General features: G+C 68.0%; 54 protein-coding genes and 3 pseudogenes (1 of these 57 running past the window's edge). 29 read left to right on the top strand and 28 right to left on the bottom strand.

Going from position 1 to position 56,114, the window contains the following annotated elements:
- On the top strand, nt 1-110 hold the final stretch of the coding sequence (locus E3T25_RS12815; RefSeq protein WP_134342063.1) for an alpha/beta fold hydrolase. The gene continues 172 nt to the left of window position 1, outside the view; the window shows 110 of its 282 coding nt (coding positions 173-282); its start codon lies off the left edge, out of view; it ends in the stop codon at nt 108-110.
- A 112-nt stretch (nt 111-222) separates the two neighbouring features.
- Here the strand turns inward: E3T25_RS12815 and E3T25_RS17535 are convergent, their stop codons facing one another.
- From E3T25_RS17535 to E3T25_RS12800, 4 genes are all read right to left on the bottom strand, one after another.
- Nucleotides 223-396 carry a hypothetical protein gene (locus tag E3T25_RS17535; RefSeq protein WP_241980864.1) on the bottom strand — a complete coding sequence of 58 codons (174 nt, stop codon included), beginning with the start codon at nt 394-396 and terminating at the stop codon, nt 223-225.
- 107 nt (nt 397-503) lie between these two features.
- Complete coding sequence (locus E3T25_RS17530) at nt 504-716, bottom strand: glycosyltransferase family 2 protein (RefSeq protein WP_166790110.1); 213 nt, start codon at nt 714-716, stop codon at nt 504-506.
- A gap of 64 nt (nt 717-780) precedes the next feature.
- On the bottom strand, nt 781-1,656 hold the full coding sequence (locus tag E3T25_RS12805) for a fumarylacetoacetate hydrolase family protein (RefSeq protein WP_233199212.1): 876 nt from the start codon (nt 1,654-1,656) through the stop codon (nt 781-783).
- Nucleotides 1,653-3,329 (bottom strand): DNA-3-methyladenine glycosylase 2 family protein, encoded by a 1,677-nt coding sequence (locus tag E3T25_RS12800; RefSeq protein ID WP_255573023.1) that lies wholly within the window; start codon nt 3,327-3,329, stop codon nt 1,653-1,655. The genes E3T25_RS12805 and E3T25_RS12800 overlap by 4 nt, the downstream gene beginning before the upstream one ends.
- Nucleotides 3,330-3,464: 135 nt before the next feature.
- Between E3T25_RS12800 and E3T25_RS12795 the strand changes: the two genes are divergently transcribed.
- The 3 genes from E3T25_RS12795 (at nt 3,465) to E3T25_RS12785 (ending at nt 6,645) form a co-directional block, all read left to right on the top strand.
- The gene (locus tag E3T25_RS12795; protein WP_134374656.1) at nt 3,465-4,856 is read left to right on the top strand and encodes an FAD-binding oxidoreductase; all 1,392 of its coding nucleotides are present in this window, start codon (nt 3,465-3,467) and stop codon (nt 4,854-4,856) included.
- A 22-nt stretch (nt 4,857-4,878) separates the two neighbouring features.
- The gene (locus E3T25_RS12790; RefSeq protein ID WP_134374654.1) at nt 4,879-6,108 is read left to right on the top strand and encodes a PrsW family intramembrane metalloprotease; all 1,230 of its coding nucleotides are present in this window, start codon (nt 4,879-4,881) and stop codon (nt 6,106-6,108) included.
- A gap of 165 nt (nt 6,109-6,273) precedes the next feature.
- Nucleotides 6,274-6,645 (top strand): FKBP-type peptidyl-prolyl cis-trans isomerase, encoded by a 372-nt coding sequence (locus E3T25_RS12785; RefSeq protein WP_104101078.1) that lies wholly within the window; start codon nt 6,274-6,276, stop codon nt 6,643-6,645.
- A 51-nt stretch (nt 6,646-6,696) separates the two neighbouring features.
- Here E3T25_RS12785 and E3T25_RS12780 read toward each other — a convergent pair whose 3' ends face one another.
- Entirely contained in the window at nt 6,697-6,993 is a 297-nt protein-coding gene (locus E3T25_RS12780; protein WP_233191412.1) for a DUF167 domain-containing protein, read from the bottom strand.
- A gap of 56 nt (nt 6,994-7,049) precedes the next feature.
- Between E3T25_RS12780 and E3T25_RS12775 the strand changes: the two genes are divergently transcribed.
- A complete protein-coding gene (locus E3T25_RS12775; RefSeq protein ID WP_134374652.1) occupies nt 7,050-7,469 on the top strand; it encodes a hypothetical protein in 420 nt (139 codons plus the stop codon).
- Nucleotides 7,470-8,030: 561 nt separating this feature from the next.
- Nucleotides 8,031-8,630, top strand: a pseudogene (locus E3T25_RS17525) (DUF222 domain-containing protein); the annotation flags it as partial.
- A gap of 189 nt (nt 8,631-8,819) precedes the next feature.
- Here E3T25_RS17525 and E3T25_RS12765 read toward each other — a convergent pair.
- The 5 genes from E3T25_RS12765 to E3T25_RS12745 form a co-directional block, all read right to left on the bottom strand.
- A complete protein-coding gene (locus E3T25_RS12765; protein ID WP_134374648.1) occupies nt 8,820-9,668 on the bottom strand; it encodes an SDR family NAD(P)-dependent oxidoreductase in 849 nt (282 codons plus the stop codon).
- Nucleotides 9,669-9,672: 4 nt separating this feature from the next.
- Nucleotides 9,673-10,098, bottom strand: a complete 426-nt coding sequence (locus tag E3T25_RS12760) for a pyridoxamine 5'-phosphate oxidase family protein (RefSeq protein WP_104101082.1) — start codon at nt 10,096-10,098, stop codon at nt 9,673-9,675.
- 112 nt (nt 10,099-10,210) lie between these two features.
- Complete coding sequence (locus E3T25_RS12755) at nt 10,211-11,140, bottom strand: hypothetical protein (RefSeq protein WP_134374646.1); 930 nt, start codon at nt 11,138-11,140, stop codon at nt 10,211-10,213.
- 72 nt (nt 11,141-11,212) lie between these two features.
- Entirely contained in the window at nt 11,213-11,482 is a 270-nt protein-coding gene (locus tag E3T25_RS12750; protein WP_104101085.1) for a protealysin inhibitor emfourin, read from the bottom strand.
- A 45-nt stretch (nt 11,483-11,527) separates the two neighbouring features.
- Nucleotides 11,528-12,709: a M4 family metallopeptidase gene (locus E3T25_RS12745; RefSeq protein ID WP_134374644.1), complete on the bottom strand. Its 1,182-nt coding sequence runs from the start codon at nt 12,707-12,709 to the stop codon at nt 11,528-11,530.
- Nucleotides 12,710-12,962: 253 nt separating this feature from the next.
- Here E3T25_RS12745 and E3T25_RS12740 point away from each other — a divergent pair, with 253 nt between their 5' ends.
- The 4 genes and pseudogenes from E3T25_RS12740 to E3T25_RS12730 all read left to right on the top strand — a co-directional run bounded on the left by E3T25_RS12740 (nt 12,963) and on the right by E3T25_RS12730 (nt 17,005).
- A complete protein-coding gene (locus E3T25_RS12740) occupies nt 12,963-13,865 on the top strand; it encodes an LLM class flavin-dependent oxidoreductase (protein WP_134374642.1) in 903 nt (300 codons plus the stop codon).
- A gap of 243 nt (nt 13,866-14,108) precedes the next feature.
- Nucleotides 14,109-15,575: pseudogene (locus E3T25_RS12735) on the top strand (nidogen-like domain-containing protein); the annotation flags it as partial.
- A gap of 425 nt (nt 15,576-16,000) precedes the next feature.
- Nucleotides 16,001-16,090: pseudogene (locus tag E3T25_RS17985) on the top strand (PKD domain-containing protein); the annotation flags it as partial.
- Nucleotides 16,091-16,120: 30 nt separating this feature from the next.
- Nucleotides 16,121-17,005 carry a hypothetical protein gene (locus E3T25_RS12730; protein WP_166786008.1) on the top strand — a complete coding sequence of 295 codons (885 nt, stop codon included), beginning with the start codon at nt 16,121-16,123 and terminating at the stop codon, nt 17,003-17,005.
- A gap of 428 nt (nt 17,006-17,433) precedes the next feature.
- On the opposite strand, the gene E3T25_RS12725 is transcribed toward E3T25_RS12730, so the two are convergent.
- Both E3T25_RS12725 and E3T25_RS12720 read right to left on the bottom strand, forming a co-directional pair.
- The gene (locus E3T25_RS12725) at nt 17,434-17,859 is read right to left on the bottom strand and encodes a DUF4913 domain-containing protein (RefSeq protein ID WP_134374638.1); all 426 of its coding nucleotides are present in this window, start codon (nt 17,857-17,859) and stop codon (nt 17,434-17,436) included.
- On the bottom strand, nt 17,852-18,385 hold the full coding sequence (locus E3T25_RS12720; protein ID WP_241980876.1) for a type IV secretory system conjugative DNA transfer family protein: 534 nt from the start codon (nt 18,383-18,385) through the stop codon (nt 17,852-17,854). Before E3T25_RS12720 ends, E3T25_RS12725 begins: the two co-directional genes overlap by 8 nt.
- Nucleotides 18,386-18,641: 256 nt before the next feature.
- On the opposite strand from E3T25_RS12720, the gene E3T25_RS12715 reads away from it, so the two are divergent.
- From E3T25_RS12715 to E3T25_RS12695, 5 genes are all read left to right on the top strand, one after another.
- Nucleotides 18,642-19,634 carry an AI-2E family transporter gene (locus E3T25_RS12715; protein ID WP_134374634.1) on the top strand — a complete coding sequence of 331 codons (993 nt, stop codon included), beginning with the start codon at nt 18,642-18,644 and terminating at the stop codon, nt 19,632-19,634.
- A gap of 90 nt (nt 19,635-19,724) precedes the next feature.
- Complete coding sequence (locus tag E3T25_RS12710) at nt 19,725-20,531, top strand: HAD-IA family hydrolase (RefSeq protein WP_134374632.1); 807 nt, start codon at nt 19,725-19,727, stop codon at nt 20,529-20,531.
- A complete protein-coding gene (locus E3T25_RS17080; RefSeq protein WP_134374630.1) occupies nt 20,528-21,016 on the top strand; it encodes a dihydroxyacetone kinase subunit L in 489 nt (162 codons plus the stop codon). The genes E3T25_RS12710 and E3T25_RS17080 overlap by 4 nt, the downstream gene beginning before the upstream one ends.
- A 244-nt stretch (nt 21,017-21,260) precedes the next feature.
- A complete protein-coding gene (rpsO, locus tag E3T25_RS12700) occupies nt 21,261-21,530 on the top strand; it encodes a 30S ribosomal protein S15 (protein WP_104101100.1) in 270 nt (89 codons plus the stop codon).
- Between the two features lie 125 nt (nt 21,531-21,655).
- Entirely contained in the window at nt 21,656-22,744 is a 1,089-nt protein-coding gene (locus E3T25_RS12695) for an LLM class flavin-dependent oxidoreductase (RefSeq protein WP_134374628.1), read from the top strand.
- A gap of 290 nt (nt 22,745-23,034) precedes the next feature.
- On the opposite strand, the gene E3T25_RS12690 is transcribed toward E3T25_RS12695, so the two are convergent.
- The 3 genes from E3T25_RS12690 to E3T25_RS12680 form a co-directional block, all read right to left on the bottom strand.
- The gene (locus E3T25_RS12690; protein ID WP_134374626.1) at nt 23,035-23,223 is read right to left on the bottom strand and encodes a YegP family protein; all 189 of its coding nucleotides are present in this window, start codon (nt 23,221-23,223) and stop codon (nt 23,035-23,037) included.
- Nucleotides 23,224-23,311: 88 nt separating this feature from the next.
- Nucleotides 23,312-23,623 (bottom strand): AzlD domain-containing protein, encoded by a 312-nt coding sequence (locus E3T25_RS12685; protein ID WP_134374624.1) that lies wholly within the window; start codon nt 23,621-23,623, stop codon nt 23,312-23,314.
- Nucleotides 23,620-24,381, bottom strand: a complete 762-nt coding sequence (locus tag E3T25_RS12680) for an AzlC family ABC transporter permease (protein WP_104101104.1) — start codon at nt 24,379-24,381, stop codon at nt 23,620-23,622. The genes E3T25_RS12685 and E3T25_RS12680 overlap by 4 nt, the downstream gene beginning before the upstream one ends.
- A gap of 108 nt (nt 24,382-24,489) precedes the next feature.
- Here E3T25_RS12680 and E3T25_RS12675 point away from each other — a divergent pair, with 108 nt between their 5' ends.
- Nucleotides 24,490-26,025 carry an amino acid permease gene (locus E3T25_RS12675; RefSeq protein ID WP_104101105.1) on the top strand — a complete coding sequence of 512 codons (1,536 nt, stop codon included), beginning with the start codon at nt 24,490-24,492 and terminating at the stop codon, nt 26,023-26,025.
- A gap of 67 nt (nt 26,026-26,092) precedes the next feature.
- Nucleotides 26,093-26,554: a VanZ family protein gene (locus E3T25_RS12670; protein WP_104101106.1), complete on the top strand. Its 462-nt coding sequence runs from the start codon at nt 26,093-26,095 to the stop codon at nt 26,552-26,554.
- On the opposite strand, the gene E3T25_RS12665 is transcribed toward E3T25_RS12670, so the two are convergent.
- The 4 genes from E3T25_RS12665 to E3T25_RS12650 are packed head-to-tail and all read right to left on the bottom strand — an operon-like array spanning nt 26,542 to nt 31,378.
- On the bottom strand, nt 26,542-28,248 hold the full coding sequence (locus E3T25_RS12665) for a glycoside hydrolase family 13 protein (protein ID WP_134374748.1): 1,707 nt from the start codon (nt 28,246-28,248) through the stop codon (nt 26,542-26,544). The genes E3T25_RS12670 and E3T25_RS12665 overlap by 13 nt on opposite strands.
- A 23-nt stretch (nt 28,249-28,271) precedes the next feature.
- Entirely contained in the window at nt 28,272-29,180 is a 909-nt protein-coding gene (locus E3T25_RS12660; protein WP_134374622.1) for a carbohydrate ABC transporter permease, read from the bottom strand.
- Entirely contained in the window at nt 29,180-30,115 is a 936-nt protein-coding gene (locus E3T25_RS12655) for a carbohydrate ABC transporter permease (RefSeq protein WP_134374620.1), read from the bottom strand. The genes E3T25_RS12660 and E3T25_RS12655 overlap by 1 nt, the downstream gene beginning before the upstream one ends.
- A 3-nt stretch (nt 30,116-30,118) precedes the next feature.
- A complete protein-coding gene (locus E3T25_RS12650; RefSeq protein ID WP_241980862.1) occupies nt 30,119-31,378 on the bottom strand; it encodes an ABC transporter substrate-binding protein in 1,260 nt (419 codons plus the stop codon).
- 238 nt (nt 31,379-31,616) lie between these two features.
- Here E3T25_RS12650 and E3T25_RS12645 point away from each other — a divergent pair, with 238 nt between their 5' ends.
- From E3T25_RS12645 to E3T25_RS12620, 6 genes are all read left to right on the top strand, one after another.
- Nucleotides 31,617-32,768, top strand: a complete 1,152-nt coding sequence (locus E3T25_RS12645) for an ROK family protein (protein ID WP_134374746.1) — start codon at nt 31,617-31,619, stop codon at nt 32,766-32,768.
- 44 nt (nt 32,769-32,812) lie between these two features.
- A complete protein-coding gene (locus E3T25_RS12640) occupies nt 32,813-33,919 on the top strand; it encodes an LLM class flavin-dependent oxidoreductase (protein ID WP_134374744.1) in 1,107 nt (368 codons plus the stop codon).
- A 23-nt stretch (nt 33,920-33,942) separates the two neighbouring features.
- Nucleotides 33,943-34,917 (top strand): dihydroorotate dehydrogenase, encoded by a 975-nt coding sequence (locus tag E3T25_RS12635; RefSeq protein WP_134374616.1) that lies wholly within the window; start codon nt 33,943-33,945, stop codon nt 34,915-34,917.
- Nucleotides 34,917-36,029: an iron-sulfur cluster-binding protein gene (locus E3T25_RS12630; protein WP_198415663.1), complete on the top strand. Its 1,113-nt coding sequence runs from the start codon at nt 34,917-34,919 to the stop codon at nt 36,027-36,029. Before E3T25_RS12635 ends, E3T25_RS12630 begins: the two co-directional genes overlap by 1 nt.
- Before the next feature lie 122 nt (nt 36,030-36,151).
- Nucleotides 36,152-38,425, top strand: a complete 2,274-nt coding sequence (locus E3T25_RS12625; protein ID WP_134374614.1) for a polyribonucleotide nucleotidyltransferase — start codon at nt 36,152-36,154, stop codon at nt 38,423-38,425.
- A gap of 216 nt (nt 38,426-38,641) precedes the next feature.
- Nucleotides 38,642-38,977, top strand: a complete 336-nt coding sequence (locus E3T25_RS12620) for an ArsR/SmtB family transcription factor (RefSeq protein ID WP_104195301.1) — start codon at nt 38,642-38,644, stop codon at nt 38,975-38,977.
- A gap of 66 nt (nt 38,978-39,043) precedes the next feature.
- Here the strand turns inward: E3T25_RS12620 and E3T25_RS12615 are convergent, their stop codons facing one another.
- The 8 genes from E3T25_RS12615 to E3T25_RS12580 form a co-directional block, all read right to left on the bottom strand.
- Nucleotides 39,044-40,579, bottom strand: coding sequence for a hydrogenase large subunit (locus E3T25_RS12615; RefSeq protein WP_134374612.1), 1,536 nt, complete (start codon nt 40,577-40,579; stop codon nt 39,044-39,046).
- On the bottom strand, nt 40,576-42,135 hold the full coding sequence (locus tag E3T25_RS12610) for a proton-conducting transporter transmembrane domain-containing protein (RefSeq protein WP_134374610.1): 1,560 nt from the start codon (nt 42,133-42,135) through the stop codon (nt 40,576-40,578). The genes E3T25_RS12615 and E3T25_RS12610 overlap by 4 nt, the downstream gene beginning before the upstream one ends.
- A complete protein-coding gene (locus E3T25_RS12605; protein WP_104101117.1) occupies nt 42,135-42,791 on the bottom strand; it encodes a hypothetical protein in 657 nt (218 codons plus the stop codon). The genes E3T25_RS12610 and E3T25_RS12605 overlap by 1 nt, the downstream gene beginning before the upstream one ends.
- 8 nt (nt 42,792-42,799) lie before the next feature.
- Nucleotides 42,800-43,750, bottom strand: coding sequence for a respiratory chain complex I subunit 1 family protein (locus E3T25_RS12600; protein ID WP_134374608.1), 951 nt, complete (start codon nt 43,748-43,750; stop codon nt 42,800-42,802).
- Entirely contained in the window at nt 43,747-45,765 is a 2,019-nt protein-coding gene (locus tag E3T25_RS12595) for a proton-conducting transporter transmembrane domain-containing protein (RefSeq protein ID WP_134374606.1), read from the bottom strand. The genes E3T25_RS12600 and E3T25_RS12595 overlap by 4 nt, the downstream gene beginning before the upstream one ends.
- Nucleotides 45,762-46,241 carry an NADH-quinone oxidoreductase subunit B family protein gene (locus tag E3T25_RS12590; RefSeq protein WP_198415666.1) on the bottom strand — a complete coding sequence of 160 codons (480 nt, stop codon included), beginning with the start codon at nt 46,239-46,241 and terminating at the stop codon, nt 45,762-45,764. Before E3T25_RS12590 ends, E3T25_RS12595 begins: the two co-directional genes overlap by 4 nt.
- Before the next feature lie 81 nt (nt 46,242-46,322).
- Nucleotides 46,323-46,955: an LON peptidase substrate-binding domain-containing protein gene (locus E3T25_RS12585; RefSeq protein ID WP_233191416.1), complete on the bottom strand. Its 633-nt coding sequence runs from the start codon at nt 46,953-46,955 to the stop codon at nt 46,323-46,325.
- Nucleotides 46,952-47,419 (bottom strand): Lrp/AsnC family transcriptional regulator, encoded by a 468-nt coding sequence (locus tag E3T25_RS12580; protein WP_104101121.1) that lies wholly within the window; start codon nt 47,417-47,419, stop codon nt 46,952-46,954. Before E3T25_RS12580 ends, E3T25_RS12585 begins: the two co-directional genes overlap by 4 nt.
- A 133-nt stretch (nt 47,420-47,552) precedes the next feature.
- On the opposite strand from E3T25_RS12580, the gene pdhA reads away from it, so the two are divergent.
- From pdhA to E3T25_RS12560, 4 genes are all read left to right on the top strand, one after another.
- Nucleotides 47,553-48,662, top strand: coding sequence for a pyruvate dehydrogenase (acetyl-transferring) E1 component subunit alpha (gene pdhA / locus E3T25_RS12575; RefSeq protein WP_134374602.1), 1,110 nt, complete (start codon nt 47,553-47,555; stop codon nt 48,660-48,662).
- Complete coding sequence (locus E3T25_RS12570) at nt 48,662-49,726, top strand: alpha-ketoacid dehydrogenase subunit beta (RefSeq protein ID WP_134374600.1); 1,065 nt, start codon at nt 48,662-48,664, stop codon at nt 49,724-49,726. The genes pdhA and E3T25_RS12570 overlap by 1 nt, the downstream gene beginning before the upstream one ends.
- Nucleotides 49,723-51,186, top strand: coding sequence for a dihydrolipoamide acetyltransferase family protein (locus tag E3T25_RS12565; protein WP_134374598.1), 1,464 nt, complete (start codon nt 49,723-49,725; stop codon nt 51,184-51,186). Before E3T25_RS12570 ends, E3T25_RS12565 begins: the two co-directional genes overlap by 4 nt.
- Nucleotides 51,187-51,371: 185 nt before the next feature.
- Nucleotides 51,372-52,034 carry a VOC family protein gene (locus E3T25_RS12560; RefSeq protein ID WP_134374596.1) on the top strand — a complete coding sequence of 221 codons (663 nt, stop codon included), beginning with the start codon at nt 51,372-51,374 and terminating at the stop codon, nt 52,032-52,034.
- Nucleotides 52,035-52,216: 182 nt separating this feature from the next.
- Here E3T25_RS12560 and E3T25_RS12555 read toward each other — a convergent pair whose 3' ends face one another.
- Complete coding sequence (locus E3T25_RS12555; protein WP_134374595.1) at nt 52,217-52,828, bottom strand: SACE_7040 family transcriptional regulator; 612 nt, start codon at nt 52,826-52,828, stop codon at nt 52,217-52,219.
- A gap of 121 nt (nt 52,829-52,949) precedes the next feature.
- On the opposite strand from E3T25_RS12555, the gene E3T25_RS12550 reads away from it, so the two are divergent.
- Both E3T25_RS12550 and E3T25_RS12545 read left to right on the top strand, forming a co-directional pair.
- Nucleotides 52,950-54,557, top strand: coding sequence for a carboxyl transferase domain-containing protein (locus E3T25_RS12550; RefSeq protein WP_104101127.1), 1,608 nt, complete (start codon nt 52,950-52,952; stop codon nt 54,555-54,557).
- A gap of 8 nt (nt 54,558-54,565) precedes the next feature.
- The coding region (locus E3T25_RS12545) for an acetyl-CoA carboxylase biotin carboxylase subunit (protein WP_134374593.1) at nt 54,566-56,114 on the top strand (1,549 nt) is incomplete at its 3' end.

Below are 56,114 nucleotides of genomic sequence, written 5' to 3'. Positions count from 1 at the left end.
TGATCGTGTTCCCCGACGCAGGGCCCACCCCGGTGCACGTGCTCGGCTACTCGATCGCCGGGATCGTCGCGGAGCTGGCCCTCGCCGCGCTTTACCGGGCGGCTGGCTGATCAGGCGGGCCGATTCGGCAGGCTGATCCGGCTGGTAGCAGGCTGTACCGGAGGTTGGCCGGCCGGCTGAACCGGAGGCCGGCGGGCTGATCCGATGCCCCCGCGAAACAGCTCAGTGCCCGATCGTGGGACGCCCGGCCCGGTGGCGCCGCACCGCGCACCGGGCGGCATGCCGGTGCCCCAGCCAGAACGGCATCCAGAAGAAATATCCGCCGATGTAGAAGGTCCCGCCCAACCAGGCCACGAGGGTGCCGCAGCCGTAGAAATCGCCGGGGCCGGTGACCATGTCGCTCCCGGGGACTCCGCCAGCGCGGACTCGATCCGCGCCAGCCAGTCGGCTGGCGGCACGGAGTCGGCGTCGAGACGGGCGATCACGTCACCGGATGCCGCATCCTAGCCGGCTGCCGCCGCCGGCCAGATGCCCCGCTGGGTCGCCCGCACGACCCGCGCACCCCCGAAGAGAGCGATCTCTGCCGAAGCATCCGTGCTCGCGTTGTCGACAACGATCACCTCGTCGGGCACCCGCTGCTGCCGGGCCAAAGCCGCGAGGCAGGTTCGGAGAAGGGCGGCGTCGTTGTAGCAGGGGATCACGACCGAGATCGTCATCGTCGCTGCCTCCTTTCCCGCCCGCAGCGAGCTGTCGCATTGATCCTCCATCTGGCGGTCACGGTCAGATCGCGCGGCAATGCGTGGTGAGGAACCCGATCTTGTCGATGGTGATCGTGACCGTCGAGCCGTCGCGCAGGAACACCGGAGGTTTGCGGCTGTAGCCGGCGCCGCCCGGGCTGCCGGTGGAGATGAGCGTGCCCGGCAGCAGGGTCGAGGTTTTAGAGAGGTAGGAGATGATCTCGGCGACCGAGCGCACCATGTCGCCGCTCGAGGCGTCCTGCAGGATGCGGCCGTCGACGTGGGTGGTCAGCCACAGGTCCTGCGGGTCGGCGATCTGGTCTGCCGTGATGACGACCGGCCCGGTGGGCGTGAAACCGTCGAAGGACTTGCAGCGCGACCACTGCGCCTCGGAGAATTGCAGGTCGCGCGCCGTGATGTCGTTGACGACCGTGTAGCCGAAGACATGGTCGAGAGCGTCCGCCACCGACACGTGGTGTGCGGCCGTGCCGATGATCACGCCGAGCTCGGCCTCGTAGTCGACCTGGCTGGTCAGATCGGTCGGCCAGGTGATCGTGGACTCGTGCCCGGTGAGCGAGTTGGGCCAGAGCGAGAACACGGTCGCGGCCGTTTCGACGCGTAGTTCCAGCTCGGAGGAGTGGGCGGCGTAGTTGGCGCCGATCGCGATGATCTGAGGCGGACGCAGCACGGCCGACGAGTAGCGCAGCTCGCCCAGCGGGGTGAGCGTTGCTCCCTGCGCGGCGGCGTTCTGGCTCAGGGCGCGCACCCGGTTGTACTCGTCAGAGTCCTTCTCGATCAGGTCCTGCAGATCGCGGGGGGCGTCGTCCATGATCTCGTCGAGGAACAGCGCTGCGTCGTCGAAGACGGCGGCGAGCCGCGGAGTGGATTGACCTTCAACTCTCAGGTGGGCGAATTTCACCTGTTCAGGCTATCTGGCCCGGGAGGGGTCGCGGTGCGCGGGGTAGCCGCGGCGCCTGCCGCGCGCCACAAGTGCATGCCGGCGTAGCTGCGCCACGGCGCCCAGGCGGCACCGTGGCGGGCGAGTTGCCGGGCCTCCGCGGGCAGGCCGAGCCGCCCGGCGCCCTGCAACAGGGCCAGGTCGCTGGTCAGCAGGATGTCCGGGCTGCCCAGCACGCGCAGGGCCACGTATCCGGCCGTCCACGGTCCGATCCCGGCCAGGGCGGTCAGACGGGACTCAAGATCCTCCCGGGTCTGCCCGTAGGAGAGCACCAGATCGCCGGAGCAGAGCGCCTCCGCCACGCCGATGATCGCGTCGATGCGCGCGGCCGGGCCGCGCAGCACGCCGCGGCCCTCGGTTGCGATCCGCTGGGCGGTGGGAAACAGCCGGGTCAGGGGAGCGGCGGTGGGGTCGTGGATGAAGGGGCGTTGGCTGGTGCCGGTGGTGGCGCTGGTGCCGCTGGTGCCAGTGGTGGCGCTGCTGTCGCTGTCCCCTGCACCCGGGTACACGTCGTCGCCGAGCGCAGCGGCCAGCCGGGTGAGTGCCGTTCGGGCGGAGGCCACCGAGACCTGCTGGCCGATGAGCGCGCGGAACAGGGTCTCCTCGGGGTCCACGCTGCCCGGCACGCGCATGCCGGGGGTGGCCGCGATTCCGGCCGCGAGTTGCGGGTCCCGCCCGAGCGCCAGGTCGATCGCCCGGGAGTCCGCGTCCAGGTCGAGCAGGCGCCGCACCCGGCTGACGAGCGGCGCGAGGTCGGCGAGGCTGGCCAGTCGGGCGCGGCAGGCGACGGCTGGCGCGGCCGCCGTTCCCGACAGGGTCAGTTCCACCGTCGCGGGTCCGTGTGGCAGGCGCAGCGTGCGCGCGTAACGGGCATCCGTCGCCTGTTCCACCCCCGCGAGGCCTCGCGCAGCAAGGAACCGCAGCACCCCCACCCCGTCGAACGGCGCGCGCGCCGGCAGCAGCAGGTCGATGCCCGTCCCGTCACCGACCCCGAAGCCGGCCTCACCGACCCCGCCGACGCCGAGGGGCTGGGCGCGGGGCTGGGCGCGGGCGGGACGGGCGCGGCGCAGCTCGGTGGGGGTGCGCTCGTAGACGACGGCGATGGTGTCGTTGAACTGGCGCACGCTGCCGAAACCGGCGGCGAATGCGACCTCGGTGATCGGGACATCCGTGCTCGCCAGCAGCACGCGGGCGGTCTGCGCGCGGTGCGCCCGGGCGAGCGCGAGCGGGCCGGCGCCCAGCTCGGTCACGAGCACGCGGGTCAGGTGCCGTTCGCTGTAGCCGAGGCGGCGGGCGAGGCCGGGCACGCCCTCCCGCTCAACCGTGCCGTCGCTGATCAGGCGCATGGCGCGGGCGGCGAGGTCGTCACGGATGTCCCAGTCCGGCGACCCGGGGACGGCATCAGGAAGGCAGCGTTTGCACGCCCGCAGGCCGGCCTCGTGCGCGGCCGCGCTGGTGAGATAGAACGACACATTGGCCGGCTTCGGTGTGGCCGCCGGGCAGCTGGGGCGGCAGTAGATTCCGGTGGAGTGCACGCCCGTGATGAACTGACCGTCGAAGCGGGAGTCTCGGGAGGACATGGCCCGGTAGCGCTCGAAGAAGACCGGATCGAGCCCGGCAGGAGGGATGGTCACCCGGCCAGCCTGCCACCGCGAGCCCGGGCGCACCAGCGGGAATCGGCCATCGCCGGTGCCGGCCGCAGCGGCCGCGGGCCATGCCGGCCTGTGTCCGGGCCTGCCCTCCGGCACCCGGCCCGGTACTCTGGGCGCATGACCGCATTGGAGCGTCTGCAGGCCGAACTCGGCACCCACGTCAGCGTCGATCCGCGCCGGCTCGCGGCCGTTCGGGGCGACAAATCGGGCTGGGTTGCCCCGGGGATGCCGCTGGCGGTCGTCTACGCCGCATCCGTCGACCAGGTGCAGGCCACGCTGCGCATCGCGACCGAGTTTCGCGTGCCGGTGATCACCCGCGGAGCCGGAACGGGCCTGGCCGGGGGAGCGTGCGGCACGGACGGCGCCATCGTGCTGAGCGTCGAGCGGATGAACCGTATCCTCGAGATCCGCCCGGAGGATGAACTGGCCGTGGTCGAGCCGGGCGTGCTCAACGGCGACCTCAACACGGCCCTCTCCGCGCACGGGCTGTGGTTCGCGCCGGACCCGGCAAGCCGGGCGATCTCCTCGGTCGGCGGCAACATCGCCACCAACGCGGGTGGGCTGCTCTGCGCGAAGTACGGCGTCACCCGGGAGGCGGTGCTGGCGTTGACGGTGGTGCTCGCCGACGGGAGCCTGCTGGAGACCGGGCACCGCACCGTCAAGGGCGTCACCGGCTACGATTTGACCGCCCTGCTCACCGGCTCGGAGGGCACCCTCGGCGTGATCGTCGAGGCCACCGTGCGGGCGCGCGCCATCACCCTGGGTGAGACCGTCACGATCGGCGCGACGTTCCCCGACGTGGCCCAGGCGGCCGCGGCATCCGGTCTCGTCACGGCGGCCCGGCTGCGCCCGGCCGTGATGGAACTCATCGACCCGGTGGCCCTGGCCCTGATCGCGGCGTACCTCGGGCCGAACCTGTTCGAGGGAGTTCCGGCTAGGGGAGCGTTCCTGCTGGTGCAGACGGATGGGCCGGCGAGCCAGGCGGAGGCGGACCAGGCGGTGGCCGTGCTGCGGGCCGCGGGCGGGGAGGTGCGCGTCTCCACCGACGCCGAATCCGCCGATCGACTGCTGGCCGTGCGGCGGGCCGCGCATCCGGCGCTGGCCGCTCACGGCGAGGTCCTGATCGAGGATGTCTGCGTGCCCCGCTCCCGGCTGGCCGAGATGTTCGCGCGGATCGCTGAGATCAGTGCCCGCACGGGCCTGCCCATCCCCACGGTGGCCCACGCCGGAGACGGCAATCTGCACCCCAATTTCCTGATCCCGTTCGATCCGGCCCGGGGCGGCGCGGAGCCGGTCGTGCCGGAGGCGGTCTGGCTGGCGGCCGACGAGCTCTTCCGTGCCGCGCTCGAACTCGGCGGCACGCTCACCGGCGAGCACGGGGTCGGCGTGCTCAAGCGGCGCTGGCTGGCCGAGGAGCTCGGCGACACGGGCTTCGCCCTGCAGCGCCGGATCAAGGCGGCGTTCGACCCGTTGGGCATCCTCAACCCGGGCATCATGTTCGCGGCGTGAACGCGCGGCTAGTCTGTTGGGCATGACCCACGAGCCGACCCCGGAGCACTCCGCCGCCGCCCCACACTCTCATCCGGCCGGAACCCAGCCCGCGGCCCAGCCTGCCTCGGTGCAGCCCGCGGCCCAGCCGGTGCAGCCCGTCTGGACCGCCCCCGTTCGTCGCACCCGGGCGGGCATCGTCACGCTCACGGTCACCGGCCTCGTCATCGGGGGCGCCGCGCTGCTGCTGGTGTTCGTCTACCTGGCCACCTTCCTCGGTGCCGGCACGCTGCTGGTCGGCCTCATCCTGGCACTCATCCCACTGATCGGGATTTTGCTCGCCGTGGGCTGGATCGATCGGTGGGAGCCCGAACCCCGCCCGGCCCTCTGGTTCGCGTTTCTCTGGGGCGCCGGCGTCTCCATCGTGACCGCGCTGCTCTTCGACCTGGGCGTGCAGCTGGCCCGGGCCGGCGCCGGGGCCACCGAAACGGATGACGGTTTCGCCGCCGCCGTCCTCCAGGCGCCCCTCGTCGAGGAGGCCGCCAAGGGCGCCGGGGTGCTGCTGCTCTTCTGGGTGCTGCGTCGGAGATTCGACGGCCCGGTCGATGGCGTGGTCTATGCCGCGACGGTCGCGGCCGGATTCGCCTTCACCGAGAACATCCAATACTTCGGTGTGGCGATGATGGACGGTGGCTCTGAGAACCTGGGCTTCACGTTCCTGGTGCGGGGGGTGTTGTCGCCCTTCGCTCATGTCATGTTCACTGCCTGCATCGGCATTGCGTGCGGGCTGGCGGTCCGGTTCCGGCCGTTCCCGGCCTTCGCCACGATTCTGCTCGGATTCGTCTCGGCGATCTTCCTGCACTCCGTCTGGAACGGGGCGTTCTACCTGGTCGAGAGTGGCTCGCTGGTGGCGTACTACCTCGCCGTGCAGGTGCCTCTGTTCCTCGGCGCGATCATGGTTGTCGTGTTGCTGCGGCGCCAGGAAGAACGCGTCACCGTGCTCCGGCTGAGCGAGTATGCCGCGGCCGGCTGGTTCAGCCCGGCCGAGGTGGGTATGCTCGCCACCCGCGATGGCCGTCGGCAGGCTCGATCCTGGGCCGCGCGGCAGCCCCAAACCCGGAAGCGGGCCATGCACCACTTCATCCACAACTCCACCCGCCTGGCTTTCGCCCGACAGCGCATGGTGAACGGTACGGCCGCGAACGTCGACCGGGCCGACGAATCGGAGCTGCTGGGGCTGATCCAGCGCGACCGTGCCGGCGTGATCAACTGACTCTGATGCCCTGACGAACAAGGACTCGCCGCCCCGGTGGTGTGGCAGTGCCGACAACTCTCCCGGAGCGGCGAGTTCTGTTCCCATGGTGCGCCCGACGGCCGCGTTCGCGCAAGGGGGAATTTTTGGTGTGCGGGCGAGCGCGCAATCCGATTGGATAGAGGAATGACTGATCAAAACACCAAGCCCGAACTCGACGCTCCGGAGGGCCCCGCGCCTACCGAACTGACCATCACCGACATCGTGGTCGGCGAGGGAGCCGAAGCAACCCCCGGCGCCACCGTCAACGTGCACTACCTCGGCGTCGCCTATGACACCGGAGATGAATTCGACTCCTCCTGGAGCCGCGGGCAGTCGATCAACTTCCCGCTTGCTCAGCTCATCGCGGGCTGGCAGCAGGGCATCCCCGGCATGAAGGTCGGCGGACGCCGCAAGCTGGTCGTCCCTCCGCACCTGGCCTACGGACCGGCCGGCGGAGGACATCAGCTCTCCGGCCAGACCCTGATCTTCGTGATCGACCTGCTCGGAACCCGCTAGAAACCCGCAGTGCCGGAAGCACGTGCAAGTCGCTACGCGAGTCGCGCATTGCTACGAGTCGTGTTCGATTCGCACGTGCTTGATCCGGGAGGCGTGGCCGCGCACGATGGTCACCGCGCTCTTGGACACGCCGAAGTGCTTGGCCAGCAGCTTCACCAGCGCATCGTTGGCGGCACCCTCAACGGCCCGCTGCTGCAAGAACACGGTGAGCGCAGCATCCGTCGGAGCATGGGACGCGTCGTCGCCCGGCTCCCGGCCCGGCTCTCGGCCCGGCTCTCCCCCGGAGACCAGCGGTCCCTTCCGACTACCGGGCTTCACATGCACCGTCAGGTTCACCGTTCGCGTCACGCCGGTCCTCCGGGAATATAGTTTTCTTCACAACGCTAGTGGGCGGAGTCGTCTTCATGATCTCAATCGATAGTGCGCGGGCCCTGGCCGAAGCCGGTCTGCAGTGGCGTCCCGTCTCCGGTGACGCCTTCCGCATCGAGCGCTCCGGCTTCGAAAGCGACGTGTTCACGGTCAGTGACATGACGATCGAGCCGCACGAGTTCGACACGGGAACGATCCTCGGCTTCAACGGCACCACCGAGTGGGCCCTTGATTCACTGGCCCTCGAGGATGCCCTGTGGATGCCGCGTGAGGACCAGCTGCGCGTCCTGTTGCGGAGCACCTTCCGTTCGCTCACCCGTCAGGGCGAGGACAGCTACCGGGTGACGGTGGCGCTGAACGGGGCGCCGGAATTCTTCGACGCCGCCGACCCCGCGGATGCCTACGGCAACGCGCTCCTGCGTCTGATCAGCCTGTCCGCCGACTCCCTCGCCTGACACCCACCCTCTCGACGGCTCCGCCGGTGGTCGAGCCTGTCGAGACCCGGTACGTCGACTTCCAGAGGTTCGCCCGGGGCATCCGTGGCGGTCGAAGTCGCCAGCCTCGGAGATTTTCGCGACACGCCGGGCACCCCAGGCCATCACAACCGGCGTTTCCCGAAAATCTCCGAGTTCACGAGACACGGATGTGTGCTGCGCGCCCATTGACGGATGCCCGCTGCGGGCCCGGCGACGGCTGCTTCTACTCCTCCACAATAAAAGTTTGATCAGGTTATCCACGGGGCGCTGACGGGTGCCTGTCTGGAGCATGGAATGTCAGTGGTCAGCCGTAACGTGTGTCTCATGAAGCCCTCCTACAGTGAGTAGCGGGAACGCCTGGGTCGTCACTCCGACGCCATCCGGGAGTCGCAGGCGGACGCCGCCCGGGTTGACGCCCGCCTGGCCGAACAGGTCGATCAGGCCCGCCGGTTCGCCGAAGCCCTGGCCCGAAACGCGGCCCGGGCAGCCAAGGACAAGGCCAGGGAGGGACCCCCGGCAGTGGCCGGGGTCGCGACCGGGATGCCCCGCACCAGGTGGCACGCTGCACAGGTCGCCGAACGCGAGTTCGTGACCGAACCGTCCTACACCCTGCGGCTGCCGGTGCGCTCGACCGAAACCCTGATCGCCGAGAGCCGCACCCTGATAAATGAACTGCCCGGCACCCGGGCCGCCCTGCAGGACGGGTCGATCACCTACCGGCATGCGCAGGCGATCATGAACCAGGCCTGGTCGCTCCACGCCGAGGCCCTGGCCGGGTTCGAGGAGACCCTGCTGAAGTCGGCCCCGCACCTGACGGTGGCCAACCTGAAGAACGAGGCCCGGATCATGCGGGAACGGCTGCACCCGGGGTCGATCGCGGCCCGGCACCAGAAGTCGGTGGCGGACCGGACGGTGATCTTCGAGCCCGAGGCCGACGGGATGGCATCCCGCTCCTGGTACGACTCGGCGGAGAAAGTGAAGGCCGGTTACGACCGCCTCAATGTGATGGGGATGAGTCTGCAGGGCCCGAACGACACCCGCACGCTGACCCAGCTTCGGGCGGACGTGTTCGAAGACCTCATCCTCGACGGGGTTACCGCATCGGGGGTCGGCCAGGGCATCCGCGGCTCGGTGCACGTCACCGTCCCGGTGATGACACTCCTCGGCCACCCCGAGCAACCCAGCCACTTCGAAGATTCCGGGCCGATCGACCCCGATACCGCACGCAAGATTGCGGCCGGGACGCCCGGCTTCATCCGAATCCTGACCCATCCGGAGACCGGGGTGGTGCTCTCGATCGGGCGCACGTTCATCAGTCGGGGACCGACGTCAGGCCAGCCAGGTCGCCGTCATCCGCTGCACGACTCCGCCGTCGAGGTCGGCGAGCTTGGCCGCCACGAACTGGCGCGCCGCCTCCGATGTCTGCACCCGAAACGGTGGGCGGTCGCCGTCGAGCAGGGCGGCGACGATCTCGCCGGCGCTCCGGGCCGACTGGGCCGAGCCGAAGGATGACGCCGCGCGGGCCAGGTACGCCTCCAGTGCCGCGGCGTACGGGTCGTTGGCCAAGCCGGATTGGTTGAGGTCCCGGCCGACGTTGGCGACGAACGAGGATGTCACGGCGCCGGGTTCGACTACCGTCACCGACACACCGGCCGTGGCGGCCACCGGGGCCAGGCTCTCCATGAATCCCTCCACCGCGAACTTCGCCGCACAATACGCCTCGTTGAAGGGCTGGCCGATGGCTCCACCCACGCTCGAGACGGTGATCAGCCGGCCCGTGCTGCCCCGGAGAAGGGGGAGCGCGGCCCGTGTGAGGGCAACCACCCCGAAGAAGTTCACCTCCATCACGGCGCGAACGTCATCGACCGTTGAGTTCTCGATGGTGCCGAGCCTCCCCGACCCGGCGTTGTTGATGAGCGCGTCGAGCCGGCCGTGCCGGTCGATGGTCCCGGCCACGGCATCCGTGGCCGCGTGCGGTTCGGTCACGTCCAGGCGACGGATGTCGAGACTCACCTCCGCGTCGGTGGCCGCGTCCCGCAGAGCGCGGGCGCCTTCGAGGTTGCGCATGGTGGCTACCACCGTGTGGCCGGCGCGAGCCGCGGCGATGGCGGCGTGGAGTCCGATACCGGAGGAGGTCCCCGTGATCAGAATGACGCTGGAGTCCGGTGCGTGAGTCACGCTTCTAGTACCGGTCGGGTTCCGGGCCGAGCTGGAACCGGCGGCCTGTGATCCTGGTCGGCGTTATCTCGACGTAGATGTACTTCAGGGTCGGGATGAGCGGGCGCAGCGGCAATTGATCCGCGGCCTCGATCTCGGCCTGCTTGTCGAGAACTCGGGCCTCGCCTCGCGCCACGACGCTCCACGCCTCGCTGCGACCGATGCCGTCGATCTCGAAGGCGACCCGGTTGTTCACCGTGAGCTCGAGGAGCTTCGTACCCTCGGCCGTGCGGAAAACGAGCCGCCGGTCTGCGGAGACGAAGTTCACCGGGTAAATGTCCGGCTCACCGGAAATGCTCATCGCGAGTCTTCCGAAACTGGACGAGATCAGAAGATCCCAGCAGTCGTCCTCGCTGAGGTTCTGAACCGGATACAGGTCGTTGGTTTCCATGACTCATAGTCCCACGCGGTCCGGCCCGGCGCGAGCAGGTGCCGGCAACGAAAAACGCGCCCACCGTTCCCCGAGGGGCGGTAGGCGCGTTTCGGTCTGACAGCGAGTCGGATCAGTCCCGACGGAGGCGTACGACGGTGCGTCGAAGCGCGAGGAGCGCGCCGAGTCCCAGCAGCAGGGCGCCTGCAGCCGCGGAGATCAGCAGGGAGGCCGAGTCGACGCCGGTCGCGGCTAGCTCGGGAGCGGCCGTGATCGTGTCGGCGGCGACCGGGAGGGCCGTCTCGGTCGGGGTCGGTGTCTCGGTCGGTGTCGGTGTCTGCGTCGGCGTGACCTCGGCTGCATCCACGATCGTGTTGAGCTCGGTCGCGCACTCCACGGTCGAGCCACCGCCGTTGCTGGAGTAGTTGCACTGGTTGACAGTGATGGGCACGTCGGTCGTCACCGTCGCCGAGGGATTCACCCGGCAGAGCACATCGGCGCCGCCGCCGTTCCCGGCGTTGTTGCACTGGGTGACGGTCGCGTCGGTGGTGTTCTCAAGCGGCACGCAGTCGAGTGCCGTGCTGGCTCCGGAGCCGACGCACTGGTTGACCGTGGCGGGGGATGCCGTGGTCGCACCGGTGATGTGGTTGTTCACGGTCACCGTGCAGATGGTGTTACCGCCGCCGACGTTGATCGAGCCGTTGCACTGGGTGATCGTGTGGATCAGCTTCGAAGAGTTCACGACCGTCGCTGCGGGGGGCTGCACCTCGGTATTCGCCGCGTGGATGCTGACGACGGTGCTGGTGGTCGAACTGGTCGCGCCGGTGGCCAGATTGAGATAATTGTCGACCGTGACGCTGCATTCGACGGCGCCGGTGCCGCCGCCGACTCCGGCGACATCGTTGCACTGTTCGACGGTGCCGTCGACCGGAGCAGCCGAAGCGGAAACCGCCGGCGAAGCGGTCAGGACGAAGGCCGCGAGGAAAAGGCCGATGGCCAGAACAAGCGAACGGTTCAGTGCAGAAGCACTGAAGAAAGAACGTGAAGTTTTAACAGCCAGCAAATTTGCGATGGAGGCCCCCTTAGTAGCTTCACTCTAACAGGGGATTTTCAGGCGCAGACAACGGAGAACGGGTCAGTGCCCTTCATTCACGCCTCTGACCCGGTCAATAAGATCTTTCCACGGCCCAGAGACCTGCTGCTCGCTGAGCACGACCTCGTGGGGTGCGCAACGGATGCGGTAGACGTAGCGGTCCGGCTGCGGAGCCGTCGCGGACACCTCGTCCCAGGGCAGCCCACGAAGAAGTTCCGCCCAGGCGGACCGGTCGGGTTGTTCCTCCACCTGGACCTCCCAGGTGGTTCGGATTCCGGCGAAGCCACCGCTGCGCGAAACGACGACCTTCATGAGGCCGATATTACTCCGGCCGGGGGGCAGGAAATGAGGCCGATATTACTCCGGCCGGGGGGCAGGAACGACGGTGGCGCGACCGACGACGGTCCCTGGGCCAGTGCCGGACCGGGGCCGGGATCCGGTGCCGAGCCCGCCGCCGAGGCCGACGGCGGTCCAGCCGGCGATCACGGCCTGGTGTTCTCGGGACCCGGCGCCGTGGCGCGTGACCGCCGCCCGCGAGGTCGCCCGCGCGAACCCGGCGAAGTCCACGGTGCGGCCCAGCGTGCCGGAGGTGAGGGTGTCGAACCAGATCTGGCCGGCCGTCTCCCAGGCGTTTCCGCCGAGAGCTGTGGCCACGAGGTAGAACGCCCGGTTCGGAATGCCCGAGTTCAAGTGCACCCCGCCATTGTCGTCTTCGGTTTCGATGTAGCCGGTCATGTCCGCGGGCTGGGGGTCCTTGCCGAGAGCATCGTCGTTGTAGGCGGTGCCGGGAGCCTTCAGCGAGCGCAGCGCGACCCCCTGCACCTGGTCGGTGAAGAGACCTTCGCCGATCAACCAGCCGGCCTCGGCGGCTGACTGGCCCAGGGAGCGCTGCTCCACCAGCGAGCCGAACACGTCCGACAGGGACTCGTTTATCGCACCTGATTGCCCCTCATAGGCGAGGTTGGCCGTGAATTGGGTCACCCCGTGCGTGAGCTCATGCCCGATCACCGTCAGCGACGCGGTGAAACGGTTGAAGACCAAGCCGTCGCCATCGCCGAACACCATGCGCTCGCCGTCCCAGAACGCATTGTCGTAGTTGCGGCCGTAGTGCACGGTCGCCTCCAGCGACACACCGCGGTCATCGATCGAGTCACGCTCGAACATGTTCCAGAACAGGGAATGCGTGTCTCCGAGCCCCGCCCAGGCTTCATTGACCGCGAGATCGGCCCCGGCGGGCTGGCCCTCGCGGCGGACCAGCCGGCCCGGCAGTCGTTCCAGGCCGCCGGCATCCGACACGGCCCGGTCCACGTGCCCGCGCACCCGAGCGGCCGCTCCGCCGTGCACACCGGAGTGGACCGACGACGACGGCGTCGGATGCGCCGCCGCGCGTAGTTCCCGGATCGGCACGTCCCGCATCAGAGACCGTCTGGCTGCCTCGGCCGCGGCCGCGAGCCGGGGATCGTCGACCCGCGCCAGCCGCACCAGCAGATACGGCGGGACGATAGTGCACCGGGAGAAGCCGTGCGATGAGCCTGTCATGGGTCGAGTGTGGCACTCGGCGGTGACGCGCACCACAGAAATTCCTGATTAGCCCGTGTGCCGCGACCCTGAGACCCGAGCGAAGGCCCGCGGCGGCATCCGGAACGTGGGCCGGGTGCCGCCACGGGGGTCTGGTGTCATCAGCGGCCGACCCGCTGCCTGAGAAATCAGGAACGCCGGTCGAGAACCATCAATAGCACCGTGCGCGCGGGGCGAGAAGGTGCCGGTGGGAGGCCTTCCGTAGACTCTCAGCATGCGCTTCGGAATCGTCATTCTCCCGCAGGATTCGTGGCCGGAGGCCCGCCGCCGCTGGCAGGGCGCTGAGCAGCTCGGCTTCGACCACGCCTGGACCTACGACCACCTGTCCTGGCGGTCGTTGGCCGACCAGCCCTGGCATGCGACCGTCCCGACGCTGACTGCCGCGGCGGTCGTCACCTCGCGGATCCGGCTGGGTACCTTCGTCTCATCACCGAACTTCCGGCATCCGGTGACCTTCGCCAAGGAGATCGCCACCCTCGATGACATTGCCGGCGGGCGATTCCTGCTCGGGGTGGGCTCAGGCGGTACCGGGTTCGACGCCACCGTGCTCGGGCAGCCCGAGTACACCCCGAAGCAGCGGTCCGAGCGCTTCGCCGCGTTCGTCACGGCCCTCGACCGGCTGCTGCGCCACGAAGAACCGGGCAGCGGCGGCATCAGCTTCGAGGGGGAGTGGGCGAGGGCGGTCGGCGCGCGAATGGTCGGTGTGCCGGCCCAGGAGCCGCGGGTTCCGTTCGTCATCGCCGCGAACGGGCCCAAAGGGCTGCGCCTCGTCACGACGTTCGGTTCCGGCTGGGTGACGACGGGAGCGGACGGCGTCGTGGGCGAGGACTGGTGGGCGGCGGTAGCCGGCCTCATGCACCGGCTGGAGGACACGGCAGTCGTCGCGGGCAGGGACCCGGCCACCATCGACCGTTACCTGTCTCTCGACAGCGGCGGCTGCTACTCCCTGCAGAGCATCGGAGCGTTCGAGGATGCCGTAGGTCGGGCCGGCGAACTCGGCTTCACCGACGTGATCAGCCACTGGCCGCGAGCGGCCGGCATCTACGCCGGAACGGAGGCCGTTCTGCACCGGGCTGCGGCCGTGATCAGCCGGCAGCGCGCCCGGGCCGGAAAATAGTTTGAGAAGAACCGACCCCGCAAAGCCGGCGCAGAAAAGCTAACATAAACGATTCCCAAAGCAGTCCTAGCTGCCCTCGTGCGCGGTGCAGGGAAGCACTGAGCCTCGCACGGATTGGCTGCTTGACCTGCCGTGCGGGGATGCGATTCTGCCATCTTGGCTATGCGAGCACCGGCAACGCCTCTTCGATATTGGGGCACGGTTAATGAACTCGTTTAGAGCATCCAACTCACTAGTTGGTTCATGGCTGGCCTTCCTCACGTTCTGCCTCAAATTCAGCTCGTATTTGCTCTTTCCAGCCGGCCGCGACTGACAAGTACTCAACACTCGCAATTGTCGCCCGATGTTGTTTGTATAAGTCTTCCGCAAGCACGGCTTCATCCACTGTGGGTTAACAACAACGGGAACGTGACCTTCGATGCTCCGCGTGGGAGGTACACGCCATTCGGGCTCAGCGCTACCCGTACGCCGATCATTGCTCCGTTCTTTGCGGATGTGGACACGAGGGGAACAGGAACAGACCCTGTCGCCTACGGATATAGGGAGACCACGTTCGAGGGGCATGCCGCATTCTGCGTCAGCTGGGTCAACGTTGGGTACTTCTCTGGGAAGGAAGACAAGACAAATTCATTTCAACTGCTATTGGTCTCGCGCCCTGATGCCGGCGTCGGAGCATTTGACATTGTCTTCAACTACGGGCGTGTGCAGTGGGAAACCGGAGACGCCAGTAACGGAGTGGATGGACTCGGCGGGTCATCCGCGCGCGTTGGTTTCTCGAGCGGAACGGGGATCCCCGGCTCTTATTCCGAGCTGCCCGGGTCAGGAACGAATGGATCATTCCTCGACACATCCCCCGTGGGACTGGTGCACAGCAGTTTGGGCTCAGCGACGCTCGGCCGCTACACCTTTCCAGTCAGATCTGACGGCCAGATAGCGGACCGGTATGTCGCCATGGGCGATAGTTATCAGTCCGGTGAGGGGGCGTACAGCTACGAAAGTGGAACGGACAATGGCACGAACAAGTGTCATCGCTCGGCAAACGCCTATCCAAACCTCCTGGTGGACCGGCAAGTGGTGCGACTTCAACTTGACTTCGTTGCTTGTTCAGGCGCCGTTATCCATGACCTGATCTACAGCTCCGAAGAGGATGGTGCCCCCTTGGAAGGCGAAGCCGCCCAAGTGGACAGTCTGGGCACTGACACCCGACTGGTGACGGTCAAAATTGGCGGCAACGGCCTCGACTTTGGAGGCACGATCAAATCCTGTGTCGAAAGTGGGATCAAGAGTTGGATTCCCATCGTCAACTGGTTCAACTACAGCTGTATTGGTAACCAGGGCGATGAAGTGGAGGCAAACCTCGCGGATCTTGAAACCGGACAGGTTGGGGAAGACCTACTCGACCTCTATCGGCTCATCAGGGCAAAAGCGCCTTATGCCCGAATCGAAGTGGTGTCATACCCCCGATTCTTCCCCGCCGAGGCCGCAGACAATCTCTTGGAATGCGCGTCAATCGCAAGCAAGGCCGACCAGAAGTGGATCAACGCAGGAATCGTCCGGGCCAACAGTGCGATCGAGAGAATCACCTCACTCGCTGGAGTTGGGGCGATTAACATGAGCGATGTCCTGGAAGGTCACGAACTATGCGACCCTGAACCCGCGATGAATGGCGTCGTGGACCCGTTCTCGCCCGAGTCGTATCATCCGAACGTGCTCGGTCATAGCCTCATGGCCGATCGCATCGAGCAGGAACTGTCCACGATCATCGAGCCGACAGACCAGATCCGCCCCCAAGAAACAGTGCAGCGCGTGTTCAAGGTGCAGGGCAAAAGGTTCACTGTGAACGTGGCGTGGCCTGGCAGTGATGTTGAGACGACGCTCACCTCCCCGAGCGGGCAGGTCTTTAGCCGGTCCAGCCACAACGGTGCCATGCACGACAACGGGCTAACTTACGAGTACTACGACATCAACTCCCCAGAGCCTGGGCAGTGGACAGTCACTTCCTTCGGCAAGGACGTATTCCCAGCTGGAGAACCGGCAACTCTCTCCATGTACGACATGCCGGAGCTCAACCGCGTGCCCAATGCCGTAGTTACTACGACCGGTTCTGGCCCATCCTTCACCTTTGACGGGACGACATCCGTCGATCCTGGGGAACGATTACGAACCACCTGTGGGATTTCGGCGACGGTACCTCTGCGGTCGGAGCAATCGTTGAACACACATATGCACAGCCTGGACAGTACCTGGTCGCGCTCGTGACAACCGATGATGACGGAGCAGAAGGTTTCGGCTCCGCAGCCTCAGTCATTGATACCACTCGGTCTCTACCCGCAGTCTCGGTGAAATCCCCGCTGACGACGCCGTCGGTGGGCGGCAATGTTGTCGTGACGGGCAAGGTGTCCTATCAGTCCACGGCGCGGATCCTTGGCAATCTCACTTCTGGCGGTCCGCTCACCGTCATTGATGGAAAATCGACGACGCAACTCGCGTCCTTGGGCTCGATAGGTGGCCAGATCACCTCGAACACCACAGTCCCACCCGTTGTCGTCGACGGCCACGCCTTTGTCTACAAGCCGACAGAGTGGATCGATCCCGTCAATACGACCTGGCGACAGTGGATGAACGCAACTGCCACCTCCAACAACGCCCCAACTTGGTCCCGCGGGTTGAGCGCCAATCCTGGCTGCACACTCAGCCCGGGTTGCGACAGCGTCAACGGAAAGATCGTCACGTTGAGCACGCCCACCCTCGTCGATGCTCGCCGATCGGTGAACGGCTGCTCGGCAGTCACAGTCCAGAACATGGAGATAGCCATGTCCTCCGATCTGACCCTCATCGCCGACAAAATCGGGATCGTCAATGGGCTGAAAGTGACATCAGCCGATGGGAAAGCACACGTGCTTCGGCTGATTGCCACTGGTAACGCAACCTCGTGCACCTCAACCAATGGCATCTCCGCGTCCGGGGGCTTGAACATAGATCCAAAAATCTCCACCCAAGTACTGGCCGCGGGTCAAGCGAAGATCGACGGTCCAGCTTCGTTCTCTGGACAAGTATTAGCCGCCTGTTTCCCCAGCAGCGGTGCCACTAATATCGCGTATGCGAACGTAGTCACACCAGGGCTGGTGGTACCGCAATGAATGCGCTGAGGGAAGAAAGCGAGTCGTAGGTGTCCGAAACTGTATCGAAGGAGCGCACCTGGCTCCACCTGCTCTGGGCACTTCCGATTCCAGTGGTTGTGAGTTCGGTCCTGCTGATCAGCGCACTCTGGGACTACTGCGGAATCAGCGGATGTACAGGTGGCGGATTCGGAATCAGTCGGGATATCGGCGGCACGATCGGTAACCTTGCGCCGATTCCATTTCTGATCGGACTCCCCATTTTCTTGGTGCCCTGGTCACCTAAGCGGGGAGTTCGGGCGCTTGTCGCACTCCTAACCGGACTGGCTTTCGCGGGACTTGGATTCGCAATTCTCGTGTCGATGGCCTCGTAACCCAGGGACACCGACAGCACCGGGCCGCGACAGGAGTTGACCCTGCTCGCCAACGGATTCCTCCGTGAGGGCCCTCTACAGCTCCACATCGTCCGGTGGCATCGACGTCGGCACGATTCCGGCAGCTTTGTCTTTGCGTCGGTAGAGGTGTCCTTGGTCGGGGTCGCAGTCGCGGAATGGCCCGTTGCCGTTGCCTTTGCCTTTGCCTTTGTCGAAGATGACGGCGGCGTGGCGGTCCCAGTGGTTGATCCACCAGAACGAGACGGCGCCGGCGTTGCCGTCCATAACGCTGGCGTCAGCTTGCATGCTGGCCTGCCAGAGTGCCTTGAACCGGGCGACGATCTCAGGGTGTAGCCACCATTGGGTGCACCACGGTGTTGGTTTGGTGCCGACGACCTCGACGCTGGCGAGGTGACCGATCAGCAAATCAAGAAACATTTGGCGAACGTCGACCGCGTCCTCTTTAGCGTTGGTCGAGTCGTAGTGGTCGTACTCAGTCATGAGCTGCTACCTCCGCTGCAATGGTGTCGTCCGGCACCGGGATCTGTGCCGGCGCGAGGCTCGGCGTCCTGGTCGGGGTGCGGTTGATGGTGGTGGTGAGGGTCTTATCGCGGAACCAGGGGACGGTGTTGACCATGACGGGTCGGCATTTGGAGCTGAAGACGATGGCGCGCCATTCGGGGAGGGAGCCGAGGGCGGCGATGTCAAGGGTGTTGACCTTGCGGGTGTTGGTGGAGGTGGATTGGTGGCCGTCTTTGCCGGTGGAGCTGCCGTAGTTGATTTCGTCGTGTTCGCCGATGAGGGCGGCCAGCGAGCGGAGGAAGTCGTCGTCGCCGGAACCACCGCCGAGCACGCGGGTGGCGACGGCGTCCCAGAGGGTCTGCCACCCGTCTTTCCCGAACGCGTCGATCGCTTGGGCGCGGGATTGGAAGTAGGAGTTGAGGATGATGCCCATCGACCCGTAGAACGAATACACCGAGGGCAGTTCGGGCCAGCGGACGATGTTCGCGCACTCGTTGAGCTCCATCACCAGCGGGACCGGGAGCCGGCCGCCGTTTCGCTGCGCGGCGGTTTCGGCGGTTTTGCAGATGGCGCGGATGAGGGCGACGAATTCGACGGAAATTCTGCCCGCAACGCCCCGGAAACTCGGGAAAGAGCGCTCTCCTGGCAGAATCTCCGTCGAATTCGTTCGACGCCGGGCCGGGGTCCCGCCCGAATCGGTTAGGAGGCACTCGGCCGGGCAGCCGTTTACCGATGCTGCAACAGGTGCCTATGGTGTCAGCATGCGCGCCGACGACCCCTCATCCCCGTCCCTGCAGACCCTACTGACCAGCCGGCTCGGCCGGTGGGCCATCCGCTCCACCCAGATCATCGTCGTGGTCGTGCTGACCGCCGGCGCCGTCTACGCTCTGGTGCAGGTGCAACTCGTGGTGATCCCCGTTCTCGTGGCGCTCATCCTGGCATCGGCGCTGGCACCGCTGGTCGGCTGGCTGCGCACGCGCGGCCTCCCGGTCATTCTCGCGACCTGGATCACCCTGTTGGCAGGGGCACTCATCCTCGGCGGCATCGTCACGCTCATCGTCTTCGCGGTGCGCAACCAGTGGGGTGCGCTGGTGGTGGCGGCCGGCGACGGGCTCGACGAACTACAGGGGCTGCTGGTCGAGGGCCCGATCGCGCTCGACCCGGAGCAGTTCAACGCGGTGCGTGATGCGATCGTGGGCTTCGTCACCCCGACGGTTCTCGGCCAGTACGTGCGGGGAACGGCGATCATCGCCCTCTTCGACGCCGTTCTGATCGGCGTCGGGCTGGCCATCCTGCAAGTTCCGCTGGCCCTGCCGCTGGCTGTGATCGTGTTCCTCACGGCGTTCATCCCACTGATCGGGGCGACCGTCGCGGGCATCCTGGCTGCCCTCGTGGCGTTGGTGGCCAATGGGCCGCTCGTGGCGCTGATCGTTGTGGCCATCGTGATCGTGGTCAACCAGATCGAGGGTGACCTGCTCAACCCGGTGGTGATGGCGGGGGCGTGGAAACTGCATCCGCTGGTGATCCTCGTCGCTTTGACCGTGGGCACCATCCTCGGCGGTATCGCCGGGGCCGTTCTGGCGGTCCCGCTCGTCGCCGTGGGCTGGGCGATGATCAAGGTTTGGGACAGGCCGGATCAGTCGATCACCCAGCGGGCGAAGTTCTCCATCCGGCACTGGCCTCAGCCGGCGAAGCCCGCCGAGGCCGCCCCATTGTCGGCTCGGGGTGGCGAGCCTACGATAGACGGCATCTGACCGGGGAGGCACAGGTGGCGATTTCACCGCTGAAAGCAGCCATCGACCGAGCCTTCGCCGCCATCGGCAACGCGAGGAAGGCCTGAGGTGATGCCCGCTCTCATCTTCGACTGCGACGGTGTGCTGGCCGACACCGAACGCGACGGCCACCTGCCGGCCTTCAACCAGACCTTCGAGGAATTCTCGGTGCCCGTGCAGTGGAGCGACTCCGATTACGTCCAGAAGGTGACGATCGGGGGAGGAAAAGAACGGATGCGCAGCATCCTCACCCCGGAGGTGGCCGGCGTGCTCGGTCTGCCGGCGGACGACCCCGCGGCCCTCGACTCGGCCGTCGCCGGCTGGCACCGGCGCAAGAGCGCGATCTACACCGAGCGGGTGGCGAGCGGCGCGTTGACGGCCCGCCCGGGCATCCGTCGACTCGTCGTACAAGCCGCGGGCGCCGGCTGGATCCTCGCCGTGGCCTCCACCTCGGCCGAGGAATCCGTGCGCGCCGTGCTCACGCAAACAATCGGGCCCGAGCTGGCCGCGCAGTTCCGGGTCTTCGCCGGCGACATCGTGGACCGGAAGAAGCCGGCCCCGGACATCTACCTGCATGCCCTGCGGGAACTCGGGATCGACGCCGCCGACGCCGTGGTCGTCGAGGACAGTGCGAACGGCCTCCGGTCGGCGCTCGCCGCGGGCCTGCGCACCGTGATCACGATCAGCGGTTACACCGCGGACGAAGATTTCACCGGGGCGGCCCTGGTGGTGTCGTCGCTTGGGGACCCCGGCGGCCCCACCACCGTGACGCTGCGCGACCCGCTGGGTCTGGAGCCGGAATTCTTCGTCGACCTGTCCGATTTCGCCACCATCCTCAGTGCCCCCGACCGCCCGGCCCCCGATCTGGAGAGCCGATGACCCGCTCAGCCCTGTTCGACACCGAATTCGTGGCGATGCTCCGGGCCGCCACCGAGGGGATCAAGGCCCGCGGCAAGTCCGACCTGGGAGACAAGACCCTGCTCGACGCCCTCGTGCCGGCCACGGATACGCTCGAAGCCGAGGTGGCCGCCGGCCGTGACCCGGAAACCCTCCTCGCCCGGATGTCCCTGGTTGCGCGGGCGAGCGCGGACGCCACGAGCATGCTGCAGGCCCGTCGCGGCCGGGCCAGCTACACCGGAGAACGTAGCATCGGTTCGCCCGATCCCGGAGCCCGAAGCAGTTCGCGCCGGACATGCACCTGGGATCGCCGCCGCGAACCTCGACACGCGTGGATGGGCGTGGGCATCCATGGCGAACCGGGCCGACGCCGCGCGAAGCTGACCACCGCGAATGAGATGACCGACGAGATGCGCGACGCGGTCGTCGGGGACCTGCCGGACGTGTCGGGGACCGGGTGGCCCTGATGATCAACGGCCTCGGCGGCACCCTCTCAGTGAGCTCTACATCCGGTTCGGGAGGGCGCACGAGCAGCTGGTCAGCGCCCCGGCCGAGATCGCAGCCCGCATCTTCTGGCCGTTGCTCCTGCTGCTCCAGCCGACCTCTCGGACTCTGCTAAACTCAGACGGTTGCCGTTTGACGGCCGCGGATCAAGAGAGCCCAGGCATTCGGCCCCGGGCACCGCGCAGTGAGAGAAAGGGGATCCCATCTATGGCACTCGAAGCTAATGCAAAGAAGGCGATCATCGAAAAGTACGCTACCCACCCAGGCGACACCGGGTCCCCCGAAGTTCAGATTGCAATGCTCACGCAGCGCATCCTGGACCTCACGGAGCACCTGAAAGAGCACAAGCACGACCACCACTCGCGTCGTGGTCTGCTCCTCATGGTTGGTCAGCGCCGTCGTCTGCTCGGTTACCTGTCGGATGTCGACATCACTCGGTACCGCACACTGATCGGCAGCCTCGGACTGCGCCGCTAAGGCACTTTTCGAAGACACCGCGATCTTCTTACAAGCGGGCCGTCACCTTCCGGGTGGCGGCCCGTTTGTGTGTCCGGAGCGGGGAACCGGGAATATCTCCGGGCCCGGCGCGGTTTCCCCCACCGATGTCTACCTCCGCGCTAAGCCTCTCCGTGCTCGATCTGATCCCCGTCCGCACCTCGCAAAGCTCCGCTGAGGCGATCGCGGCAGCCGTGCACCTCGCCCAGAGCGCGGACCGGCTCGGCTACACCCGATACTGGGTCGCGGAGCACCACAACATGCAGGCGGTCGCGTCGACGAACCCGCCCGTGCTGATCGGTATCCTCGCGGCGCAGACCGAACGCATCCGGGTCGGCTCCGGGGGCGTCATGCTGCCAAACCACTCTCCGCTCGTGATCGCCGAGCAGTTCGGCATCCTTGAGGCGGCCTTCCCCGGGCGCATTGACCTCGGGCTGGGCCGTGCGCCCGGCAGCGACCCGATGATCACCGCACTGCTGCGCTCGAGCGGAGCAGTGAGCGAGGTCGACGCGTTTCCGCGCAACATCGCCGACATCGCGGCGCTGCTGCACCCCGACGGGGCCTTGCTCAGCCTCACCTCCGGTCAGGACTACACCCTGCACGCGACTCCCGCCGCCACCGGGATGCCCGAAATCTGGCTGCTTGGCTCCAGCGACTACTCGGCCCGGCTCGCCGCCCGGCAGGGCATGCCCTACGTGTTCGCCAACCACTTCGCCGGCGACGGCACCACAGCGGCCCTCGAGCTGTACCGACGCGGGTTCACCCCCAGCGAGACCCTCGACGCCCCCCGCACCATCCTCACCCTGAACGTGTCGGTCGCCGAGACCCGGGTCGAGGCCCTCGCCCTCGCCCTGCCGCAGATGCAGCAGATGGCGCGCCTGAGATCGGGCCTGCCGCTCGGCCCGCTCGCGACGGTCGAAGAGGCCGCCGCCGCACCGATGGCGCCGGCGCTGCTCCAGATGATCGAACGGATGGCCGCGGCCTGGATCATCGACGAGCCCGGCGCCGCGGCCGCGCGCATCCGTGCCCTCGCGGCGAAGTTCGGGGTCGACGAGGTCATGCTGCAGCCGATCGCCTCCGCTCACACGGGCGCCGACGCGGCGACCGCACCCGGGCGTGCGCGCACGCTGGAACTGCTCGCCGCCGAGCTTTTCACCGGAGAGCAACTCGCGGCCGAGGAACTCGCGGCGGTCTAGACGAGTGAACCCTCACAGCCGTGAACGGGATGGCGTCGAGGGCTGGGGGTTCGGGGGCGGTTGCCGCGGTGCAGTGACTCCGTCCAGAACGAATTCGACGGAGATTGTGGCCGTATCGGCCCCGAATACTCCGATAAAGCCGTTTTACGCCAGAATCTCCGTCGAATTGGTTCGACGCCGCACACGGTGCTCCGCCGGATGACCAGCGTCCACACGGTGCAGTCAGCTTCGACTCTCCGGGAGCCACAGGACCAATCGACGGTGACTCACTCGGCAGAACCGAGATCCGTTCAGGCGTCCGGTTCCGTCATGTCGACCACGTGCGACTTGACGTGGGCCTTCAGTGTATCGATGCCCTTGAGGGCCTCTGCCTTGGAGTGATAGCTTTCGGAGGTCGCGATCACTTCGCCGTTGTTGGCCTTCAGCCGAAACTGGTATCCGCCGGATCGTTCCGCGTAGAGCTCATATTTCCCGGACATCACACACTCTTTTCTTCATCATCGAAAAACGTCGACGGACGCATTGCCGTTGGAAAAACCCTACCGCCCCCGTTGGCGCGCGAGACCCTCAACCCAGACCGAGCAGCCGGAGCCCGGCGGCCGCTGCCGCGCCCGCGATGACCACCGCCAGGAACGGGGCCTTGAACCAGAGCGCAATCGCCGCTACGACGAGCGCCCCGAGCCGGGCGTCGACGACGAGGTCCTGGCCGGTGGCCACGGTGTTCGCGACCGTCAGGGAAGTCAGCAGGCCGATCGTGAGGGCGCCGGCGACGCGGGTGATGCGCGCGTTGGTGACCCACTTCTGCGGCACGAGATAGCCGAGCAGCTTCGTGAGGAACGCCGCCGCGCAGGCCACGAGGATCCAGAACCAGACGCTCATCGGGGAGCCTGCGCATCCGTCGAACCGGGTGCATCGGGTGGACCGGGATAGGGGTCGACGTCGGGCTCGAGGCCCTCGCCCGCCGGCCCGTGCCGAAAACCGAACCAGCCGATGGCACCGGCGACGACAGCCGCCACGAGGATGGGCACGCCCGGCGAAACGAGCGGCACGGTCAGTACGGTGGCCAGCGCGCAGACCGCGGCGATCGCCCCGGCCTCCTTCGACCGCAGCCGCGGCCAGAGCAGCCCGAGGAACGCCGCGACCGCCGCGCCGTCGAGGCCCCACTGTTTCGGGTCGCCCACGGCGTCGCCCGCGAGAGCCCCGATCAGGGTGAATACGTTCCACAACACGAAGATGCCGAGACCGGCGACCCAGAACCCCCGCTTCTGCTCGACGAGCACGGTCTGCCCGGTGCTCGTGGCAAGCGATTCGTCGATGGTGACCTGGGCGGCGGCGAAGCGGCGCCAGCCACGAGGGTGCAGCAGGGCGTTCAACTGCATCCCGTAGACCGCGTTACGGATGCCGAGGAGCGCCGCCGCGCCGGCGGCTGCCGCACCGCTGCCGCCGCCGGCGATCACCCCGATGAACGCGAACTGGGAGCCCCCGGAGAACAGGAGCAGACTCAGCGCCGAGGTCTGCCAGATGTCGAGCCCCGACGACACCGACAGGGCGCCGAACGAGATGCCGTAGAGGCCGGTGGCCACCGCGATCGACAGGCCGACCCTGGCCCCGGGGGAGTGGCGGAGGGTGGTGGGCACCGCTCAATGCTAGGGGGTGCGGCCCCCGGGTCTGCGGGGTCCGGGGTCGGGGAAGCCCCGCGGGGGCCTAGCATTGACCGATACCCAACGGAACGGAAGCACCCAGTTATGAGCGTCTGGCGCACCAAGAGCATTGAGGCCTCCATGGCCGACTCCCTCGAGAAGGGGCACAGCCTCAAGCGCACGCTGGGCACCTGGGACCTCATGATCATGGGCGTCGCGGTTGCCGTCGGTGCCGGGATCTTCTCGGTCGGTGCGAAGGCGGCCGGCAGCTACGCCGGGCCATCCGTCACCCTGGCGTTCCTCCTCGCCGCGGTCACCTGCGCGCTCGCCATCATGTGTTACGCGGAGTTCGCCTCGGCGGTTCCCGTGGCCGGCTCGGCGTACACCTTCACCTATGCGACCCTCGGCGAGCTGCTCGCCTGGATCATCGGCTGGGACCTGATCCTCGAGATGCTGACCGCCGCGGCCGTGATCGCCAAGTATTGGGGCATCTACCTGAGTGAGGTCTTCGAACTCTGGAACTGGGATGTCCCGGCCACGATCGCGGTCTTCGGACTGCAGGTCAGCTGGGGCGCGTTCGTGATCGTCGCAATCTTCACCACCCTCCTGGTGCTGGGCACCAAGCTGTCGGCGCGCGTCGCCAGCATCTTCACCATTCTCAAGGTGGCGATCGTGGTGTTCGTGATCGTCGTGGGTGCCTTCTTCATCAACCCGAAGAACTACACGCCGTTCATCCCCGAGGCCGTGCCCTCCGCGGGCGGCGACGGCGACGTCTGGATGCAGTCCCTTTTCTCGTTCATGACCGGCGCCCAGCCGGCCCAGTACGGACTGTTCGGTCTGCTCGCCGGCGCCTCGTTGGTCTTCTTCGCGTTCATCGGCTTCGACGTGGTCGCCACCAGCGCCGAAGAGGTCAAGAACCCGCAGACGACCCTGCCGCGCGGCATCTTCGCCGGTCTGGCTATCGTCACGGTGCTGTACCTCGGCGTCAGCCTCGTGCTCACCGGCATGGTGCCGTACACCGTTCTCGCCGACGACCCCAATGCCTCACTCGCGACGGCGTTCGTCTCGGTCGGCGCCGGCTGGGCTGCCCAGGTCATCTCGGTCGGCATTCTGGTGGGGCTCACCACCGTGATCATGGTGCTGCTCCTCGGCCTCTCCCGCGTGCTCTTCGCCATGAGCCGCGACGGCCTGCTGCCGCGCGGCCTGAGTGTCACCTCGTCCAAGCGCGGCACCCCCGCCCGGGTGCAGATCATCTCCGGCGCCGCGGTCGCCCTGATCGCCGGGTTCACCGACGTGGGCGTGCTCGAGGAAATGATCAACATCGGCACGCTGTCGGCCTTCGTGCTGGTCAGCATCGCCGTGGTCGTGCTGCGCAAGAAGCGCCCCGACCTGCCCCGGGCCTTCAAGGTGCCCTTCTCGCCCTTCCTGCCGATCCTGTCGGCCGCGCTCTGCTTCTGGCTGATGCTCAACCTCACGACGCTCACCTGGGTGCGCTTCGCGGTCTGGCTCGCGATCGGCATCGCGGTGTATTTCCTCTACGGCCGCCGTCACTCCGTCGTCGGGATCGAGGCCAAGCGCGTCTTCGACGAAACCCTCCGCGACGAGGTCATCGCCGAGGAGAAGGCAGCGCTGGGCAAGTAGCGCGCTTTCTCGCGGTCGGGGGCCGTCACTGGGGTGACCCCCAGCATCCATCGGGAAGGATGGAGCCATGCTGCACCGCCATCCCGTCCTGTCCCTGGTCACGCTCGCCTATCTGGCGTTCGTGGGCTGGGTGACGCTCGGGCCGCAGCCGCTCGACAGTGGGAACAACGAGCTGCTGCTCCGGGCGCTCCGATTCTTCAATCGGCACGACTCCACCGACTGGATCACCTACGGGCGGGTCGAATTCGCGGCCAACATCGCCATGTTCATCCCGATCGGCGTGTTTCTGCTGCTCCTGCTCGGACGCCGGTTCTGGTGGCTGGCGATCGTCGTGGCCGTCCTACTCACCGGCTCGATCGAGTTCACGCAGCAGTTTCTGCCGACCCGGGTCCCGGATGTGCGCGATCTGGTCGCGAACGGGAGCGGCGCCGTGCTCGGTGTCATCGTCGGCCTCGTCCTTACAGCGTTTAAACTGGTGCGCCGTGAGGAGCCCCGGTCGAGGCGGGTTGCGCCGACCTACAGCCGGTAGAGGCGCGCCTCCCAGGGGCGCAGCACCGGATTCGAGGACGGTGCGGCGGCATCCGTTGTGGCCGGATAGTTGGCCAGAATCAGATCGGCGCCGGAGACGTCCATTGGAAGCAGGTCGGTGAATGGGGCATCGGATGCGTTCGCGACGACGAGCAGCGTCTCCTCACCCCGGCTGCGAGTGAAGGTGTAGAGCGCGTCGTGGTCGGGTTCGAGCAGGGTGAAATCGCCGAGGGCGACCACCTCGCTCTCATGCCGCAGCGCAATCAGGCGCTGGTAGAAGCGGAACACACTCCGCTCGCTCGCAAGGTCGGCGGCCACGTTCACCGTGACGCTGTTCGGGTTCACGGCCAGCCACGGCGTGCCGGTGCTGAAACCGGCCTGCGGCGAGGCATCCCACTGCATGGGCGTGCGCGCGTTGTCGCGGCCCATGGTCTGCACTCCGGCGAGCACGGTGCCGGGGTCCAGGTCGAACTCTTCCACGGCCTCGCGGAAGTGATTGAGGGATTCGAGGTCACGGTAGTCGTCGATGGAGTCGAACCGCACGTTGGTCATGCCGATCTCCTCGCCCTGGTAGATGTAGGGCGTTCCGCGGTGCAGGTGCAACACCAGGGCCCACAGAGTTGCCGACTCGTAGCGCAAGGAGGTGTCGTTGCCGAAGCGCGACACCAATCGGGGCTGGTCGTGGTTGTTCAGGTAGAGGCTGTTCCAGCCGGTCTCGGCCAGACCCTCCTGCCAGCGTGACAGGCTCTTCTTCAGCGCCGTCAGGCTGCGAGGCAGCACCTCGAACTTGTGCTCGCCCTGGTCGAGGCCCACATGCTCGAACTGGAAGATCATGTCAACCTCGCGCCGGGCCGGGTCGGTGAACAGCAGGGCGTCGTCGGTGCTCACGCCCGGCATCTCGCCGACGGTGAGGTGCCGCCCTCCGCGGCCGTCGAAGACCTCGCGGTGCATCTCCTGCAGAAACTCATGGATCTGCGCCCCCATCGGCGAGCCGCCGCCGGTGGCCGGGGCCGGTCCGTCGATCAGCTCGACCTGCTTGGCGATGAAGTTGATCACGTCCATCCGGAAGCCGTCGACGCCGCGGTCCAGCCACCAGTTCATCATCGCGTAGACGGCCTGGCGCACCTCGGGGTTCTCCCAGTTGAGGTCGGGCTGCTGCTTGGCGAACAGGTGCAGGTAGTACTCATCGGTGGCGGGATCGAGCGTCCAGGCCGGGCCGCTGAAGGCGCTGCCCCAGCCGTTCGGCGGGCCGCCGTCGGCCTGGGGCTTGCGCCACCAGTACCAGTCGCGTTTAGGGTTCGTCAGCGACGAGCGTGATTCCCGGAACCAGGCGTGCTCGTCGCTGGTGTGGTTCACCACCAGGTCCATCACGATCTTGATGCCGCGCTCGTGGGCCTCGACCAGCAGCAGGTCGAACTCCGCCAGGCTGCCGAAGACCGGTTCGATGTCCTGGTAGTCGCTGATGTCGTAGCCGTTGTCATGTTGCGGCGACGGGTAGACCGGAGAGAGCCAGACCGCGTCAACGCCGAGCTCGGCGAGGTAGTCGAGCTTCGAACGGATGCCGCCGAGGTCGCCGATCCCGTCGCCGTCCGAGTCCGCGAAGCTGCGCGGATACACCTGGTAGACGACGGCGCTGGTCCACCAGGAGGCGCCGGTCGCGGGGGTGGTCGCGGGGGTGGTCGCGGGGGTGGTCATCCCGGACGTTGGTGCGGGTGTCGTCATTTGATCGATCCTCTCATCACGCCGGAGATAACCCAGCGCTGGGCAAAAATGTACACAATCAGCAGCGGGGCCATGGCCATCAGGTATGAGGCGAACGCGGCCGAGTAGTTGGTGTTGAACTGGCCCTGGAACACGAATTGGGAGAGTTGCAGGGTGCGTGCCGCCGGGTCGGAGAGCACGACGAGAGGCAGGATGAAGTCATTCCACGCCCAAACACAGGTGAGGATGCCGACGGTCGCGTTCATCGGGGTCAACAAGGGGAAGATGATCTGCCAGTAAACCCGCCAGGTGGTCGCCCCGTCGGTGTAGGCCGCCTCCTCCAGCTCGATCGGGATCGATTTGATGAACGCGACGTAAATGAAGACGTTGAGCGAGAGCCCGAACACCGCGTAGAGCAAGATCAACCCGACCTGGTTGTCCAGACCGAACAGGGCCGTCTCTTTCACGACTGGGAGCATGATGATCGGGAACGGGATGAAAAGGGCGGACAGCAGGTAGAAGTAGACGCCCGTGAAGAACGGCTTGTGCAGGTTGCGGGCGATCGCGTACGCCACGAGCGAGTTCGTCAGCAGGGTGAGGGTGACGGCGCCGACGGTGATCAGGGCCGTGTTCATCAGCGCCTGCGGGAATTTGGTCAGCGTCCAGGCGTCGGCGAAGTTCTCCCAGTGGACGCTGGTGGGGAGCGCGAACCCGGTGCCGCCGAGCTGGTCGGGGGTCTTCAGCGCGGTGATCACGGCGAAGTAGAGCGGCACCAGCACGGTGATCGCGCAGACCGCGATCAGCATGGTGGCCCACCAGTTGATCCCGGTGCGGTTGTCTTTGATGCGCCGGACACCGCGCGAGTCACGGGCCGCCCGGGGGGATGCTGGTTCGACCGTGGCGGGGGAGTCGATGGTGATAGCCATTAGAAGTCGGCCTCCGTGCGCTGAAGAACTCGGAACTGCAGGAACGAGACGAGCATGATCACGATGACGAACAGCACCGCGTTGGCGGACTGGTAGGCGAACTCGCCGCCTTGGAAACCGCCCCGGAAGATGAGCAGGGTGATCGATTCGGTCGAGGTGCCCGGCCCGCCGGCGGTGAGGGCGACGATGTGGTCGAAGGTCTGCAGGAACCCCTTCAGGCTCAGCACCATGTTGATGGTGAAAAAGGCGCTGATCATGGGGAACGTGATCGACCGGAATTGCCGTCCCGGCGTGGCCCCGTCGATGGCGGATGCCTCGTAGAGCTCTTGAGGGATCGTCTGGAGACCGGCCAGGTAGAGGATGATCGCGAACGCGCAGGCCTGCCAGACCGCGAGGGCGACGATGGCCGTCCACGCCCAGTCCGGGTTGGTGAGGATGTTGTCACGGAACACCGGGACGTTCGACAGGATCCGGGGGAGCGAATTGGCGAAGAAATACTGGAAGACGTAACCGACGACAAGGATCGCCAGCACGTAGGGGATGAAGAAGATGCCGCGAAAGGTGGACTGGAACGCGATCTTCGCGTTGAGTCCGACCGCGATGGCCAGCGAGATCACGTTGGTGAGGATGGTGGCGACGATGGCGAAGCCGAAGGTGAAGCCATAGGCCTTCAGTACCCGGTCGTCCTGGAACAGGGCGATGAAGTTGCCGAACCCGACGAAGTCCCACGAGCCGAAGCCTGCGTAGTTGGTGAAGGAGAAGAAGATGCCGATGAGTACCGGGACGGTGTGCAGCAGCGCGAAGACGGCGACCGCGGGGACGACCATCCAGTAGAAGGCGCGCGGGGTGGCGCCGACGCGTCGCCGCGCCGCGCTCGGCCGCGACGCTCGGGGCGTCTGCTCCGGCCGGGGCCGGGTCAGGACGGAAGTAACCATCAGTTAGTCTCCGCTTCGTGTCGAGGTGGTGCGTGACGCGACCTTGCGCCATTCGTTGTCGAGGGTCGCCAGCGCTTTCGCGCTGTTCTCGTCGGTCAGGAACTGCTGCACGATGGGCCCGAGCGGGATGCTCGCCGGGATCTGGTGATCGACGAAACCGGTGATCCGGCCGGCCTGGAAGTACGGTTGCAGTTCCGCCAGGGCCGGGTTGGTGTTCTCGGCTGCGTCCCGGGCCGTCGAGAACATGTTCTGTGAGGCTGCGAAGGAGTTCTGCACCTCCTCCTGGAAGAGGAAGTCCACGAAGAGTCGGGCTTCGGCGAGGCGCGGTGTGTCGCGGCCGATGGCAATGGCCACGTCGACACCGGAGACGAGCTCGATGTCGGCCGGGTCATCCGTCACAGGGTAGGGGAAACCGCCGACGCTGATGTCGGGGTTGTTGGCCAGGATCGGGCTGAGGGCCCAGATCCCCTGCATCAGCATGGCCGATTCGCCGTTCGCGAAAGCCAGGTTGCCGTCTTCGTACGTGCGGCCGAGGTAGCCGTCCTGCGCGTAGGAATACAGCGTCTGCAGCTTCTCGAACGTCTCGTCGTAGTTCTTCGCGAACGAGACGGCCGAGTCGGGACCCACCTCCTTACCCTCCGCGCGGAGATCGGGGAAGAAATCGTCGCCGCCGAGTTGGGCGCCGATACCGTTCAGGGAGGATTGCACTGTCCATGCGTCGGCCGCGGTGCCGTAGAACGGGGCGATACCGGCCGCCTGGAGCGTGTCGCAGGCGGCGATCAACTCGTCCCAGGTGGTGGGGATCTCGATGCCCTGCGCGGCGAAGATGTCACGGTTGTAGAGAACGCCGTTGCCGTTGTTCGCGAAGCCGAGGGCATTCACCTCGTTCTGGTAAAAGCCGAGGGCCCCGACGATGTCCTGAACGGCCGGGTTGATCCGGTCGAGAACGGGGTCGCCACTGAAGTCGTGGAAGACACCGGCCCGCGCCAGCTGGCCGAAGTTCCCCGATCCGTTCAGACTGATCACATCGGGCACCTTGTTCTTGACCAGTAGGGTGCGGATGGCGGTGTCCGCATCGGGGACGGCGTTCTGGGTCACCCGGATGCCGGGGTTCTCTGCCTCAAAATCGGCGATGATGCCGTCGAAGTCCGCGATGGCCTCGGACTTGAACTGGAAGAAATCGAGGGTGACGACGTCGCTCTGACCCGGGGCGCAGCCGCTGAGGGCGCCGAGCCCGAGCGTACCGGCCAGGAGGAGTGCCACGGGTCGCCGGAGCGTCCGCAACCTCCTCGACCGATGGCGTCGCCAGGCGGGTGTCTGGTACGTCGTCGTATCCGTCATTGCGGGGCTCCTTGGGCCGTCATGTCGCTTCATGAATCTTTCTACGGCAAAAAGAATAGGACGTCAATTCGGGAAATTTGCCGCTCCCGCGAGATGAAAAGTCCGCTCGGGCCAGAGTATTGATGCCACTATGGAATAAATGGCACCTCAGGGGGCGGATATGACCACGGATGCAGCGTCGACAGTGAGCGAGACCTCCCGGGAACTCGCGCGGGCCGTGCTCATCCACGGCCCGATCTCCCGCAGCGACCTCGGCCGTCGCCTGGGACTGTCACCGGCCAGCCTGACGCGGTTGAGCAAGCCGTTCCTCGATTGTGGCCTGTTCGTCGAGGGCAGCGAAGACCGCGACGGAACCGTCGGGCGCCCGGCCCGGCCCTTGGACGTCCGGGTGGATGCCAGTCGGTTCGTCGGGGTGAAACTCACCGGCGACGACGTCTTCGCGGTGCTCACCGACCTGCGGGCCAACGAGGTGGGCTCGGCCCGGCGGGTGCTCGCCGATCACACTGTCGAGCACGTTGTGGCCCGAATCGACGAGGTCGTGCGCGAGCTCGGCGGCCCGGATGGGCTGTCGGCACTCGGCGTCTGCGTGGGTGGGCATGTCACCAGCGCCCGGGTCGTGACCCGGGCGCCGTTCCTGGGCTGGCACGACGTGGACCTGGCCACGCGGCTCGAGGGACTGCTCGGAATTCCGGTCACGATCGAGAACGATGTCGTCGCGCTCACCTCCGCCGAGCAGTGGTTCGGAGCGGTCCGGGGTGTCCCGACCTTCGCGGTTCTGACCATCGGCGTCGGCGTCGGCTACGGACTGGTCGTCAACGACCAGGTGATCGTGACGGCCGACAGCGGCCTGGGCCTCGGTGGGCACATCCCGCTCGACCCGAACGGGCCGCTCTGCCCGGAAGGACACCGCGGCTGCTCGCAGGCAATGCTCACGAGCCAGAGTGTTTCTGCCCAGGTCAGCGTGGCCCTCGGCCGCGAGGTCGACTACGACGAGGTGCTCCGGCTCGCGGTGGAGAGGAACCGGGCTGCGGCATCCGTCGTCACCGCCACCGGTCGCGGACTGGGCCGATTGATCGCGGTGATCGCCAATATCGGGATGCTCGACACGATCGTGCTCTCCGGCGAGGGGATGCCACTGTGGGCGCTGGCATCCGAGGAGGTCATCGCCGCTGCCCGAGCCGACCGCGACCCGGATGCGACACCGCTGACAATCGTCGTTGACGACAGCGGGGTCTCCTCCTGGGCCCGCGGGGCCGCGGCTGTTGCCATCCAGCGCTCGCTCGGCCGATTGGCCGCTGCCGCCAGCGAATAGAATCGTCCATGCGCGCTGCGCGCCGCGCGAGTGGGAGGCTGCACATGCAATTCGGGATCTTCACCGTCGGTGACCTCACGGTCAACCCCACGACGGGCCACACCCCCACCGAGCACGAGCGCATCACGGCCATGGTCGCCATCGCCGAGAAGGCCGAAGAGGTCGGCCTCGACGTCTTCGCCGCCGGTGAGCACCACAACCCGCCCTTCGTGCCCTCGTCGCCGACGACGCTGCTCGGCTACATCGCCGCGAAGACCGAGCGCATCATCCTCTCCACGGCCACGACATTGATCACGACGAACGACCCGGTCAAGATCGCCGAAGACTTCGCCATGCTCCAGCACCTCTCCGGTGGGCGGGTCGACCTGATGCTCGGTCGCGGCAACACCGGCCCGGTCTACCCGTGGTTCGGCCAGGACGTGCGCCAGGGCATCCCGCTGGCGCTGGAGAACTACGCGCTGCTGCGCCGGTTGTGGCGCGAGGACGTCGTGGACTGGGAGGGCCAGTTCCGCACCCCGCTGCAGGGGTTCCAGTCGACGCCGCGCCCGCTCGACGGGGTGCCGCCGTTCGTGTGGCACGCCAGCATCCGCAGCCCGGAGATCGCCGAGCAGGCCGCGTTCTACGGTGACGGCTTCTTCGCCAACAACATCTTTTGGCCCAAGGAGCACTACCTCAAGCTGATCGGGCTCTACCGGGCCCGGTTCGAGCACTACGGCCACGGTCGAGCCGACCAGGCCATCGTGGGCCTCGGCGGGCAGGTCTTCATGCGCACGAACTCGCAGGACGCCGTCGACGAATTCCGGCCCTACTTCGACAACGCCCCGGTCTACGGCCACGGCCCGAGCCTCGAGGAGTTCACCGAGCAGACGCCGCTGACCGTCGGCAGCCCGCAGCAGATCATCGACCGCTACGCCGGCATGCGCGACTACTTCGGCGACTACCAGCGTCAGCTCTTCCTGATCGACCACGCCGGACTGCCGTTGAAAACCGTGCTCGATCAGCTCGACATCCTCGGCGGCGAGGTGGTGCCCGTGCTCCGCACGGAGCTGGCCGTGAACCGGCCCGCTCACGTTCCCGACGCACCCACGCACGCCTCGCTGAAGGCCGACGCCGCGATAAGTCTGCTCGCGGCATCCGTCGCCCGCCCGTGACCTCTCCCGCGGAAGCAGACACCATGACCATCGCGCCGCCTCAGCCATCAATGGATGCGCGCCGCGCCTTCTTCGACGCCCGTCCCGCCGCCTCCGTGGCGGTCGACCTCTCCGTGCGAATCGGCAGCCTCACCCTCGCCAACCCGGTCATGCCGGCCTCGGGCTGCTTCGGGCCTTCGCTCGGACGCTTGATCCCGGTCGCCGAGCTTGGCGCCGTGGTCACCAAGACCGTGTTCGGCACCCCGCGCGGCGGCAACGCGGCGCACCGGCTGACCGAGCTCCGGGCCGGGATGGTCAACAGTGTCGGCATCCCGAGCCGCGGGGCCGCCGGCTACCTGGCGTCGCGACACCCGCTCTACCTGGCGCTCGGCGTGCCCGTGATCGTCAGCGTCGGCGGCCACCGTTCGGGCGAGTACGCCCCCGTCGTGCGGGGCCTGCGGGGCGCGGGCGACGCCTACGAGCTCAACGTGTCCTGTCCGAACCTCGACCGCCACGGCACCGACATCGGCTCCGATCCCGACGCCATCGGGAAGGTCGTGCATGCTGTGCGCCTGGAGACCGACAAGCCCCTGATCGTCAAGCTGCCGGTGCTCGTCTCTTCGATCGCGGACTGTGCCCAGGCCGCTGAGGCGGCCGGCGCCGACGCCGTCTGCGTGGCCAACTCGATCCCGGCGCTGCCGCTCACGGCCGCTACGCGGAGCCCCATTCTCGGCAACGTGATCGGCGGTCTGTCCGGCCCGAATATCCGCCCGGTCGTGCTGCGGTTGGTCTGGTTGGCCTCCCGAGCGGTCGACATCCCGGTGATCGCCTGCGGCGGGATCGAAACCGCCGACGACGCCCTCGACTACTTCTCGGTCGGCGCCCACGCCGTGCAGGTCGGCACGGCCAGCTTCGGACGCCCGTTCGCCATGGTCGAAATCGTTCGCGCCCTGCAGGAGCGCTGCGAGGGCGTCGCCGCGGCCGACATCACCGAACTGATCGAATTGTGGAGGGCCTGATGACCGTTACGACCGCCCTTGGGGCCCTCGCCGCCCTGCGCCGCCAGCAGGCGTTCGCCGCGGCCGACGAGGCCGCGCTGGACGGCCTCATCACGGTGCGCCCGCCCGAACGAATGCCTCGGCCCGACCCGGTCTGGGACGACGCCCGCGTTCTCGTGCACGAGGTCGTGGGAGAGCGGTACCGCCGGCTCGTACTGGCCACCGACACCATTGCGACGACCGCCCTCGCCGGACAGTTCCTGATGATCACCGTGCCCCCCACAGGCGGGGAGCGCATCCTGCTCCCACGCCCGATGGCCATCCACCGCCGCCACCCCGACCAGGGCACCGTGGAGGTCATCTACGGCTCGGCCGGCCGCGGCACCACCGCGCTCACCGACGTACTCGTGGGCGAGAGCCTACTGGTCACCGGCCCGCTGGGCCGCGGCTTCGAGTTCCCGGATGCCGCCCTCCCGACTGAGATTGGTCCAGAGGCGCCCCGCACGGCCCTGATGATCGGCCGCGGTGTCGGCGTCTGCGCCATCATGGGCTCGGTCGAAGACGCCGCCCGGCTCGGCATCGCCGCCACGGTCGTGCTCAGCGGGAGGTCGCCGGCCAATCTGATCGGCCTGGCCGACTGCGCCGAGCTGGGCGCCACGGTCATCCCCGTCACCGACGACGACGGCTCGAGCGCGCTGCCGGCGCTCGGCGAACGGCTGCGCGGGCTTTTCGCCTGGGCCCCGCCCGACGTCATCCTGGCCTGCGGCGCCGGAGTTCTCGCCCGCCTCGCCGCCGATCTCGGCGCCGAGTGGGGCGCGCCGGTGCAGGTCTCGCTGGAGGCTCACATGGCCTGCGGCCTCGGCTACTGCCACGGATGCGCCGCGCCCGTCGCCACGGATCCCGCCGTCGAGGGGCCGCTGGTCTGCGTCGACGGCCCGGTGTTCGACGCCGTGCTGCCGGACCGGGCCGCGGCCGGGCGCGAGAAACCAGCAGGCTGGACGTCTTCTGTTAGGCTTGAGGAGGTCAATCCGCGGATCGGCCACGCAGAATCACGCTCAGTACGGAGCAGACCGGCAGCGCGCTGGTCCTCGGTGGTGGTTTCCCAACTTGCCGGCAACATCCGCAGTTGGTGAATTTCTACTGGTGGCCAGCTCTCGCACCCTTCTTCTCCGCGTCCAGCTCGCGCGCCATACGGGCAACCGAGTCTTCATCGCCAGAATGGCGAGAAGCAAAAACCAAAGGAGAGAACCCCCATATGGAGGGTCCAGAAATCACGTTCGCCGAAACCGTTATCGATAACGGCAAGTACGGCACACGCACCATCCGTTTCGAAACCGGGCGTCTCGCCCAGCAGGCGCAGGGCTCTGCCGCCGCCTACATCGACGAAGAGACCATGCTTCTCTCCGCCACGAGCGCCAGCAAGCAGCCGAAGGAGAACTTCGACTTCTTCCCCCTCACCATTGACGTCGAAGAGCGCATGTACGCTGCCGGACGCATCCCGGGCAGCTTCTTCCGTCGCGAAGGTCGCCCGTCGACCGAGGCTATCCTCACCTGCCGTCTGATCGACCGGCCGCTGCGCCCGTCCTTCGTCGACGGACTCCGCAACGAGATCCAGGTTGTCGTCACCGTTCTGGCCATCGCGCCGGATGAGTACTATGACGTGCTCGCGATCAACGCGGCCTCGATGTCGACCCAGCTCGCCGGCCTCCCCTTCTCGGGCCCGATCGGTGGCGTTCGCGTCGCCCTCATCCCCGACGAGAACGGCTCCGGCCAGTGGGTTGCCTTCCCGAAGCACTCGCAGATCGTCGACGCCGTGTTCAGCATGGTCGTCGCCGGTCGTGTGGTGACCGACGCCAACGGCGCGCAGGACGTCGCGATCATGATGATCGAGGCCGAAGCCACCGACAACGCCTGGGATCTCATCAAGGGCGGCGCCATCAAGCCGAACGAAGAGGTCATCGCCGAGGGCATCGAAGCCTCGAAGCCCTTCATCAAGCAGCTCATCGAGGCGCAGCAGAAGGTTGCCGCCTCGGCCGCCAAGCCGACCGGCGCCTACCCGGTGTTCCCGCCCTACCAGCCGGCCACCTACGACGCCGTCGCCGCTCTCGCGTACGACCAGTTGAAGGCCGTCTATCAGATCGCCGACAAGATTGAGCGCCAGAATGCGGATGACGCGCTCAAGGCATCCGTCAAGGAGACCATCGCGGCCAAGGTCGCTGCCGGCGAACTCGACGCCAGCGCGAACAACCAGGTTTCCGCCGCGTACAAGTCGGTCACCAAGCTCGTCGTGCGCTCGCGCGTTCTCAACGAGGGCATCCGCATCGACGGCCGTGGGCTCGCGGACATCCGCCCGCTCGACGCCGAGGTTGCCATCATCCCGCGCGTGCACGGTTCCGCGATCTTCCAGCGCGGCGAGACCCAGATCCTGGGTGTCACCACGCTGAACATGCTCAAGCTCGAGCAGACGATCGACTCCTTGAGCCCGGTCACCAAGAAGCGCTATATGCACAACTACAATTTCCCGCCCTACTCGACCGGTGAAACCGGCCGCGTCGGAACGCCGAAGCGCCGCGAGATCGGCCACGGAGCGCTCGCTGAGCGTGCCCTGGTCCCCGTGCTGCCGACGCGTGAGGAATTCCCCTACGCCATCCGTCAGGTCTCCGAGGCGCTCAGCTCCAACGGATCCACCTCGATGGGTTCCGTCTGTGCCTCGACTCTGTCACTGCTCAACGCCGGTGTGCCGCTGCGCGCACCTGTCGCGGGCATCGCCATGGGCCTCATCTCCGACACCGTTGAGGGCAAGACCCGCTACGCGGCTCTCACCGACATCCTCGGCGCCGAAGATGCCCTCGGCGACATGGACTTCAAGGTCGCCGGCACGAGCGAGTTCGTCACCGCGATCCAGCTCGACACGAAGCTCGACGGCATCCCGGCATCCGTTCTCGCCGGCGCGCTCACCCAGGCCAAGGACGCTCGCGCGACCATCCTGGCCGTGCTGAACGCCGCCATCGACCGTCCCGACGAGATGGCACCGACCGCGCCCCGCGTGATCAGCGTCCAGATCCCGGTCGACAAGATCGGCGAGCTGATCGGCCCGAAGGGCAAGATGATCAACTCGATCCAGGACCAGACCGGTGCCGACATCTCCATCGAGGAAGACGGCACGGTGTACATCGGCGCCGTTGACGGACCGTCGGCCGAGGCCGCTCGCGCCATGGTCAACGCCGTCGCGAACCCGACCAACCCGGAAATCGGCGAGCAGTTCCTCGGAACCGTCGTCAAGATCGCCGCGTTCGGCGCATTCGTCTCCCTGCTCCCCGGCAAGGACGGCCTGCTGCACATCAGTGAGGTGCGCAAGCTCGCCGGTGGCAAGCGGGTTGAGAACGTCGAAGACGTGCTCGGCGTGGGCCAGAAGGTCCTCGTGGAGATCACCAAGATTGACGACCGTGGCAAGCTCTCGCTCGCCCCGGTCCTCGATGAGTCGGCTGAGGCCGGCACCGAGGACGCACCGGTTCCGACCGAGGCGTAGTCCGCTAGATCTACCGACAACCTCTCGCCAGGTTAGTCGGCTAGACGGAAAGCCCGTCCTGCTCCGGCAGGGCGGGCTTTTTGCATCCCGCGGTGGTCGAGTGCCCGCCCGATGTCGCGCGTGTTCCCGATCCGGCGGCCGATCCCGTTCCCCGCGGCTCAAGACCAGCACCTATTTGAAAGTATTACAGGTTAGCGATATGATCAGACTGTGTCGATGACCGGACTACCCATGGCCCAATTGAAGTCTGACCTCTTCAAGGCTCTCGGGCATCCGTTGCGGGTGCAGGTTCTGGAGCAGTTGGCCGGCGGGGAACGCTCCGTCGGCAGCCTGGCCGAGGTGCTCGGCGCCGAACTGTCGAACCTGTCCCAGCAGCTGGGGGTCCTGCGCCGCGCCGGCGTTGTCGCCACCCGACGAGAGGGCAACACCATCTTTTACGGCCTGCGGGACCCGGGTGTCGCCGAGCTCCTGGCCATCTCCAAACGGATGCTGGTGTCCAGCCTTGAAGACTCCCACGCCCTGCTCCGCACCATCGAGCAGGACTCGCAGTAGCCCGAGCCCTAGGCCTGCTCCGTCCCGGACGAATTGGTTCGACACCGGGCTATAGCGGACGCGCCGCTAGAGGTCGTTGCCGGCGTAGGACTGGTTGAAGCTCTTGTTCACGAGGGGGAAGTCCGGCACGATCGTCTCGGACAGGGCCACGGGCAGCGCAGGCCAGTTGAAGTAGGACGGGTCGACGACCTTCAGCCGCGTGATGGCACCGTCTGGCCCTAGCTCGACCCGGTGGCAGATGGTTCCGCGCCAGCCCTCGACGAGGGCAAGGCCGCTCGCCGCATCCGTCGTCGCCGCATCCGTCGTCGCCGCCACCGGAGATGACGCCGCGGCCGCACCACCACGGTGCGCGCCCAGCCGGGCGATGAGGTCGATCGCCACCGCAATGGACACCTCGAACTCGCCCGCGCGCACCCGGTAGCGGCTGAGCACGTCGCCGCCGGTGTCGGTGACTACGTGGAAGTGCTCACCCAGATCGACGAAGGGATGGTCGCGGCGGGCGTCGGCGTCGACACCGGATGCCCGCGCCACATAGCCCAGCGTGCCCATGGCCTCGGCCTGGCTGGTGGGCAACGGGGCCGTGCCGGTGAACCGGTCCCGCACGATCGCGTGCCCGAGGGTGATCGCGATGATCTCCTGAACGTCGGCGGCGACGCCGCGGAGGGCGGCGGAATCCGGCAGGGCGAGAACGCGTACCCCGCCCACCGACAGCGCCCCGCGCAGGAAGCGGTGGCCGGTGACGGTCTTGTTGATGCGCAGTAGTGTTTCGCGGAGCCGCTGAGTGTGCGAGTTCACGACGCCGAACCCCACGTCGTTGGCCAGCGAACCGAGGTCGGAGACGTGGTTGTAGAGGCGTTCGAGTTCGAGCAGCAGGGCGCGCAGCAGGCGGTCGGGCTCGGAGATCTCGATGCCGGAGGCCGCCTCGATCGCCATCGTGTAGGCCAGCGTGTGGCCGATGACGGTGTCGCCGGCGATCTGCTCGGCCATATCGATGCCGTCCGCAGGCAGACGACCCTCGAAGAGCCGCTCGACGCCGCGGTGCATGTACCACTGGCGGGCTTCCATCCGCACGATGGTCTCGCCGACCACGGAGAAGCGGAAGTGGCCCGGGTCGATGATGCCGGCGTGGATGGGGCCGACGGCGATCTCGTAGACCCCGGGGCCCTCGACCTCCACGAACGGGAACGACTCGACGTCGGGTTCGAATTCGGGGGTGGCCGTGGCGTCCTTCCGCATCGGGTACCAGCCGCGGGGCCAGTGGCCGTGGCGCACCAACCGGTGGGGCTGAGGGTGGTTCGCCGGCCGCACGCCGAACAGGTCGCGGGTGCCGCGCTCGAAGTTGCCGGCCGGGAACGAGAGGTCGGCCAGACTCGGAATCCAGGCGTCGTCATAGGGGACGGGCACGACGAGGTCGATCTGGCGCCGGGGGAAGACGGCGACGAAGGAGTAGACCACGCGCAGCCGGTCGCCGTCGTCGTGGCCCGCGACCAGCGCGAGCCGGTTTCCATCGGTCAGCAAGGCGGCGGCTTCGCCCCGGAGTTCGTCGCGCGTGAGCGTGCGCACCTCGGGGGTGGCGGCTCGCACCGGATTCGGGGTCGTCATTGGATTCCTCCCAGAACCTCGGCCGCACGCGTCAGGAGTGTGCCGACCGGCTCCGCTATGAAGGCCACCACCGCGGTGGTGCCCAGGGCGAGGATGAGCGGCAGCATCGGCCCGTGCCCCGACCGGTCCGGCACGAGGGGGTCGTCCGGGTGCGGCTCGGCGTCCGCCAGGGTGACGGATGCGCTCGGAACGGAGACCGGGACGGCTCCGGTGACGGATGCCCCGGCCCCCGCAGCCGGGACGACTGGGAAGGCCGTGGCCGCAGGCGCCCCGATCGTCATGGCCACCGTCAACCGGGTGAGGCTGGCGAAGATGACGAGCAGCAGTACCAGAGCGATGCCGACCACCACGCCCAGGCCGGTGGAAAAGCCGGCCACGATGATGCCGACCTCGGAAAAGAAGATGCTGAACGGCGGGAACCCGATCAGAGCGGCCATGGCGATCAGCCAGGGCACGGCCAGCCCCGGCCGCCGCACGAGCAGGGCGCGCACGTCGTCGATCTTCGGAGTGCCCTCGACCTCGAGGATGCGGCCCGAGATCACGAACAGGGTGGCCTTGGTCAGCCCGTGGCCGAGCACGTACAGCAGCACGGCCGGCAGGGCCGCCGGGCCGATGGCCGCGCCGACGGCCATCATGCCCATGTGCTCGATACTGGAGTAGGCCAGCATCCGTTTGAAGTCGCGCTGGCGGATCAGAAGCGCCGCCGCCACGAAGAGGGAGAGCAGCCCGCCGACGCTGAGCATGATGCGCAGGAAATCCGGCCCGATCACGGCGTCGGTGATGGTCTGAATGCGCAGGATGGCGTAGAGGGCGACCGCGAGCAGGACGCCGGACATGAGCCCGGAGACGGGCGCGGGCGCCTGGCTGTGCGCGTCGGGCAGCCAGCTGTGCATGGGGGCGAGCCCGGCCTTGGTGGCGAAGCCGAGCACGGCGAGGGCGCCGCCGGCGCGGATCAACGCGGGGTCGAGTGGCAGGCCGGCCTGGCTGAGCACGAGCCAGGACAGGGTTGCCTCGCCCGTGCCGCGCGAGGCGGCGTAGATGAGCACGATGCCGAGCAGGGCGATGGCCACGCCGACGGAGCCGAGGATGACGTACTTCCAGGCAGCTTCCAGCGATCGGGGGGTGCGGTGGTGGCCGACCAGGAAGGCCGTGGCGATGGTGGTGGCCTCGACCGCGGCCCACATCAGGCCGATGTTGTCGGCGAGCACCGCGAGGCTCATCGCGGCCAGGAAGATCGAGATCAGGGCGTCGTAGGAGCCGGTGAACCGCGCGGGCTCGGCCGTCGCGTGGCCGAGCCCGCCCCAGGTGGAGACAAGCCCGACGGCGCCGACCACGGTGAGCATGTAGGCGCTGAGCGCGTCGGCGCGGAGCAGCCCGCCGCCCAGTGTGGGAACTTCGTCCGCGAGCACGACGCTCACCAGGAGCAGGCCCGAGATGAGCACGGCGACGCTGGAGGCGATGGGGCTGAGCCGGCGTAGTGCGGGGGAGGGCACGCCGAGGCTCAGCACGGCGAGGAGGGCCGGAATGGCCAGGGGGGTCCAGAGGGCGAATGACATCAGTCGTGCAACTTTCTGAGCTGATCGATCTCGGTGTTGCCGAACTTGGTGCGCATACGGCCGGCGAAGACGTAGAGGATGACGACGACCAGCAGCACGTCGAGGGAGATGCCGAGCTCGAGGAACAGCGGCACACCGCCCGAGGTCAGGAACGCGACGGTGGCGATGCCGTTGTCGAGCACGAGGAAGCCGATCAGCTGTGATCCGGCCTGCCGGCGGGTGACCAGCAGCAGGAAACCGATCAGCACCATGGCCAGGCCGATCGGAGCCGCGTGTGCCGAGATGCTGATGTCGCCGGCGAGCACCCGACTGGCCACGACGTAGCTGAGGATGGTCAGAAGCGCCACGGTCAGCAGGGCCGCCGTCGGGTTGAGGCGCGGCGCCTCATCCGTTCGGGTGGTGGCGTGGGTCTCGCGGGCGAGCACCCACGGCAGGCCCATACCCTTGACCAGCAGCACGAGCAGCGAGACGAGGATCACCTCGACCTCGCCCTCCTCCAGGCCGATCACGGCGACCAGTGCGGCCAGCGCGAAGCCCTGCACGCTGAGCAGCCGGATCGACGCCAGCAGCGAGTGCCGCCAGACCATCAGGGCGCTGGTGAGCAGCAGGGTGCCGGTGCAGAGACCGATCAGCTGCGGGTAAATGGTGGTGAACACGGATGCTCCTAAGCGACCAGGTAGGAAGCGGTGACAGCCAGCAGGCCGAGGGCGAACGACCCCGCCAGCAGCTCGGGCACGCGGAACAGCCGCGCCTTGGCCAGGAAGACCTCACCCACGCTGAGCACAACGCCCAGCAGCAGGATTTTCACGGTGACGGCGCCCACGCCGACTATCACGCCGAGCACCGAGAAGTCGGTCATGATTCCCCACGGCACGATCAGGTTGCTGAGCAGGCCGAGCAGGGCGGCCAGCTTGAGCCAGGAGCCGAGTTCGAGCCAGACCAGGTCGCGGCCGGAGGCCTCGAGCACCATGGCCTCGTGCAGCATGGTCACTTCGAGGTGGGTCGACGGGTTGTCGACCGGCAGACGGCTGGTCTCGGCCATGATGGCGATGGCCAGGGCGACCATGGCCAGCAGGCTGACCGGGGAGATGATCACGGCCGGATTCAGGAGCCGGGTCTCCACGATCAGCGAGAGGGTGGAGGTGCCGGCCGGGATGGAGAGCGCGTAGACCGCGAGCAGCAGGGTCGGCTCGACCAGAGCGGCGACGGTCATGTGACGGCTGGAACCCATTCCGCCGAACGCGGTGCCGGCGTCGAGGCCGACCAGGGCCAGGGCCACCACGCCGACCAGCATGATGGAGACGATCACGAACAGGTCGCTGGGGATGAGCGGCAGCGGCAGGGTGCCGACCAGCGGCAGCAGTGCGCAGAGCAGCAGGCTGGAGACCAGGAGGGTGACCGGACCGGCCGCGAGCATCCAGCTGCTGTCGGCGGCGCGCACCGGGTTCTTCGCCAGGAGCTTGCGCACATCGCGCCACGGCTGCCAGATGCCGGAACCGGCCCGGCCTTCGAGGAGAGCCCGCACCTGGCGGATCACGCCGATCAGGAGGGGGGCGAGGAACACGAACAGCACCAGCTGAACCAGGGCGATGTTGATCGCCGCGGCGCCGGTCACAGGGACACCACGATCAGAACGGAAAGCAGGGCGACGAAGGAATAGGACAGGTAGCGATGGATACTGCCGTTCTGCGCGCGTCGGGCCAGAATGCCGAACCGTTGCATGAGGTTCAGCACCGGGCGGTAGAGCCGGGTCTCGACCACGTCGGACACGGTCTGTTCCACGTGGACGCGTTCCACCAGGTAGCGGGATTCACCCACGTGGGTGACCTCCACGTCGCGGGTGGGCCGGAGCACGTCGTCGAAGACGCGCACCAGCGGCTCGGCATACGAGGTGGCCGTGTACTGCATCCGCGGCCGCAGCCGTGACCCGCCGCCGGCCCAGGGGAGCGGCGAGGTACGGGTGGGGTGGCGCCGGGCGGAAATGAACAGCGTGATCAGCACGGGCGCGAGCAGCAGGCCGGCCAGCACGATGAAGGTGGTGGGGTCGAGTACGGCGTCGATGCCGCGGGCGTCCAGGCCGGCGAGGCCGATGGTGCGCACGTCGGGGGTGAACGCCGGGCCCACGGCCGAGCCGATGGCCACGGCGAGCGGGCCCGGTAGCAGGCCGAGCCCGACCACGAGGACGGCGCCGAGCACGAGCGGGATGCGCATGATGACGGGCACCTCGTCGGCCAGTGCGGCCTTCCGGGAGCGCGGGCGGGCCAGGAAGGCGATCCCGTAGGCCTTGACGAAGGTGAGCAGGGCCAGCCCGGCGGTCAGGGCGATCACGGCGACCGCGAGTGGCATGGCCACGGATGCCGCGACGGAGACGACCTCCCCGTCGACCCGTGAACCGTGGATCAGAGCCTGCAGCAGCATCCACTCGGCGACGAACCCGCTCGTGACGGGCAGGGCCGCGGCGCCCATGGCGGCCCCGCCGAACGCGGCGGCGGTCCAGGGCATCCGGCTGCCGAGGCCGCCGAGTCGGTCGAGATTCATCTCGCCGGCCGCGCGGGCCACGGCGCCGGCCCCGAGGAACAGGGTGGACTTGAACGCGGCGTGGCTGAGCATCAACAGCAGGGCGGCGACAAGGGCCGCGTCGGCCGCGGCAGCTGCGTTGTCGGCGCGCAGCAAAACGGATGCCCCGAGCCCCAGGAACACCAGCCCCATGTTCTCGGTCGTGGAGTAGGCCAGCAGCACCTTGAGGTTGCTCGCCACGGAGGCCTGCAGAATCCCGTAGAGCGCGGACACCCCGCCGAGCACCATGATCAGCACTCCCCACCAGGCCGGGCCGTTCGGCAGCAGCCGTACGACGACGAGGAGTGCGCCGTAGACGCCGATGTTGACCATCGCGCCGCTCATCGCTGCGGCGACGTGGCCGGGGGCCTCGGGCAGCACCCGCGGAACCCAGACGTGCAGGGGCACGAGCTCAGCCTTGCCGCCGAAGCCGAGCAGCAGCAGCAGGAAGGCCACGCTCGCCTGCCAGGTGAAGGGATCGATGGTGGCGAGGTCGGCGAACCCGGTGCCGCCGGCCAGGCCGGCGAGCATGGCGAAGCCGGCCAGCACGAAGAAGAAGCTCAGCTGCGACATCGCCGAGTACCAGACCAGGGCGGAGGCGACCGTGCCGCGGGTGGCGTGGTGGGCCAGCAGGAGCGCCGTGGAGCCGAGCGTCATGATCTCTAAGAACAGCAGGAACGACACCACGTCGGTTGCGGCCGGCACGAGCTGCATGCCGGAGAGGAACACGGCCATCGACAGCCACGAGGTGCGCGAGGCCGAGGCCACGCGGGCCGAGCCGATCCCGAACAGGGAGGCGAGCACGCCGACGACGGAGACGACCACCATGACCAGTCCGCCGAGGCGGTCGGGGGAGAGCACGAGCGGGTCCATCGGCAGGGCGGTGGGGATGCTCAGCGACCCGGTGCCGCCGGAGAGCGCGATCGCACCGGTGACGACGCCGGCCACGGCGAGCAGGGTGCAGAAAAATCCGCTGACCCGCGAGCGCCATGAGGTGGGTGTGAGCAGGGCCGCGGCGATGGCGACCACGAGCAGCAGGGTCTGGCCGAGCATGCCGGCTTCGAGGGCGGTCATCGACCGGTCATCCGGCGCAGTGCTTTGACGATGACGGCCGGCTCGGGCGGGTTGCCCGGCACGGACAGGTCGACGTGCACGAAGTCCGACACCGGCCCGGCCACGCCGTAACCCTCGGCGAAGACGCCGCCGGTGATGGCGCAGTCGCCGACCGCGATCACGAAGCGGGGGGTCGGCGTGGCGTCAATGGTGCGGCGCATCGGCTCGATCAGGTTGCGGGTCACGGCACCCGTGATCACGAGCACGTCGGCGTGACGCGGCGACGCGACCAGACGGATGCCGTAGCGTTCGACGTCGTAGACCGGGCCGAACGCGCTCTGCACCTCCATCGCGCAGTCGTTGCAGCTGCCGGCGTTGATGAAGCGCACCTGCACGCTGCCGCCGAAGACCTCGGCGCTGGGGAACAGGGCCGGGGCCGGTGGGGCCGCTTCGGCGATGCGGCCACTGGTTCGGATAAGGTTCAGGAGTCGTTTCACGCTCAACTCAGGCTCCGTGTGGCACGATACATCATTACTTCTTTATATACCTATATGATGAATTTATCAAATAGATTGGGGTTATTCTTCGGGCCAGGGCGCGCTGAGGGAGTCCACGGCTTCCTGGGTGTACTCGATCACCGCCGTGAGGAGCTGCTCCATCGAGGTGGACCGCAGCAGTTCGATCTGGTCCAGAGGGCCCAGCGGGGCGATGCCGGCGATCTGCCAGGCGGCCGCCGTCGGATCCCGGGACAGCTCCACCGTCGAGGGCCAGAGCTGGTCGGCGAATTCGCTTGCGAGGGCCAGGGCGCGTCGCACGGCCTGCTCGGCCCGGTCCCGCAGTGGCAGCAGGTCGTCGTCCCAGTCCAGCTCGGCAAGGTCGCGCACCGTGGCCTGGGGGTGCGGGTCTTCGGTCAGCCAGTCGATGACCTCGACCCGGCGTTCGCCCTGGGCGGTCACCCCGACGAATCCCTCGGAGGCCTCGAGTTCGGTGATCTGGGCCACGGTCCCGTAGTGGAACCGCCGCTCGCCGCCGCCGACCTCCTGGCCGCGTTCGATCAGCACCACGCCGAACTCGGCCGGCTCCTCCTTGAGGATGCGCGACAGCATGACCAGGTAGCGGTCCTCGAACACCCGCAGCTGCAGCGGCATATAGGGAAACAGCACCGACCCGAGCGGGAACATCGGCAGGGACGTCACCGGCAGCGCGGTCATGGGCGGGTACGCTCCAGCAGCGGGGTGATCCGGTAGGGGATCAGCTCGCCCATGGCCAGGGACGTCTCGGTGCGATCGACACCCTCGCAGGCGAGGATGGTGCCGTCGATGCGGAACAGGTCGTCGGCATCCGCGCACACCACGCGCACCAGGATGTCGGTCGCCCCGCTCATGCCGTGCGCCTGCACGATTTGCGGAATGCGGGCGAGCTCGGCCACGATCTGGGCGAGGCGTTTCTGCTGCACGTGCACCTCGATGAAGGCCGTCAGCGGATAGCCCAGCGCGACCGGGTTGATGCGGCGGTCGAAGGAGAGGAACGCGTTCGACTCCTCAAGCCTGGCCATGCGCGCCTGCACCGTGTTGCGGGAGAGGCGCAGCTGCTGGGCGAGCGCCACGAACGTGCTGCGCGGTTCGGCGCATAGAGCGCGGAGCAACTGTAAGTCGACTTTGTCCAGACTGTGCATACTGCTCGAAGGTAGCAGGCAGGGTGCCCCATGAATAGGGCAAATTGCTCAAAATTCATTGTCATGGTTGTGCTCCGTGTTTCGGAATCGTACGCTCTCAACAACTTCGGCAACGACGCTGGGAGCGCATCTGATGCACACTGTCCACACCGGGGAGACCCCCGACATTCTTCTGCAGCTGCTGAGCCCCGAGGGGATGCGGCTGGCCGACGCCGATCTGGATCCCTGGGTCGCGGAGGTGACCGGGGCCGACCTCGCGGCGCTTTACCAGGACATGGTGGTGGTGCGCCGCATCGACGCCGAGGCCACGGCGCTGCAGCGTCAGGGAGAGCTGGGGCTCTGGCCGCCGTTGCTCGGCCAGGAGGCCGCGCAGATCGGCTCGGGCCGCGCGCTCCGCGCCGACGACTTCGTCTTCTCCAGCTACCGTGAGAACGCCGTCGCCTGGTGCCGGGGCATAGCGCCCACCGACATCCTCCGGGTGTGGCGCGGCACCGCGCAATCCGGCTGGGACCCGCTGGTGTACCGAATGGCGACGCCCAGCATCATCATCGGGGCGCAGACCCTGCACGCCACGGGCTGGGCGATGGGAGCCGTGTTCGACGGCGCGGACTCGGTGGCCGTGGCCTACTTCGGCGACGGCGCGACCAGCGAGGGCGACGTCAGCGAGGCGCTCGTGTTCGCGGCGAGCTTTCAGGCGCCGGTGGTCTTCTTCTGCCAGAACAACCACTGGGCCATCTCCGAGCCGGTCGGACTGCAGACCCGCTTCGGCATCGCCGGCCGGGCCCCCGGGTTCGGCATTCCCAGCCTCCGAATCGACGGCAACGACGTCCTGGCCGTGATGGCCGCGACCCGGCTGGCCCTGAACCGGGCCCGCACCGGGGGAGGCCCCACCTTCATCGAAGCCGTCACCTACCGGATGGGCCCGCACACGACCGCGGATGACCCCACTCGCTACCGGCCGGCGGCCGAACTCGAGGAGTGGGCGAAGAAAGACCCGATCCTGCGACTGCGACGGCTGCTCGACTCTCTCGGCCTGTTCACCCCCGAGCTGGAGTCTGAGACCCAGGCTCTGGCCGACGCCACGGCCGCCGAGCTGCGCGCCGGCTGCATCGGCCTGCCTGACCCGGAGCCGTTGACCGTGCTCGCCAACGTCTACGCCACCCCGCACACCGGGGTCGACCGCCAGCGTGCGGAGTACGCGGCCTACCTGGCGAGCTTCGAGCCGACCGGAGAGAAGGTCTGATGTCAATCGAAACCATCCGGAGTGCTCCGGCTACACGCGCGAACGGCTCGACGCCGGTGTCGCCGATCGAGGCGGCGCTGACGGACACGAAGACCCTGACCCTGGCCAAGGCGATCAACGCCGGGCTGCGCCAGTCCATGCTCGACGACCCGAAGGTGGTGCTCCTCGGCGAGGATATCGGCGCCCTCGGCGGCGTGTTCCGGGTGACCAGCGACCTGCTCGCCGAGTTCGGGCCGAACCGGGTCGTCGACACCCCACTGGCCGAGTCCGCCATCATCGGCACCGCGGTGGGGCTGGCGTACCGCGGCTACCGCCCGGTCTGCGAGATCCAGTTCGACGGCTTCATCTTCCCCGGATTCGACCAGATCGTCAGCCAGGTGGCCCGGTTCCACTACCGCACCCAGGGGGCCCTGCGCATGCCCATCACCATCCGGGTGCCGTTCGGCGGCGGCATCGGCGCCGCCGAGCACCACTCCGAATCGCCCGAGGCCTACTTCACGCACACCTCGGGCCTGCGCGTGATCGCGGTCTCGAACCCGCAGGACGCCTACAGCCTGATCCGCCAGGCGATCGCCTCCGACGACCCGGTCCTCTTCTTCGAGCCCAAACGCCGCTACCACGTTGCCGGCCCGGTGACCCCGCAACTCGGCGAGCCCTTCGAGAGTGCCCGGGTCGTGGCCGCCGGCACCGACGTCACGCTGATTGCCTACGGAGCGCTGGTGACCACGGCGACGGATGCCGCGCTCGCCGCCGCCGACGAGGGCATCTCGGTCGAAGTCATCGACCTGCGCTCGCTCTCGCCCATCGACTACGCCGCCGTCGAGGCATCCGTTCGCAAAACCGGCCGGCTCGTCGTCACTCACGAGGCCGCCCGCTCGGGCGGGCTGGGTGGCGAGATCATCGCGGAGGTCACCGAGCGCTGCTTCGACTACCTCGAGGCCGCACCGGTGCGGGTCACCGGCTTCGACATCCCGTACCCGGCGGCGAAGTTGGAGAGCCACCACCTGCCCGACCTCGACCGCATGCTCGATGGGGTCGACCGAGTGCTGGGACGACGACGATGATCAAGGTTTTCAGGTTGCCCGACCTCGGCGAGGGGTTGACCGAATCGGAGATCGTTGCCTGGCGGGTCGCGCCCGGCGACACGGTGACGCTCAACCAGCTCATCGCCGAGGTCGAGACGGCCAAGGCCGTCGTCGAGTTGCCGTCGCCCTTCGCGGGTGTGGTCGCCGAACTCCACCAGCAGCCCGGCACCACCGTGCACGTGGGTGACCCGATCGTCTCCTTCGAGGTCGCCGGCGCTGAGCCTCCCTCAGTTCCTTCGGCCGCTTCTCCCGCCGGTGCGGCTTCTGCGCCTCCTGCTGGTCCTACGGCTCCTGCTGGCGAGCCCGAACGGCTGGCCGTGCTCGTGGGGTACGGCGCAGCGGCCGAGCGTGGCGGGCGGCCGCAGCGACGGGCCCGCGCGGGGGCGACGGATACGCCGGGCCGGGCCGGGGTCTCTACTCCGGCAGCGAGGTCGACGTCGGCGCCTGCCTCGACGTCGACGCCGGCCTTAACGTCGGCCGCGTCACCCGCGGCTCGGGAGGTGCCGGCTACCGGGGAGCGCCCGCGGTCCACGCCGCCGGTGCGCGCGCTGGCTCGCACACTGGGCGTCGACCTGACCCAGGTGACCGGGACCGGTCCGACGGGCTTCATCATCCGGGAGGACGTGGCGGCGTACGCCGCCCCCGCAGCCCTCGGCGTCTGCCACACACCGAACGAACCGGGACTCGAGCTCGGGCGCGCCGAACCGGATGACCGGCCCCCGGCATCCGAGCCCCGTGCCCGGGAAACCCGCAGCCCGATCCGGAGTGTGCGCAAGCAGACCGCCGCCGCCATGGTGCAGAGCGCCTTCACCGCGCCGCACGCCACGGAGTTCCTGACCGTGGATGTGACGCCGACGATCGAGCTGATCGACGCGCTGAAACGCGACCGGGGGTTCGCCGACGCGCGCATCGGCGTCCTTGCCGTGGTCGCGAAGGCGCTCTGCCTCGCCGTCGCCCGCACGCCCGAGGTCAACACCCGCTGGGACGAGGCGGCCGGCGAGATCGTGCAGTTCCATTACGTGAACCTCGGCATCGCCGCTGCCACGCCGCGCGGGCTGATCGTGCCCAACATCCCGGATGCCGACCGGCTGGCTCTCGCCGACCTCGCCGCGGCGCTCGCCGCGCTGACCAGCGCCGGCCGGGCGGGAGCGACCAGCCCGGCCGCCCTGCACGGCGGCACGATCTCGATAACCAACATCGGCTCGTTCGGCATCGATGCGGGCACGCCGATCCTGCCTCCGGGGGAGGCCGTGATCCTCGCGCTGGGAGCGATTGCGCTGCGGCCGTGGGAGTATCGCGGCGAGGTCGCGCTGCGGCAGGTGGTCACTCTCAGCGTCGCCTTCGACCACCGTCTCGTCGACGGAGAGCAGGCGGCCCGGTTCCTGACCGACGTCGCCGGCATCCTCGCCAACCCCGCGCGCGCCCTCGCCCTCCTCTAGGAGTCAGTGGTCAGCCCCTAACGAATTCGACGGAGTTTTCGCACCCACAGCCCGAAATTTGGGTAAAGACGGGCATTTTTCCAAGAATCTCCGTCGAATTGGTTCGCAGCCTGCGGGAGCCGGCCGGCAACGGATGCCCCCGAGCGCGCCTTGACGGGGCTCGGACCGCGCAGCAGAGTGGGGGGATGAAATCACTGGGCACCCTCCTCACCCCTCTCGACACCGAGTCCGTGCTCGCCGGCGGAGCCTTCGTCCACCTCGACGGCGCCCTGCACGGCTCGTTCACGACCCGGGACTTCGCCTCGGCTGTGCGCCTGGTCGACCAGGTTGCCGAGGCGGCGGATGCGATGAATCACCACCCCGACGTGCGGCTCGGCTACGGCCAAGTCGGCTTCCGCCTTTCGTCCCACGACGCCGGCGGCGTGACCGACCGCGACCTGCGGCTTGCGCTGCGCATCCAGGAACTCGCGGATGCGCAGGGCGCCGACCGTGCGCCGGTGCGGCCGGCCCGCTACGACGTGGCGATCGACTGCACCGACGCCGAAGCGATCCGGCCGTTCTGGCGGGTGGGTCTCGGCTACGTGGAAATCGACAGCGAGGGCGAGATCGAACTCGTCGATCCACACGGCCAGGGCCCGCGGGTCTGGTTCCAGACGATGGATATCGTTCGCACCGAGCGCAACCGCATCCACCTCGACGTGTATCTGCCCACGATCGACGCCGAGTCCCGGGTGCAGGACGTCATCGCCGCCGGCGGCGATCTCCTCACCGACGAGCACGCCCCCGACTGGTGGGTCCTGGCCGACCCTGAGGGCAACGAGCTCTGCGTCTGCACCACCGTCTCCTGAGCCGGCGACTGAGCCCGCGACTAATTCGTCTGATGGCTCGTGGACTGAGCCGCTAAGCCCCGGCTACCGCCGAGATCGACACTTCCGGTCGAGGTCGACAGACACACCGGTTGATCTTGACCAGAACGGTCGACGTCGACGGATGCCCGGCTCACGCCGGCGCGAGCCCCCGCCCGCGAGGCTTAGGCGGGCGCGAGCCCCCCGGCCCCGAGCGCCGCGAGCGCCATCTCCTCGAGCAGCGGCCGCACCTTGCCGCTCGGCGACGCCGGCAGCGTGTGCGGGGTCGAGTTCAGTAGTCCGAACGTCGCCTGGGCACGGATGCGCAGCAGCTGCGCATCAACCTCGGGGTGCACTTGCCCGAGCACGCTCACCCACAGCTCCACGTAGGTGCGCTGCAGGGCGCGCACCTGGTGCCGGTCCGGGGCGGCGAGGCTGTCCAGGTCCCGGTCCTGCACGCGGATGACGTTCGGATGCGAGAGGGCGAAGTCCGTGTGGAAGCGCACCAGCGCGTGGAGTGCGCCCGCGGCATCCGGAGCGCCCGCGACCACGGCCTGCCCGCTCGCCACCAGCGTCTCGCTGACCTCCACCAGCAGCGCGGCCAGCACGGCCGGCTTGCCGCTGAAGTGCCGGTAGACGGCCGGTCCGCTCACGCCGACGGCCGCGCCGAGGTCCTCGATCGACACCCCGTTGTAGCCCGACCGGGCGAACAGCGTGGCGGCGGCCCCGAGCAGTGCCTGCCGCCGGTCGGCCTTGGCCTGGCTCCGAGCCGTCGGCGAGGACGGGAGGATTCCCATTCGGTGCTCCGTTCACGCGGAAACTCTGGACAACTCAGTTATGAACCGCTAACCTGACTTTCGGTTAGTGCACGCTAACTGTACCGGCTGAACACTCAAGCGGGAAAGCGGGAAGTCGTCGATGGAGACACTCGCGAGTCTGATCGACTCGACCAGTCCGGCCTTCGACGCGAATGCCACCGCCCACCGCGAGCTCGTCGCCGACCTGCGCCGCCGCCTCGCCGTCGTCGCCCTCGGCGGTCCCGAGGCCTCCCGCCAGCGCCACCTCGCCCGTGGCAAACTGCTGCCGCGCGAACGCATCGACCGGCTGCTGGATGCCGGCAGCCCCTTCCTCGAGATCGCGCCCCTGGCCGCCACCGGACTCTACGGCGACGACAGCCCCGGTGCCGGCCTGATCGCCGGGATCGGGCTGATCCACGGCCGCCACGTGCTCGTCATCTCCAACGACGCCACCGTCAAGGGCGGAACCTACTACCCGATGACGGTCAAGAAGCACCTCCGGGCGCAGGAGATCGCATTCGAGAACCGGCTCCCGTGCGTCTACCTGGTCGATTCGGGCGGGGCCTTTCTGCCGCTGCAGGACGAGGTCTTCCCCGACCGTGACCACTTCGGCCGCATCTTCTACAACCAGGCCCGGATGTCGGCGGCCAAGATCCCGCAGATCGCCGCCGTGCTGGGATCCTGCACCGCGGGCGGCGCCTACGTGCCGGCGATGAGCGACGAAACCGTGATCGTGCGGAACCAGGGAACAATTTTCCTCGGCGGCCCGCCGCTGGTGAAGGCCGCGATCGGCGAAATCGTCACGGCCGAGGAGCTCGGCGGCGGTGACCTGCATGCCCGCACCTCCGGGGTGACCGACCACCTCGCCGAGGACGACGAGCACGCACTCCAGATCGTGCGCGACATCGTGCGTTACCTGCCCGCGCCTCCGCCGCCGGCCTGGCCGCGGCTGCCGGCCGTCGACCCCGTTGCCGACCCGGCCGAGCTCTACGGCGCGGTGCCGACCGACCCGCAGGGCCGCTACGACGTGCACGAGGTGATCATGCGTCTGGTTGACGGCAGCGAGTTCCATGAGTTCAAGAAGGAGTACGGTACGACCCTGGTCACCGGCTTCGCGCATCTGCATGGCCATCCGGTCGGCATCATCGCCAACAACGGTGTGCTGTTCTCCGAATCCGCCCTCAAAGGGGCACACTTCATCGAGCTGTGCGACCAGCGCGGCATCCCGCTGCTGTTCCTGCAGAACATCTCCGGTTTCATGGTCGGCCGCGACTATGAGGCCGGCGGCATCGCCAAGAACGGCGCGAAAATGGTCACCGCCGTCGCCACCGCGCGCGTGCCCAAGCTCACGGTCGTGATCGGCGGGTCGTTCGGCGCCGGCAACTATTCCATGTGCGGCCGTGCCTACTCGCCCCGCTTCCTCTGGATGTGGCCGAACAGCCGCATCTCCGTGATGGGCGGCCCGCAGGCCGCATCCGTTCTCGTCACCGTCAAACGCGAGCAGCGGGAGAAGGCCGGCCTGCCCTGGTCGACGGATGCCGCGGAGGAGGTCACCGCGCCCGTCACCGCCCAATACGAGCGGCAGGGCAGCCCCTACTATTCGACCGCCCGGCTCTGGGACGACGGGGTGATCGACCCGGCCGACACCCGCACCGTGCTGGGCCTGGCCCTCGACGTCGTTTCCGGGCCGCCCCTGCCCGAGACCGCTTTCGGCCTCTTCCGGATGTGAGGCGCACCATGACACCGAACGCACCGACACCGAACGCACCGACACCGAACGCACCGACACCGCGCTTGACACCCTTCGAGACCGTGCTGGTCGCCAACCGCGGCGAGATCGCCTGCCGCATCATCCGCACCCTGCGCACGATGGGCATCCGTTCGGTGGCCGTCTACAGCGACGCCGACCGTGATGCGCTGCACGTGAGCCTCGCGGACGCCGCGGTGCGCCTCGGCCCGGCCGCGCCGCAGGCGAGCTACCTGAACATCGACGCGATCCTGGCGGCCGCGGCGGCCACCGACGCCGACGCCGTGCATCCCGGCTACGGATTCCTCAGTGAGAACGAGGCCTTCGCCCGCGCCTGCGCCTCCACCGGCCTCGTCTTCGTCGGACCGGGTCTGAACGCCCTTGCCGTGATGGGCGACAAGATCCGCGGCAAGAACCATGTCGCCGATAGCGGTGTGCCCGTCATTCCCGGGTTCTCCCGGCCCGGCCAGACCGACGACCAGCTCATCGCCGCCGCCGTGGAGGTGGGCTACCCGCTCCTGATCAAACCGTCCGCGGGCGGCGGCGGCAAGGGGATGCTGCGGGTCGACGCCGCGGGCGAGCTCGCCGCGGCGCTCGTCACGGCGCGGCGCGTGGCGCAGGGCGCGTTCGGCGACGACACGCTGCTGCTCGAGCGCTTCATCGATCAGCCCCGGCACATCGAGGTGCAGGTGCTCGCCGACGCTTCGGGCGCCGTGATCCATCTCGGTGAGCGCGAGTGCTCCCTGCAGCGCCGCCACCAGAAGGTGATCGAGGAGGCTCCGTCGCCGCTGCTCGACCCGGCCACGCGTGCACGCATCGGCGAGGCAGCCTGCCAGGCCGCCCGGAGCGTCGGCTACACCGGCGCCGGCACGGTGGAGTTCCTGGTCTCCGATGCGGCCCCGGACCAGTTCTTCTTCATGGAGATGAACACCCGGCTGCAGGTGGAGCACCCGGTGACCGAGCTGGTCACCGGCCTCGATCTGGTCGAGTGGCAGCTGCGCATCGCCGCGGGGGAACCGCTGCCGCTGACCCAGGCGGAGGTGGTGCTCACCGGGCACGCGATCGAGGCGCGCCTCTACGCCGAGAACCCGGCGCGCGGTTTTCTTCCCAGCCAGGGCACCGTGCGCAGCCTGTCCGAACCGGTCGGCGAGGGCATCCGGGTCGACAGCTCGCTGCGTCCGGGCCTGCCGATCTCGGGGGTCTACGACCCGATGCTCGCCAAGGTGATCGCCTGGGGTGCTGACCGCGCCGAGGCCCTCGCCCGCCTCGACCGGGCACTCGCCGACACCGTGGTGCTCGGGGTGCACACCAACGTGGAGTTTCTCCGGTTGCTGCTGCACAACCCCGACGTGCGTGCCGGTCGCCTCGATACCGGCCTGATCGAGCGCAGCCTGCCCGGTCTCGGACTCCGGGGGATGCCCGGGCAACCGCTGCCCGACCACCTACCGGCCGCCGCGGCCCTGTTCCTGCACGCGCGCGCCACCGCCACCGCCCGCACTGACGCCGCGGGCGCCGACGCCGCGGGCGCCGACGCCGCGG

Source organism: Cryobacterium sandaracinum (assembly GCF_004403415.1).
GTDB lineage: Bacteria > Actinomycetota > Actinomycetes > Actinomycetales > Microbacteriaceae > Cryobacterium > Cryobacterium sandaracinum.
Note: the sequence above shows the minus strand (reverse complement) of the source record. Positions and strands in the feature narration are given on the sequence as shown.

Bases quoted from the DNA above. Each gene is read 5' to 3' on its own strand.
- E3T25_RS12610 (WP_134374610.1), bottom strand. From the start codon at position 42,135: ATGTCATTCGCCCTCTGGACCCCCCTGGCCATTCCGGCCCTCCTCGCC.
- E3T25_RS12740 (WP_134374642.1), top strand. From the start codon at position 12,963: ATGCGCTTCGGAATCGTCATTCTCCCGCAGGATTCGTGGCCGGAGGCC.
- E3T25_RS17530 (WP_166790110.1), bottom strand. From the start codon at position 716: ATGACGATCTCGGTCGTGATCCCCTGCTACAACGACGCCGCCCTTCTC.
- E3T25_RS12785 (WP_104101078.1), top strand. From the start codon at position 6,274: ATGACTGATCAAAACACCAAGCCCGAACTCGACGCTCCGGAGGGCCCC.
- E3T25_RS12630 (WP_198415663.1), top strand. From the start codon at position 34,917: ATGACCGTTACGACCGCCCTTGGGGCCCTCGCCGCCCTGCGCCGCCAG.
- E3T25_RS12565 (WP_134374598.1), top strand. From the start codon at position 49,723: ATGATCAAGGTTTTCAGGTTGCCCGACCTCGGCGAGGGGTTGACCGAA.
- E3T25_RS12625 (WP_134374614.1), top strand. From the start codon at position 36,152: ATGGAGGGTCCAGAAATCACGTTCGCCGAAACCGTTATCGATAACGGC.
- E3T25_RS12790 (WP_134374654.1), top strand. From the start codon at position 4,879: ATGACCCACGAGCCGACCCCGGAGCACTCCGCCGCCGCCCCACACTCT.
- E3T25_RS12620 (WP_104195301.1), top strand. From the start codon at position 38,642: ATGACCGGACTACCCATGGCCCAATTGAAGTCTGACCTCTTCAAGGCT.
- E3T25_RS12665 (WP_134374748.1), bottom strand. From the start codon at position 28,248: ATGACCACCCCCGCGACCACCCCCGCGACCACCCCCGCGACCGGCGCC.
- E3T25_RS12555 (WP_134374595.1), bottom strand. From the start codon at position 52,828: ATGGGAATCCTCCCGTCCTCGCCGACGGCTCGGAGCCAGGCCAAGGCC.
- E3T25_RS12725 (WP_134374638.1), bottom strand. From the start codon at position 17,859: ATGACTGAGTACGACCACTACGACTCGACCAACGCTAAAGAGGACGCG.
- E3T25_RS12760 (WP_104101082.1), bottom strand. From the start codon at position 10,098: ATGGAAACCAACGACCTGTATCCGGTTCAGAACCTCAGCGAGGACGAC.
- E3T25_RS12720 (WP_241980876.1), bottom strand. From the start codon at position 18,385: ATGGAGCTCAACGAGTGCGCGAACATCGTCCGCTGGCCCGAACTGCCC.
- E3T25_RS12635 (WP_134374616.1), top strand. From the start codon at position 33,943: ATGACCATCGCGCCGCCTCAGCCATCAATGGATGCGCGCCGCGCCTTC.
- E3T25_RS12670 (WP_104101106.1), top strand. From the start codon at position 26,093: ATGCTGCACCGCCATCCCGTCCTGTCCCTGGTCACGCTCGCCTATCTG.
- E3T25_RS12675 (WP_104101105.1), top strand. From the start codon at position 24,490: ATGAGCGTCTGGCGCACCAAGAGCATTGAGGCCTCCATGGCCGACTCC.
- E3T25_RS12585 (WP_233191416.1), bottom strand. From the start codon at position 46,955: ATGACCGCGCTGCCGGTGACGTCCCTGCCGATGTTCCCGCTCGGGTCG.
- E3T25_RS12775 (WP_134374652.1), top strand. From the start codon at position 7,050: ATGATCTCAATCGATAGTGCGCGGGCCCTGGCCGAAGCCGGTCTGCAG.
- E3T25_RS12715 (WP_134374634.1), top strand. From the start codon at position 18,642: ATGCGCGCCGACGACCCCTCATCCCCGTCCCTGCAGACCCTACTGACC.
- E3T25_RS12645 (WP_134374746.1), top strand. From the start codon at position 31,617: ATGACCACGGATGCAGCGTCGACAGTGAGCGAGACCTCCCGGGAACTC.
- E3T25_RS12710 (WP_134374632.1), top strand. From the start codon at position 19,725: ATGCCCGCTCTCATCTTCGACTGCGACGGTGTGCTGGCCGACACCGAA.
- E3T25_RS12685 (WP_134374624.1), bottom strand. From the start codon at position 23,623: ATGAGCGTCTGGTTCTGGATCCTCGTGGCCTGCGCGGCGGCGTTCCTC.
- E3T25_RS12560 (WP_134374596.1), top strand. From the start codon at position 51,372: ATGAAATCACTGGGCACCCTCCTCACCCCTCTCGACACCGAGTCCGTG.
- E3T25_RS12795 (WP_134374656.1), top strand. From the start codon at position 3,465: ATGACCGCATTGGAGCGTCTGCAGGCCGAACTCGGCACCCACGTCAGC.
- E3T25_RS12595 (WP_134374606.1), bottom strand. From the start codon at position 45,765: ATGACCGCCCTCGAAGCCGGCATGCTCGGCCAGACCCTGCTGCTCGTG.
- E3T25_RS12550 (WP_104101127.1), top strand. From the start codon at position 52,950: ATGGAGACACTCGCGAGTCTGATCGACTCGACCAGTCCGGCCTTCGAC.
- E3T25_RS17535 (WP_241980864.1), bottom strand. From the start codon at position 396: ATGGTCACCGGCCCCGGCGATTTCTACGGCTGCGGCACCCTCGTGGCC.
- E3T25_RS12615 (WP_134374612.1), bottom strand. From the start codon at position 40,579: ATGACGACCCCGAATCCGGTGCGAGCCGCCACCCCCGAGGTGCGCACG.
- E3T25_RS12570 (WP_134374600.1), top strand. From the start codon at position 48,662: ATGTCAATCGAAACCATCCGGAGTGCTCCGGCTACACGCGCGAACGGC.
- pdhA (WP_134374602.1), top strand. From the start codon at position 47,553: ATGCACACTGTCCACACCGGGGAGACCCCCGACATTCTTCTGCAGCTG.
- E3T25_RS12640 (WP_134374744.1), top strand. From the start codon at position 32,813: ATGCAATTCGGGATCTTCACCGTCGGTGACCTCACGGTCAACCCCACG.
- E3T25_RS17080 (WP_134374630.1), top strand. From the start codon at position 20,528: ATGACCCGCTCAGCCCTGTTCGACACCGAATTCGTGGCGATGCTCCGG.
- E3T25_RS12745 (WP_134374644.1), bottom strand. From the start codon at position 12,709: ATGACAGGCTCATCGCACGGCTTCTCCCGGTGCACTATCGTCCCGCCG.
- rpsO (WP_104101100.1), top strand. From the start codon at position 21,261: ATGGCACTCGAAGCTAATGCAAAGAAGGCGATCATCGAAAAGTACGCT.
- E3T25_RS12750 (WP_104101085.1), bottom strand. From the start codon at position 11,482: ATGAAGGTCGTCGTTTCGCGCAGCGGTGGCTTCGCCGGAATCCGAACC.
- E3T25_RS12660 (WP_134374622.1), bottom strand. From the start codon at position 29,180: ATGGCTATCACCATCGACTCCCCCGCCACGGTCGAACCAGCATCCCCC.
- E3T25_RS12580 (WP_104101121.1), bottom strand. From the start codon at position 47,419: ATGCACAGTCTGGACAAAGTCGACTTACAGTTGCTCCGCGCTCTATGC.
- E3T25_RS12655 (WP_134374620.1), bottom strand. From the start codon at position 30,115: ATGGTTACTTCCGTCCTGACCCGGCCCCGGCCGGAGCAGACGCCCCGA.
- E3T25_RS12695 (WP_134374628.1), top strand. From the start codon at position 21,656: ATGTCTACCTCCGCGCTAAGCCTCTCCGTGCTCGATCTGATCCCCGTC.
- E3T25_RS12690 (WP_134374626.1), bottom strand. From the start codon at position 23,223: ATGTCCGGGAAATATGAGCTCTACGCGGAACGATCCGGCGGATACCAG.